Annotated in this window: 56 protein-coding genes (2 of these 56 cut by a window edge); 53 read left to right on the top strand and 3 right to left on the bottom strand. The window is 47.8% G+C overall.

The annotated features are described in order from the left end of the window. The 5 genes in view from rimI (ACYQ2E_RS02255) to ACYQ2E_RS02235 are tightly spaced (at most 29 nt apart) and all read left to right on the top strand, a layout consistent with a single transcriptional unit that may run on beyond the window. On the top strand, positions 1-300 hold the 3' portion of the coding sequence (rimI, locus tag ACYQ2E_RS02255) for a ribosomal protein S18-alanine N-acetyltransferase (RefSeq protein WP_460016430.1). Its footprint begins 240 nt before the window's first position; 300 of the gene's 540 nt are visible here — the last part of the coding sequence; its start codon lies off the left edge, out of view; the stop codon is at positions 298-300. Continuing rightward, on the top strand, positions 290-736 hold the full coding sequence (rimI, locus tag ACYQ2E_RS02250) for a ribosomal protein S18-alanine N-acetyltransferase (RefSeq protein WP_460016429.1): 447 nt from the start codon (positions 290-292) through the stop codon (positions 734-736). The genes rimI (ACYQ2E_RS02255) and rimI (ACYQ2E_RS02250) overlap by 11 nt, the downstream gene beginning before the upstream one ends. A gap of 8 nt (positions 737-744) precedes the next feature. Beyond that, complete coding sequence (gene tsaD, locus ACYQ2E_RS02245) at positions 745-1,773, top strand: tRNA (adenosine(37)-N6)-threonylcarbamoyltransferase complex transferase subunit TsaD (RefSeq protein ID WP_460016428.1); 1,029 nt, start codon at positions 745-747, stop codon at positions 1,771-1,773. Between the two features lie 29 nt (positions 1,774-1,802). Next, positions 1,803-1,997: a DUF4649 family protein gene (locus ACYQ2E_RS02240; protein WP_460016427.1), complete on the top strand. Its 195-nt coding sequence runs from the start codon at positions 1,803-1,805 to the stop codon at positions 1,995-1,997. Next, complete coding sequence (locus ACYQ2E_RS02235; RefSeq protein WP_460016426.1) at positions 1,997-2,527, top strand: SLOG family protein; 531 nt, start codon at positions 1,997-1,999, stop codon at positions 2,525-2,527. The genes ACYQ2E_RS02240 and ACYQ2E_RS02235 overlap by 1 nt, the downstream gene beginning before the upstream one ends. Positions 2,528-2,563: 36 nt before the next feature. Here the strand turns inward: ACYQ2E_RS02235 and ACYQ2E_RS02230 are convergent, their stop codons facing one another. Continuing rightward, positions 2,564-3,265, bottom strand: coding sequence for a phosphatase PAP2 family protein (locus tag ACYQ2E_RS02230; protein ID WP_460016425.1), 702 nt, complete (start codon positions 3,263-3,265; stop codon positions 2,564-2,566). Beyond that, positions 3,228-4,298 (bottom strand): glutamyl aminopeptidase, encoded by a 1,071-nt coding sequence (pepA, locus tag ACYQ2E_RS02225; protein WP_460016424.1) that lies wholly within the window; start codon positions 4,296-4,298, stop codon positions 3,228-3,230. Before pepA ends, ACYQ2E_RS02230 begins: the two co-directional genes overlap by 38 nt. Before the next feature lie 97 nt (positions 4,299-4,395). On the opposite strand from pepA, the gene ACYQ2E_RS02220 reads away from it, so the two are divergent. From ACYQ2E_RS02220 to ACYQ2E_RS02000, 45 genes are all read left to right on the top strand, one after another. Then, complete coding sequence (locus ACYQ2E_RS02220; RefSeq protein WP_460016423.1) at positions 4,396-4,680, top strand: hypothetical protein; 285 nt, start codon at positions 4,396-4,398, stop codon at positions 4,678-4,680. Between the two features lie 32 nt (positions 4,681-4,712). After that, a complete protein-coding gene (locus ACYQ2E_RS02215; protein ID WP_460016422.1) occupies positions 4,713-5,030 on the top strand; it encodes a thioredoxin family protein in 318 nt (105 codons plus the stop codon). An 8-nt stretch (positions 5,031-5,038) separates the two neighbouring features. Further along, positions 5,039-5,653, top strand: a complete 615-nt coding sequence (gene ytpR / locus ACYQ2E_RS02210) for a YtpR family tRNA-binding protein (protein ID WP_460016421.1) — start codon at positions 5,039-5,041, stop codon at positions 5,651-5,653. After that, entirely contained in the window at positions 5,646-6,572 is a 927-nt protein-coding gene (locus tag ACYQ2E_RS02205; protein ID WP_460016420.1) for a glycosyltransferase family 2 protein, read from the top strand. Before ytpR ends, ACYQ2E_RS02205 begins: the two co-directional genes overlap by 8 nt. 108 nt (positions 6,573-6,680) lie before the next feature. Further along, positions 6,681-7,070 (top strand): single-stranded DNA-binding protein, encoded by a 390-nt coding sequence (locus tag ACYQ2E_RS02200; RefSeq protein WP_460016419.1) that lies wholly within the window; start codon positions 6,681-6,683, stop codon positions 7,068-7,070. Between the two features lie 166 nt (positions 7,071-7,236). Beyond that, positions 7,237-7,518: a co-chaperone GroES gene (groES, locus tag ACYQ2E_RS02195; RefSeq protein WP_460016418.1), complete on the top strand. Its 282-nt coding sequence runs from the start codon at positions 7,237-7,239 to the stop codon at positions 7,516-7,518. A 136-nt stretch (positions 7,519-7,654) separates the two neighbouring features. After that, on the top strand, positions 7,655-9,277 hold the full coding sequence (gene groL / locus ACYQ2E_RS02190) for a chaperonin GroEL (protein WP_460016417.1): 1,623 nt from the start codon (positions 7,655-7,657) through the stop codon (positions 9,275-9,277). Positions 9,278-9,611: 334 nt separating this feature from the next. Then, positions 9,612-10,793: an ABC transporter substrate-binding protein gene (locus tag ACYQ2E_RS02185; RefSeq protein WP_460016416.1), complete on the top strand. Its 1,182-nt coding sequence runs from the start codon at positions 9,612-9,614 to the stop codon at positions 10,791-10,793. An 80-nt stretch (positions 10,794-10,873) separates the two neighbouring features. After that, the gene (locus tag ACYQ2E_RS02180; RefSeq protein ID WP_460016415.1) at positions 10,874-11,755 is read left to right on the top strand and encodes a branched-chain amino acid ABC transporter permease; all 882 of its coding nucleotides are present in this window, start codon (positions 10,874-10,876) and stop codon (positions 11,753-11,755) included. Continuing rightward, on the top strand, positions 11,755-12,726 hold the full coding sequence (locus ACYQ2E_RS02175; RefSeq protein ID WP_460016414.1) for a branched-chain amino acid ABC transporter permease: 972 nt from the start codon (positions 11,755-11,757) through the stop codon (positions 12,724-12,726). Before ACYQ2E_RS02180 ends, ACYQ2E_RS02175 begins: the two co-directional genes overlap by 1 nt. Then, complete coding sequence (locus tag ACYQ2E_RS02170) at positions 12,726-13,490, top strand: ABC transporter ATP-binding protein (RefSeq protein WP_460016413.1); 765 nt, start codon at positions 12,726-12,728, stop codon at positions 13,488-13,490. The genes ACYQ2E_RS02175 and ACYQ2E_RS02170 overlap by 1 nt, the downstream gene beginning before the upstream one ends. Before the next feature lie 123 nt (positions 13,491-13,613). Then, positions 13,614-14,318: an ABC transporter ATP-binding protein gene (locus tag ACYQ2E_RS02165; protein WP_460016412.1), complete on the top strand. Its 705-nt coding sequence runs from the start codon at positions 13,614-13,616 to the stop codon at positions 14,316-14,318. A gap of 61 nt (positions 14,319-14,379) precedes the next feature. Next, a complete protein-coding gene (gene metG, locus ACYQ2E_RS02160) occupies positions 14,380-16,362 on the top strand; it encodes a methionine--tRNA ligase (RefSeq protein WP_460016411.1) in 1,983 nt (660 codons plus the stop codon). 475 nt (positions 16,363-16,837) lie between these two features. Continuing rightward, positions 16,838-19,489, top strand: coding sequence for a DUF4118 domain-containing protein (locus ACYQ2E_RS02155; RefSeq protein ID WP_460016410.1), 2,652 nt, complete (start codon positions 16,838-16,840; stop codon positions 19,487-19,489). After that, positions 19,479-20,189 (top strand): response regulator, encoded by a 711-nt coding sequence (locus ACYQ2E_RS02150; RefSeq protein ID WP_460016409.1) that lies wholly within the window; start codon positions 19,479-19,481, stop codon positions 20,187-20,189. The genes ACYQ2E_RS02155 and ACYQ2E_RS02150 overlap by 11 nt, the downstream gene beginning before the upstream one ends. Positions 20,190-20,274: 85 nt before the next feature. After that, the gene (locus tag ACYQ2E_RS02145) at positions 20,275-20,538 is read left to right on the top strand and encodes a hypothetical protein (protein WP_460016408.1); all 264 of its coding nucleotides are present in this window, start codon (positions 20,275-20,277) and stop codon (positions 20,536-20,538) included. Continuing rightward, a complete protein-coding gene (locus ACYQ2E_RS02140) occupies positions 20,538-20,786 on the top strand; it encodes a DUF4160 domain-containing protein (protein WP_460016407.1) in 249 nt (82 codons plus the stop codon). Before ACYQ2E_RS02145 ends, ACYQ2E_RS02140 begins: the two co-directional genes overlap by 1 nt. Positions 20,787-21,074: 288 nt before the next feature. After that, entirely contained in the window at positions 21,075-21,155 is an 81-nt protein-coding gene (gene kdpF / locus ACYQ2E_RS02135) for a K(+)-transporting ATPase subunit F (protein WP_460016466.1), read from the top strand. An 18-nt stretch (positions 21,156-21,173) separates the two neighbouring features. Next, positions 21,174-22,901, top strand: coding sequence for a potassium-transporting ATPase subunit KdpA (gene kdpA, locus ACYQ2E_RS02130; RefSeq protein ID WP_460016465.1), 1,728 nt, complete (start codon positions 21,174-21,176; stop codon positions 22,899-22,901). 13 nt (positions 22,902-22,914) lie between these two features. Beyond that, positions 22,915-24,969: a potassium-transporting ATPase subunit KdpB gene (gene kdpB, locus ACYQ2E_RS02125; protein ID WP_460016406.1), complete on the top strand. Its 2,055-nt coding sequence runs from the start codon at positions 22,915-22,917 to the stop codon at positions 24,967-24,969. Between the two features lie 18 nt (positions 24,970-24,987). Continuing rightward, entirely contained in the window at positions 24,988-25,626 is a 639-nt protein-coding gene (locus tag ACYQ2E_RS02120; RefSeq protein ID WP_460016405.1) for a K(+)-transporting ATPase subunit C, read from the top strand. Between the two features lie 206 nt (positions 25,627-25,832). Then, positions 25,833-26,537 (top strand): hypothetical protein, encoded by a 705-nt coding sequence (locus tag ACYQ2E_RS02115; protein ID WP_460016404.1) that lies wholly within the window; start codon positions 25,833-25,835, stop codon positions 26,535-26,537. Then, positions 26,534-26,929 carry a type II toxin-antitoxin system PemK/MazF family toxin gene (locus tag ACYQ2E_RS02110; protein ID WP_460016403.1) on the top strand — a complete coding sequence of 132 codons (396 nt, stop codon included), beginning with the start codon at positions 26,534-26,536 and terminating at the stop codon, positions 26,927-26,929. The genes ACYQ2E_RS02115 and ACYQ2E_RS02110 overlap by 4 nt, the downstream gene beginning before the upstream one ends. 222 nt (positions 26,930-27,151) lie before the next feature. Continuing rightward, a complete protein-coding gene (locus ACYQ2E_RS02105; RefSeq protein WP_460016402.1) occupies positions 27,152-28,195 on the top strand; it encodes a zinc-dependent alcohol dehydrogenase family protein in 1,044 nt (347 codons plus the stop codon). Between the two features lie 58 nt (positions 28,196-28,253). Next, positions 28,254-28,670 (top strand): GNAT family N-acetyltransferase, encoded by a 417-nt coding sequence (locus tag ACYQ2E_RS02100; protein ID WP_460016401.1) that lies wholly within the window; start codon positions 28,254-28,256, stop codon positions 28,668-28,670. 165 nt (positions 28,671-28,835) lie between these two features. Beyond that, the gene (locus ACYQ2E_RS02095; RefSeq protein ID WP_460016400.1) at positions 28,836-30,074 is read left to right on the top strand and encodes an SPFH domain-containing protein; all 1,239 of its coding nucleotides are present in this window, start codon (positions 28,836-28,838) and stop codon (positions 30,072-30,074) included. Between the two features lie 12 nt (positions 30,075-30,086). After that, the gene (locus ACYQ2E_RS02090; protein WP_460016399.1) at positions 30,087-31,268 is read left to right on the top strand and encodes a TFIIB-type zinc ribbon-containing protein; all 1,182 of its coding nucleotides are present in this window, start codon (positions 30,087-30,089) and stop codon (positions 31,266-31,268) included. Further along, positions 31,265-32,059: a TPM domain-containing protein gene (locus ACYQ2E_RS02085; protein WP_460016398.1), complete on the top strand. Its 795-nt coding sequence runs from the start codon at positions 31,265-31,267 to the stop codon at positions 32,057-32,059. The genes ACYQ2E_RS02090 and ACYQ2E_RS02085 overlap by 4 nt, the downstream gene beginning before the upstream one ends. 86 nt (positions 32,060-32,145) lie before the next feature. Next, positions 32,146-33,117: a serine hydrolase gene (locus tag ACYQ2E_RS02080; protein ID WP_460016397.1), complete on the top strand. Its 972-nt coding sequence runs from the start codon at positions 32,146-32,148 to the stop codon at positions 33,115-33,117. Positions 33,118-33,177: 60 nt separating this feature from the next. Beyond that, positions 33,178-34,314, top strand: coding sequence for a YibE/F family protein (locus ACYQ2E_RS02075; protein WP_460016396.1), 1,137 nt, complete (start codon positions 33,178-33,180; stop codon positions 34,312-34,314). Next, a complete protein-coding gene (locus ACYQ2E_RS02070) occupies positions 34,311-35,072 on the top strand; it encodes a YibE/F family protein (protein ID WP_460016395.1) in 762 nt (253 codons plus the stop codon). Before ACYQ2E_RS02075 ends, ACYQ2E_RS02070 begins: the two co-directional genes overlap by 4 nt. Continuing rightward, complete coding sequence (locus ACYQ2E_RS02065) at positions 35,069-35,962, top strand: alpha/beta hydrolase (RefSeq protein ID WP_460016394.1); 894 nt, start codon at positions 35,069-35,071, stop codon at positions 35,960-35,962. Before ACYQ2E_RS02070 ends, ACYQ2E_RS02065 begins: the two co-directional genes overlap by 4 nt. Positions 35,963-36,089: 127 nt before the next feature. Further along, positions 36,090-37,787: a ribonuclease J gene (locus ACYQ2E_RS02060; RefSeq protein ID WP_460016393.1), complete on the top strand. Its 1,698-nt coding sequence runs from the start codon at positions 36,090-36,092 to the stop codon at positions 37,785-37,787. A gap of 84 nt (positions 37,788-37,871) precedes the next feature. Continuing rightward, positions 37,872-38,585 (top strand): helix-hairpin-helix domain-containing protein, encoded by a 714-nt coding sequence (locus ACYQ2E_RS02055; protein ID WP_460016392.1) that lies wholly within the window; start codon positions 37,872-37,874, stop codon positions 38,583-38,585. Beyond that, the gene (locus ACYQ2E_RS02050; protein ID WP_460016391.1) at positions 38,585-40,816 is read left to right on the top strand and encodes a DNA internalization-related competence protein ComEC/Rec2; all 2,232 of its coding nucleotides are present in this window, start codon (positions 38,585-38,587) and stop codon (positions 40,814-40,816) included. Before ACYQ2E_RS02055 ends, ACYQ2E_RS02050 begins: the two co-directional genes overlap by 1 nt. Before the next feature lie 127 nt (positions 40,817-40,943). Continuing rightward, positions 40,944-41,147, top strand: coding sequence for an ATP synthase F0 subunit C (atpE, locus tag ACYQ2E_RS02045; RefSeq protein ID WP_460016390.1), 204 nt, complete (start codon positions 40,944-40,946; stop codon positions 41,145-41,147). A 38-nt stretch (positions 41,148-41,185) separates the two neighbouring features. Further along, complete coding sequence (atpB, locus tag ACYQ2E_RS02040; protein WP_460016389.1) at positions 41,186-41,899, top strand: F0F1 ATP synthase subunit A; 714 nt, start codon at positions 41,186-41,188, stop codon at positions 41,897-41,899. A gap of 17 nt (positions 41,900-41,916) precedes the next feature. Continuing rightward, positions 41,917-42,423, top strand: a complete 507-nt coding sequence (gene atpF, locus ACYQ2E_RS02035) for a F0F1 ATP synthase subunit B (protein ID WP_460016388.1) — start codon at positions 41,917-41,919, stop codon at positions 42,421-42,423. Beyond that, complete coding sequence (locus ACYQ2E_RS02030) at positions 42,423-42,950, top strand: F0F1 ATP synthase subunit delta (protein WP_460016387.1); 528 nt, start codon at positions 42,423-42,425, stop codon at positions 42,948-42,950. Before atpF ends, ACYQ2E_RS02030 begins: the two co-directional genes overlap by 1 nt. Before the next feature lie 117 nt (positions 42,951-43,067). Further along, on the top strand, positions 43,068-44,576 hold the full coding sequence (atpA, locus tag ACYQ2E_RS02025) for a F0F1 ATP synthase subunit alpha (RefSeq protein ID WP_460016386.1): 1,509 nt from the start codon (positions 43,068-43,070) through the stop codon (positions 44,574-44,576). A 2-nt stretch (positions 44,577-44,578) separates the two neighbouring features. Next, positions 44,579-45,460 (top strand): F0F1 ATP synthase subunit gamma, encoded by an 882-nt coding sequence (locus ACYQ2E_RS02020; protein ID WP_460016385.1) that lies wholly within the window; start codon positions 44,579-44,581, stop codon positions 45,458-45,460. Positions 45,461-45,524: 64 nt separating this feature from the next. Next, entirely contained in the window at positions 45,525-46,934 is a 1,410-nt protein-coding gene (gene atpD, locus ACYQ2E_RS02015; protein WP_460016384.1) for a F0F1 ATP synthase subunit beta, read from the top strand. A gap of 2 nt (positions 46,935-46,936) precedes the next feature. Further along, a complete protein-coding gene (locus ACYQ2E_RS02010; RefSeq protein ID WP_460016383.1) occupies positions 46,937-47,365 on the top strand; it encodes a F0F1 ATP synthase subunit epsilon in 429 nt (142 codons plus the stop codon). 260 nt (positions 47,366-47,625) lie between these two features. Beyond that, a complete protein-coding gene (locus ACYQ2E_RS02005; protein ID WP_460016382.1) occupies positions 47,626-49,722 on the top strand; it encodes an NAD(P)/FAD-dependent oxidoreductase in 2,097 nt (698 codons plus the stop codon). Positions 49,723-50,524: 802 nt separating this feature from the next. Next, positions 50,525-52,516 (top strand): ABC transporter ATP-binding protein/permease, encoded by a 1,992-nt coding sequence (locus ACYQ2E_RS02000; protein WP_460016464.1) that lies wholly within the window; start codon positions 50,525-50,527, stop codon positions 52,514-52,516. A 106-nt stretch (positions 52,517-52,622) separates the two neighbouring features. Here ACYQ2E_RS02000 and ACYQ2E_RS01995 read toward each other — a convergent pair whose 3' ends face one another. Next, a complete protein-coding gene (locus ACYQ2E_RS01995; protein WP_460016381.1) occupies positions 52,623-52,811 on the bottom strand; it encodes a DUF2929 family protein in 189 nt (62 codons plus the stop codon). Between the two features lie 69 nt (positions 52,812-52,880). Between ACYQ2E_RS01995 and ACYQ2E_RS01990 the strand changes: the two genes are divergently transcribed. The 3 genes from ACYQ2E_RS01990 to ACYQ2E_RS01980 form a co-directional block, all read left to right on the top strand. Next, positions 52,881-56,000, top strand: coding sequence for a DNA polymerase III subunit alpha (locus ACYQ2E_RS01990; protein WP_460016380.1), 3,120 nt, complete (start codon positions 52,881-52,883; stop codon positions 55,998-56,000). A 103-nt stretch (positions 56,001-56,103) separates the two neighbouring features. After that, on the top strand, positions 56,104-56,943 hold the full coding sequence (locus ACYQ2E_RS01985; RefSeq protein ID WP_460016379.1) for a DegV family protein: 840 nt from the start codon (positions 56,104-56,106) through the stop codon (positions 56,941-56,943). Then, on the top strand, positions 56,933-57,671 hold the 5' portion of the coding sequence (locus ACYQ2E_RS01980; protein WP_460016378.1) for an SGNH/GDSL hydrolase family protein. It continues 74 nt past the right edge of the window; 739 of the gene's 813 nt are visible here — the first part of the coding sequence; the start codon lies at positions 56,933-56,935; its stop codon lies off the right edge, out of view. The genes ACYQ2E_RS01985 and ACYQ2E_RS01980 overlap by 11 nt, the downstream gene beginning before the upstream one ends.

Below are 57,671 nucleotides of genomic sequence, written 5' to 3'. Positions count from 1 at the left end.
ATTCTCGGCTACATCGGTTTGCGCTGGAATCTTAGTTTGACGGACTTTCATATTTCGAACTTTGTGGTGCGGAAGTCCTCGCAGAACGCTGGAATCGGCAGTCAGCTCCTGAGCGATGCGCAAGACCTGGCGCGCGGTTTGAAGATTTCTCATCTGACTTTGGAGGTGAGCCGGCCGGACCTCAAGGCGCAGGGCTTCTACCGGAAGCGCGGTTTTGAGAGCGCGCGGATTTTGACGGCTTATTATGACGACGGGCGCGATGCCGTAGAGATGGAGAAGGAGCTGAAACTTGAGCTTTAGATTTACAAATAGCCGGGAAATCACAGCGGTGCGGACCGTGACAGAGTCTGTTTTTCGTATTCTGGCAGAAATTTACGGTCATTCTCCTTGGTCGCGGGAACAAATCATGCTGGATTTGGCGCATTCTGGAGTTTGTTATTACTTCGTTTATGATGATGACCTCTTGGTCGGGTTCCTCGCGACACAATGCGTGCTCGATGAGCTTGAAATCACGAATCTGGCGGTTCTGCCTGAGTATCAGCGACAGGGGCTGGCCAGCCGTCTGCTGGCAAATCTGGCTGATTTTCACGGGACTCTGTTTTTAGAAGTCCGTGTGAGTAATCTCTCGGCCCAAGAACTCTACCGAAAGCTCGGTTTCACGCAGTTTAACCATCGCAAGGCTTATTACAGCAGGCCGGTGGAAGATGCTCTGTTACTCCGGAGAATCCAACTATGAAAGAAAAAATGAAAACAACATATATTTTAGCTTTTGAATCATCTTGTGACGAAACCTCAGTTGCAGTGCTGAAAGACGGCTGCGAGCTCTTGTCGAATGTGATTGCGACGCAGATTGCCAGTCACAAGCGTTTCGGCGGCGTGGTGCCTGAAATTGCCAGCCGTCATCATACGGAGCAGATTACCTACTGTATCGAAGCGGCGTTGTCTGACGCAGGTGTTGCGCCGTCGGATTTGACGGCCGTTGCAGTGACGGAGGGACCAGGCTTAGTGGGTGCGCTGCTGGTTGGCATGACTGCGGCTAAGGCTTTTGCCTGGGCGCACGGTCTGCCGCTGATTGGCGTCAATCATATGGCTGGGCACTTGATGGCGGCAAATCTGCCGGATTCCGGCGGGCCGATTGAATATCCGGCGCTGGCGCTGCTGGTGTCCGGCGGCCACACCGAGCTTGTTTATGTGGCGCGTGAGGGAGATTATAAAAAAATCGGCGAAACGCGGGATGATGCGGTCGGTGAGGCTTATGACAAGGTCGGGCGCGTGCTGGGACTGACTTATCCTTCGGGTAAAATCATTGATGAGATGGCGCATCGCGGACAGGATGTCTATCATTTTCCGCGTGCCATGATGAAAGAGCCGGGCTATGAGTTCAGTTTTTCCGGTCTGAAGTCGGCTTTTATCAATCTGGTGCACAATGCGGAGCAAAAGGGCGAAACATTGGATGACGATGATTTGGCGGCGAGTTTCCAGGCGGCTGTGCTTGATATTCTGCTCTATAAGACCAAGGCTGCGCTGGCTGAATTTCCTGAAATCCGGACGCTTGTTGTGGCGGGAGGTGTGGCGGCTAATCAGGGTTTGCGCGAGCGTCTGGCTGATGAGATAACGGCTGTGAAGGTCATTATTCCTCCGCTGCGCTTGTGTGGCGATAATGCTGGTATGATTGCTGCGGCAGCTTATACTGACTTGAAGCAGGCGCATTTTATTGACTTGGCGGAAAATGCTTTTCCGAGCTTGTCATTTGATACAATTGACCCAATATAAAAAAATATAGAAGGAATGAATAATTATATATGAAATTTACTTTTGAACTTGAAAATGGCATGACTTACACGGAAGAATTTGACAGTCCGTCTGACTTTATTTCCTGCCAGTTGTCCGATTTTGATGTCCTTCCGGATGAAGGGAAAATACTGATGCTGGAAGTGGACGGTGAGGGCATTGAGTTCACCGGCACGATTCTTGATTTGTACAATATGTATATCTGATGGCAAAAAGCTTACTGATTGCGGGTTATTCCGCTTTTGACCTGGGGATTTTTAATGAGAAAGACCCCAAACTTTCAATCATCAAAAAAGCCATTGATACACGCCTGGAGAATTATCTCAGCGATGGGCTGGAATGGCTGATTTTCGGCGGAAATCTGGGTTTTGAGTTCTGGGTGCTGCAGGAGGCGCAAAAATATCGTGAGGATTATCATTTGAAACTGTCCACGATTTTCCCTTTTAAGACACATGGTCAAAACTGGAATGAGGCAAATCGGGCGAAGCTGCAGGCTTTTAAGCAGGTGGATTTCGTCAAATACAGCTTTGATGTCTATGAAAGTCCTGGACAATTCCGGGCTTATGACCAGTTTCTGATTGAGAATACGGACGCCGCGCTGGTTTTGTATGATTCTGAGAATGAGACGAAATTGCATTTTCTGGTGGACATGATGCAGCAGTGGCCGGATTATCCTGTCGAATTCATTACTTTTGACGATTTGCAGAATATTGCAGAAAACGACTTTGCTGAGTGAGTAAAGTCGTTTTCGTATATTTATTTACATTTTCTGCTATTTTGGATGTCGCGTACGTTTTGTGTGGGAAAATTTGTAGAAAAGCGGGTAGCTCAGGTGCAGCAGCGCGAAAGCCAGCAACAGTGAGCCAATCGTGTCGGACGGGTAATGCACTCCCAGGTAGACACGGCTGGCCATGACGCACAAAATTAACAGCGCAGCCATTATCCCTAAAAGCACTTGGATAAAATGATTTTTCAGGGAAGAGGCGAGAATGAAGAAGAGCCCGCCAATCAAGGCAGCGGCCATGATTGAATGCCCGCTGGGAAAGGACGGACCGCTCTCGGAAACGAGCCATCTACCGGCAGGACGCGCCCGGCCGATGAGTTTTTTGATTTCCGGATTGATAAGCGTGCAGAATCCGGTGATTAGAAGCAGATACAGGGCTGAAATCCAGCGATTGGACTTTTTAAAGATTAATATCAGTATCAGACAGGCCGCCGCCAAAAAGTAGCCGTATTTCGGACCGAACAGCAGATGGATGATTTTGCCGGCTTCGCTCACACTCGGTGTCCGCAGGCTGAAAACCCGCTGCTGAACGGCTGTATCGCTGATGAAACTGTTCAGGACCAGCGGCCCGTTCTGGAATTTCTGACGCACCATGACGGCTAGAATCAGGAAAAGCAGCAGGAGCACCGCTCCCCAAATGTAATGGAATTTTTTATGCATTTCGATTAATTTTATTAACTTTCTCGGCATCCAGGCTGTTTACCATGGCCTGCAGCATTTTTTGTGCCTGCTGGAAATCATCCAGACTATAAAGCGTCTGGTGGCTATGGATATAACGGGCGCAGACGCCGATAGTGGCAGAAGGGATGCCCTCGCCCGCCAAATGGGCTGCACCTGCGTCTGTGCCGCCCTTGGCAATGTAATACTGGGTTTTAACGTCGGCCGTCTCGGCTGTTTCAATCAGGAAGTCTTTCATTTCCGGCAGCATAATATGACCCGGGTCAAAGACGCGCATTGTCACGCCGCCGCCCATGCGGCCGTTTTCATCGCCGAAAGTGTCTCCCGCCGGCGAGCAGTCAACAGCAAAGAAGAGGTCAGGCTTGAATTTGGTTGTTGCTACTTTGGCGCCGCGCAGACCGACTTCTTCCTGCACATTGGCCCCGATAATCAGTGTTACGCCAAGTTCTTTGTCTTTCAGGAACTCCAGCAGCTCCAGCACTTCAAGGCAGCCGTAGCGGTTGTCCCAGGCCTTGCCCATGACATTTCTGCCGTTGGCGGTGAGAATGGTTTCAGTTTCAGGAACGATGACGTCGCCGGGACGGATGCCGTAAGTCTCGGCTTCGTTTTTATCTGCAAAACCTGCGTCAAAGACAATATCAGAAATGGCTGGAAGTGAAGGCGCACTGCCGCTTCCGCGCATCAGATGAGGCGGCACGCCGCCTGTGATGACAGGGATTTTCTTGCCAGACGAAGTAAACAGGCTGAAACGCTGGGCGCTGACAACCAGAGGATTCCAGCCGCCGAGCGCGACAACGCGGAGTGTCCCGTCAGCTTGAATTTTTGAGACAAGAAAGCCGACTTCGTCCATGTGGCTGGCAATCATGACACGCGGGGCACCCGCGACTTTTGATTTTTTAGTGATGAAAATTCCGCCGAGGCCGTCAAATTCAGGCTGATAGCCCAGTCCCAGCATCTTTTTCTCCAAGTAATCACGCATGGCGGTTTCATGACCGCTGGTTGCCTGAATCTCAGTGATTTCTTTGATTTTACTGAACAAATCCATAAATATTGACCTCTTTCTGATAAAAACGTTTACACAATAATAAGCTTAATAAACTTAAACACTATTATTATAACCTATTTTGTGGTAAAATCATCGTATGGGAAAATTTTGGAAATTTGGCGTCGGTCTGGCTGTCGGTGCGGTTGCGGGCGCAGGGCTTTATCTTGCCTATCAGCAGAATGAGGATAATCTGCGCGCTGAACTGATTGAAGCGGCGCGAGATTACTTTGACGAGGAAGAAATTGATGTCGTCTGGCTTTTTGATGAACCTCTGCGCGAGAATGTTTTCGCCGGCGGTTTAAACTTTGCCAGCGGCAAGTCAATCAGTTTTGAAATTGAAGAAAAATCACAAAAAATTATCAAAGAAGTTGAAAACGCTTGAGTTTAACAGCGCTTGAAAGGAATGAATAAAAAATGATTATACCGGAAAATACCGAGAAACTTAATCAGTTAACGAAAAAGGAGGGAAAATTTGTTTTCTTCTTCACAGCCGGCTGGTGCCCGGACTGCGCTTTTATTAAACCTAAGATGCCTGAAATTGAAGCTGAAAATCCGGAATTTCAGTTTGTTGAAACTGACCGTGACGAGTTCATGGATTTGGCTCAGGAATGGGATATTTTCGGCATTCCCAGCTTTGTAGTTTTAGAAAACGGCAAAGAAATCGGGCGCTTGGTCAACAAAGACCGTAAAACCAAAGAAGAAGTCAACAGCTTTCTCGCAAATTACAAATAAAGGAAAATATGATAGCATTTTTTAACGAAAATATTGGAAATGTCCTGATGCTCGTTGTAGCGGACAACCACGGGGCAGCATTAGATTACGAGCGCAAGGCTGACATTGCGCGCGTTTTTCGTGAAGACACCGGCGAGACGGTTGCCTGGAACTTTTTCGGCGAGGAATTTCCGAAAAATGGTGAAATCACGCTGACTGAGAAGCAGATTTGGAACCTTGAAGATGACATTGCTGCGGCTGGTTTTGCTGAAACCATCGAGGGCGAGGTACATTCTAATTTTGTGGTGGCTGAAATTGTCAAAATGGACGAACATCCGGATTCTGACCATTTGCACATTTGCCAGGTTGATGTCGGAAATCCTGAGCAGCTGGTACAAATCGTCTGCGGCGCGGCTAATGCGCGTGAGGGTCTGAAAACAGTGGCGGCACTGCCGATTTCTCTCATGCCGGACGGGGCTTTGATTTTTGACGGTGAACTTCGCGGTGTGGTGAGTCACGGAATGCTCTGCTCGGCCCGTGAGCTAGGATTGCCGAATGCACCGCAGGCGCGCGGGATTATTGAGTTATCGCCGGACTTAGCGGCTGGTGAGGCCTTTGACGCGGAAGCGATGTGGCATGGATAAAATTTCAGTCATTGTCCCTTGTTACAACGAGGAAGAGAGTCTGCCGCACTTTTTTGCGGCGGCTGAAAAGGTGCGTCAGCAGATGCCGGTTGAGTTTGAGTACATTTTTGTCAATGACGGTTCAAAAGACAGGACGCTGCCGATTTTGCGCGAGCTGCAGTCTGCCCATTCTGACATCGTGCATTATATTGATTTTTCGAGAAATTTCGGCAAAGAGTCTGCGATTTATGCTGGTTTACAGGCCTCGACCGGTAATTACGTGACATTACTCGACGCGGATTTGCAGGACCCGCCGGAAATGCTCATCGAGATGTATGCCAAAATCCAAGCGCCTGACATTGACTGTGTAGCGGCACGCCGCTTTGACCGTAAGGGTGAGCCATGGCTGCGCAGTTTATTCAGCAGGCTTTTCTATAAGATTATGAATCGAATTTCGGAGACGCCTGTTATTGACGGTGTGCGTGATTTTAGGCTGATGACGCGCCAGATGACTGACGCGATTCTCGAGCTCTCCGAATACAACCGTTTCTCAAAGGGCCTCTTCACCTGGGTCGGTTTCAATACTGAATATGTCGCCTATGAGAATCATGAGCGCGTGGCCGGCAGCAGTCACTGGAGTTTTTTCAGTCTGCTGAAGTATTCGATTGACGGTTTTGTCAATTTCTCTGAGGCACCGCTGAATCTGGCGGTCTGGGGCGGTCTGGTTGTCGTGTTCATTGATATTGTTGCTTTGCTGTTTGTTATAGTGCGGGCGCTTGTCTGGAATGACCCGGTCGGCGGCTGGGCTTCAACTGTGGTTATCATTTTGTTCGCCTTCGGTGTGACTTTGCTGATGCTGGGAATTATCGGCAAATACATTGCCAAGATTTTCTCAGAAGTCAAAGGGCGTCCGATTTATATTGTGAAAGAAAAAAAGTAGCATAGGCTATTTTTTTTTTCGAAATTTTTGTAACACTTGCCGAAATTTTGCGTATATAACAGTAGGGAGGAAAAAACCCTGATTATAGAAAATTTTGGAGGTTCAAAAATGAACAAAACACTTCTCATCGGCCGACTGGTCGCCAATCCTGAACTCGTGACAACAGCCAGCGACAAAAATGTTGTCCACACGACGATTGCTGTTAACCGCCGTTACAGGAATCCGGAGGGGGAACGGCTGGCAGATTTTATCTCGCTGGTCATCTGGGGGAAAACCGCTGAAAACTTTGTTTCTTATGCCAAGAAAGGCAGCCTGCTTTCTGTTGAGGGCGAAATCCGCACACACAACTACGAGGACAAGCAGAAGCAGCGCCATTACGTGACCGAGGTCCTCTGTACCTCTTACAACCTTTTAGAAAGCAAAGCCGCAGTGGCTCTGCGGGAAGGCAGCATCAGCACGGAAGAATTAGCGTTGGAGGCCGAAGAACTGCCTTTTTAAGCGGGAAATGACAAATAAATCAGCAAATGAAAAAATTGTTGTTAAATCAGCTGGAAATTTAGACTAAACTGTTGACTATTTTTGACCTTTGCGGTACAATAAGAATGTAAGTTAGCACTCTGCCAATTAGAGTGCTAAAATAAAGAAAATTATTTGGAGGTTGAATATGTTAAAACCCTTAGCAGATCGTGTAGTTTTACGCGTGAAAGAAGAGGAAGAAAAAACTGTCGGCGGCATCGTTCTGGCCAGCAGTGCTCAAGAGAAGCCGCGCACAGCAGAAGTTGTTGCCGTAGGACCAGGCAAACGTAATGAAGAAGGAAAATTAATTCCGCTTGAAGTTAAAGTCGGTGATGTTGTTGTTTTCGCAGAATACGGCGGCAGCAAGGTCAAACTTGACGGCGAAGAATACCTCATCACACGCGAATCTGATTTGCTTGCAGTTTTATAAGATGTGAAACACGCCCGCTATGAAGCGTAGAAAATTAGGAAATCGTGGTTCTGCCCGCAGGGCAGGTTCTGATTTATCTATTTTCCTAGCTTCAGGCGTGTTGAACTCAGTTAATAAGAAAGGTCGATAATCAAATATGTCAAAAGAAATAAAGTTTTCATCTGATGCCCGCTCAGCCATCGTGCAGGGTATCGATATTCTAGCGGATACAGTGAAAATCACGCTTGGACCAAAAGGCCGCAATGTGGTGCTGGAGAAGTCATACGGTTCACCGCTCATCACCAATGATGGCGTTACCATTGCCAAAGAAATCGAGCTTGAAGACCATTTTGAGAATATGGGCGCAAAACTCGTGTCAGAAGTAGCCTCAAAGACGAATGATATCGCTGGTGACGGTACAACCACTGCGACACTGCTGACACAGGCAATTGTACGCGAGGGCTTGAAGAATGTCACTGCCGGAGCTAATCCTATCGGTATCCGCCGGGGAATTGAAAAAGCCACTGAAACTGCCGTTGAGGCGCTTAAGAAACTGGCGATTCCAGTTTCAGGCAAAGATGCAATTGCCCAGGTAGCGACTGTTTCAAGCCGCAGTGAAAAAGTCGGCGAGTACATCTCAAATGCCATGGAAAAAGTCGGCGCAGACGGCGTCATTACTATTGAAGAGTCTAAAGGCATGCAGACTGAGCTGGATGTCGTTGAAGGCATGCAGTTTGACCGTGGCTATTTGTCACAATACATGGTGACTGACACTGAAAAAATGGTGGCAGACCTGGATAATCCTTATATTCTCATCACTGACAAGAAGATTTCCAATATTCAGGAAATCCTGCCGCTGCTTGAGTCTGTGGTTAAGGCCGGTCGCGCACTTCTGATTGTGGCTGATGATGTTGACGGTGAGGCTTTGCCTACGCTGGTCCTGAACAAGATTCGCGGCACTTTCAATGTAGTTGCTGTAAAAGCTCCTGGTTTCGGTGACCGCCGTAAAGCGCAGCTTGAGGATTTGGCCATCTTGACAGGCGGTACAGTCATTACGGAAGAGCTTGGTCTTGAACTGAAAGATGCAACGATTGAGTCACTCGGCTCTGCAAGTAAGGTAACTGTTGATAAAGACAAGACAACTGTGGTTGAGGGCGCTGGCGATAAAGCGGCTCTGGCACAGCGTGTTGCGACAATCAAAGCTCAGATTGAGCAGACAACTTCAGACTTTGACAAAGAGAAGCTGCAGGAGCGTTTGGCTAAACTGGCCGGCGGCGTGGCTGTTATCAAGGTCGGTGCAGCAACTGAAACTGAAATTAAGGAAATGAAGCTGCACATTGAAGATGCATTGAATGCAACTCGTGCGGCTGTTGAAGAAGGTATCGTGGCCGGCGGCGGTGTCGCTCTGGCTACTGTCATCAAAGAAGTGGCCAAACTTGACGTTGAAGGCGATGAAGCAACTGGTGTCAACATTGTGCTCCGTGCTCTGGAAGAGCCTGTTCGCCAAATTGCTGCTAATGCTGGCTATGAGGGCTCAGTCATCATCAATGAGCTGAAAAACCGCGCAGAGGGCGAAGGATTCAACGCAGCCAACGGCACTTGGGTGAATATGGTAGATGCTGGTATCATTGACCCAGTCAAGGTAACACGTTCCGCCCTGCAGAATGCTTCCAGCGTTGCGGCTATGGTTCTGACAACTGAAGCAGTTGTGGCTGACAAGCCTGAGCCGAAAGCTCCTGCAGCGCCAGCCATGGACCCATCTATGATGGGCGGCTATTAAGAGCTTCTCTAAAAACAAGAACTTGTCTTCGTGATTTTGGCTGAATTTCTCCTGCGGGAACAATTTTAGTTCCTATCCGAAAGTTATCCCGCTAAAGCCGCAAAGAATTGAATTAAAAAGTAAAACGAATTTCGAATTCTGGAATTCGTTTTTCTATTTGTAAGCCCTTACTATCAAGCTATTTCAAGATTTCCTGTTTCTTTTAAAATATAATAAAAGAAATTAATTCAAAATAGTTGCAAATTTTCTGACAATTTGATAAAATGATTTTTACTTACTTAAAAAGTGAGTATTTTAGTGAAAACTATTTTATTGATAAAAAAGGAGTTATTTTATGAAATTCACAAAGAGATTTATGGCCGCAGCGGTCATGATGACTGTCGGCTTTGCCGCTCTCACCGCCTGTAGTGCAGCGCCTAGCAGTTCCTCAAGCTCGGGCACTACAATCGGCGACACATTTAAAATCGGCGGCGACCTTGAGCTGTCCGGCGGCGTCTCAGCTTACGGGACTGCTATCAAAGACGGTGCCGACCTGGCGATTAAAGAAATCAATGCCGACGGCGGAATTGACGGCAAAAAAATTGTCATGACGACCAAAGACAACAAGTCTGATAATGCAGAGGCCGCAACGATTGCCAGCAACCTTATTTCAAATAACAAGGTCAATGTCATCTTTGGGCCGGCTACTTCAGGCGGGGCTATGTCAATGCTGCCGACGGCCACGAAGAGTGCTGTGGGCATTGTTTCGCCGACTGCGACGGCTGATGCTTATACGGTCACAAAAGGAAAAGTCAATCCTTATGCTTTCCGCAACACTTTCCAGGACAGTTTCCAGGGGAAGGTTCTGGCAAGCTATGTCACCAATAATCTGAAGGCGAAGAAAGTCATCATGTATTACGACAACTCTTCAGACTATGCCAAAGGTATTGAAGCCGCGTTTGACAAGAACTATGACGGGACAATTGTCGACAAGGTCACCTTTACGGCCGGCGACACTGATTTCCAGGCGACATTGTCAAAAATCAAGGGTGAAGATTTCGATGCGATTATTCTGCCGGGTTACTACAATGAAACTGGGCTGATTACCAAACAGGCGAGAGCTCTTGGCATCGAAGCACCAATTCTTTCCGGCGACGGCGCTGCAGACCCATCTTTCGTGGAATTGGCTGGAAAAGAAGCGGCAACAAATGTTTACTATGTTTCTTGCTACTCGGCAGAGGTGAGTCTTTCAGACAAAACTGCTGATTTTGTCAAAGCCTACAAAGCGAAATACGGCGAAGATCCAGGCATGTTTGCAGCTCTAGCTTATGACGGCATCTATTACATCAAGCAGGCCCAGGAAGACAGCCACGCGAAGAATTCAAAAGAGCTCGCAACGGCTCTCGGCAAGGTGAAAAACTTCGACGGCATTACGGGCGAGATGACGATTGATGCCGACCATAATCCGGTCAAATCTGCGATTGTGATTAAGCTGGAAAATGGCGTTACAACCTCATCAGAAGTGATTAAACCCTAAGAAATGAAACAAGATCATTTGATTTCCCGGGAAACTAGAAATTCCGGGAAATCAGCTGGTCACTGATTATTAAGGAAAAAATGCAAATAATACTAAACGGACTGATTCTCGGATCAGTATATGCTTTAATCGCGCTGGGCTACACCATGGTTTACGGCATTATTAAGCTGATAAACTTCGCTCATGGCGACATCTATATGGTTGGCGCTTTTGTCGGCTATTATCTGATAAATAATCTGCACATGAACTTTTTTCTGGCCTTAATTCTAGCCATGATTTTCTGTGCAGTTTTAGGCGTTGTCATTGAATATCTGGCTTACCGTCCGCTTCGGAATTCGACGCGAATTGCGGCGCTCATCACAGCGATTGGTGTGTCTTTTCTCTTGGAAAATGGCATGATTTTCTTGGTCGGCTCTGGGTCAAGGGCTTTTCCGCAGGTAATAAACGTCGTGCAGTTCCATGTTTTAGGCATGGTCATCACCAACATCCAGATTATGATTTTGGTCACGTCAGTCCTGCTGATGCTCATCTTGCAGTTTATTGTCCAGAAAACAAAAATGGGCAAAGCCATGCGGGCCGTCTCTGTCGAAATGGACGCAGCGCAGCTGATGGGCATCAACGTGAATCGGACCATCAGCTTTACCTTTGCGATTGGCTCTGCGCTTGCAGGGGCGGCAGGCGTGATGATTGGGCTTTATTACGGCTCAATTGACCCGCTGATGGGCATGGTGCCTGGCATCAAGGCCTTTATCGCGGCGGTTGTCGGCGGTATCGGCATCATTCCTGGCGCGGCGCTCGGCGGCATTGTCATCGGTCTGATTGAGACCGTGGCGCAGTCACTGCCTGGCAAGCTCTCATTTATCGCCGGCTACAAGGACGCGGTTGTCTACGTCATCCTGATTGTGATTCTGCTGATTCGTCCTTCGGGAATCCTAGGTAAAAATGTAAAGGAGAAAGTCTGATGAAAAAGAATTTAAAAGTAAATATCAGCTGGCTGATTCTTTTCATTGCAGCCTATGCGATTCTGAGTCTTCTCATTCAGTTCGGTATTTTCAATGATTTCATAGTGCAGATTATCACGCAAATCGGCATTAACATCATCCTCGCGGTCGGTCTGAACGTTATCATCGGCTTTGCGGGCCAATTCTCGCTGGGGCATGCCGGTTTCATGCTGATTGGCGCCTATTCTGGGGCCATCATCGGCGGACAGACCGGGACTTACCTGGGCTTCTTCCTGGCCATGCTGGTCGGTATGGTGATAGCGGGACTGGCGGCGCTGATTGTCGGTGTACCTACCTTGCGGCTGAAAGGCGATTACCTGGCCATTGCGACGCTGGGCGTGGCAGAAATCTTCCGAATCCTCGTCATCAACGGCGGCTCGCTGACAAACGGCGCAGCGGGCATGACCGGCATCCCGTTATTTACCAGCTGGCAGATGGTCTACGTCTTTGTGATTATCACGACCATTCTCAGCCTGAACTTCGGCCTGTCGGCCAATGGGCGCGGAATACGTGCGGTGCGTGACGATGAAATCGCGGCAGAATCGGTCGGCGTCAACGCAACCAAGGTCAAAGTGACAGCCTTTGTCTTCGGTGCCGTCACAGCCTCCATTGCAGGGACTCTCTACTCAGGATTTATCGGCACAGTTACTCCGAAAGACTTTACCTTCATGAATTCCGTCAATATCCTAATTATCGTCGTGTTCGGCGGACTTGGCTCAGTCACTGGGTCAATCGTCGGGGCAATCGTTCTCGGCATTTTGAACATGTTCCTGCAGGACTTCGGCTCATTGCGTATGATTATTTATTCACTGATACTGATTCTTATCATGATTTTCAGACCAGGCGGACTTCTGGGGCTCAGTGAATTCCAGCTTTCAAAAATTATCAATCGTAAGCCTAAATCTAGTGCAGCAAAGGAGGGCAACAAATAATGGCATTGTTAGAAGTGAAAAATTTGACCCGGAAATTCGGCGGCTTAACAGCGGTTGACGATGTTTCAATGGAAATCGGCGATTCCGAGCTGATTGGCCTGATTGGCCCGAACGGTGCCGGAAAAACGACACTGTTCAACCTGCTGACCGGTGTCTATACGCCAAGCTCAGGCACAGTCACCTTGAACGGACAATTGCTGAACGGCAAGAAACCTTATAAATTTGCGCTGGCCGGTTTGTCCCGGACTTTCCAGAACATTCGGCTTTTCAAAGACCTGAGCGTGCTTGACAACATCAAAGTCGCCATGGACGCCGGCAAAAAATACGGTTTCTTCGCGAATCTGCTTCGTCTGCCGATATTTTACAAAAGAGAAGAAGAGAAGCACCAGCGGGCCGTTGATTTGCTGAAACTCTTTGAAATGGAAGGCTTTCAGGACACTTTGGCGCGAAATCTGCCTTACGGCGAGCAGCGCCGCCTGGAAATCGTCCGTGCCCTGGCAACCAGGCCGAAAATTGTTTTCCTGGATGAACCTGCGGCTGGACTGAACCCGCAGGAGACGGCCGATTTGACGGCGCTGATTCGACGCATTCAGCAGCAGTTCGGTATCTCGATTGTCTTGATTGAACACGACATGAGCCTTGTCATGGAAGTGACCGAAAGGATTTACGTCCTTGACTACGGCAAACTCCTGGCTGAGGGCACGCCGGAGGAAATCAGGAATAACGCGAAAGTTGTCGAGGCTTATCTAGGTGGAGGAGCTTGATGCGAGACATGCCCGCTAAGAAGCGTAGAAATTTAGGAAAATTAGGTTCTGCCTTTAGGCAGGTTCTAATTTTATCTAATTTCCTAGCTTCTGGCATGTCGAACTCGAAAAGGAAACAAAAAAATGTTAAAAATTGAAAATATTTCTGTGAACTACGGGATGATAGAAGCCGTCCGCGACATCAGCTTTGAGGTCAAAGAGGGGGAAATCGTGGCGCTGATTGGGGCGAACGGCGCCGGTAAAACGACGACGCTTCACACGATTTCTGGTCTGCTGCGCCCGAAGCAAGGCAAAATCACCTTTCTTGACCAGGACATCACAGGCATGCAGCCGCAGAAAATCGTAGCCATGGGCCTTTCTCAAGTACCAGAAGGACGCCACGTTTTTCCAGGCCTGACTGTGCTTGAGAACCTGGAAATGGGCGCCTATCTGAAGAAAGACCGCGCAGAGAACGCCAGAAATCTGAAAGAAGTTTTTGAGCGCTTCCCGCGGCTTGAAGAAAGAAAAAATCAGGACGCAGCGACCCTGTCAGGCGGCGAGCAGCAGATGCTGGCCATGGGACGGGCGCTTATGTCAACGCCGAAACTCCTCTTGCTGGACGAGCCATCAATGGGACTTGCGCCGCAGCTGATTCAGGAAATCTTCAGCATCATCGTGGACATTCAGAAAAAGGGCACGACGGTGCTCTTGAATGAGCAGAATGCCAAACAGGCCTTGTCAATTGCTGACCGCGGCTACGTTCTTGAGACGGGGAAGATTATTCTGTCCGGAACGGGTGAGGAACTACTCCAGTCTGAAGAGGTTCAGAAAGCTTATCTTGGCGGTTAAAATTCGCCAGGTCTTGTGCTATAATTAGTGCAAGACTTTTTTATTACGTAAGGGCAAAGGAATGACTGAGAACAAGACTTTTTATATCACCACACCGATTTATTATCCGTCGGGCAAGCTCCATCTGGGCTCGACTTATACGACGATTGCCTGCGATGTGCTGGCGCGCTATAAGCGGCTGATGGGTTACGAGACTTTTTATTTGACGGGGCTTGATGAGCATGGGCAGAAGATAGAGCAGAAGGCAGAGGAGGCGGGACTTACGCCGAAGGAATATCTAGACCCGATGGCTGAAGATGTCAAAGCGCTCTGGAAGCTGCTGGACATTTCTTATGACAAGTTTATCCGTACGACGGACAGCTATCATGAAGAGGCCGTGCAGAAGATTTTCGAGCAGCTGCTGGCGCAGGACGACATCTATCTGGGCAAGTATGCCGGCTGGTATAGTGTCTCCGACGAAGAATTCTTCACGGAATCACAGTTGGAGGAGGTCTATCGCGATGCGGACGGCAATGTGACCGGCGGTATGGCGCCTTCTCATCACGAGGTGGAATGGGTCGAGGAAGAGTCTTATTTCTTCCGCATGGGCAAATACGCGGACTGGCTGCTGCAGTATTACGAGGAGCACCCCGACTTTATTCAGCCGGAAGCCCGCAAGAATGAGATGATTAACACTTTCATCAAGCCGGGTCTTGAAGATTTGGCCGTGTCGCGTACGACTTTTACCTGGGGAATTCCGATTAAGTCGAATCCGAAGCATGTCATCTATGTCTGGCTGGACGCCTTGTTCAACTATATCACGGCGCTGGGTTACGGCACAGATGATGATTCTTTGTACAAAAAATTCTGGCCGGGCGTGAATATGGTCGGAAAGGACATTCTGCGTTTCCACACGATTTACTGGCCGATTTTCCTGCATGCGTTGGGGCTGCCTGCGCCGAAGCAGGTGTTCGGCCACGGCTGGTATCAGGTCAACGGCCGCAAAATGTCGAAGTCTTTCGGCAATGTGGTCTACGCAGAGCCGCTGGTGGCGCAGTATGGGCTGGACCCGTACCGTTACTTCATTTTGCGGGCAATGCCTTTTGGCAATGACGGCAATTTCACCGCTGAGTCCTATATTGACCGGATTAATTTTGATTTGGCCAATGACCTCGGGAACCTGCTGAACCGTACGGTGGCGATGATTAACAAGTACAACGGCGGCAGGATTGAGCGCGGAGAGGCCAGTGAATTTGACCAGGAGCTGGGTGAAGTCGCACAGACCAGTCTGAATAATTATCACGCGGCCATGGACAAATTCGAGTTTTCTGTCGCATTGTCGGAAATCTGGACGCTGATTTCCCGCAGTAACAAGTATATCGACGAGACCCAGCCCTGGGTTCTGGCCAAATCAGAAGCTGATAAGTCAAAACTGAACAATGTCTTGTATCATCTGGCGGCGAATTTGCGCGTGACAGCTGCGCTTCTGCAGCCCTTCATGCACGATACCAGCGAGAAAATCTTTGCCCAGCTCGGTCTGACGGAGGATAAGCAGATTCCGATTGAAAATCTGAGTTTTGATTATGACTTCGTAAATCCTGTAACCCCGCATGGTGAGCCGATTTTCCCGCGCCTGGACCGTGAAGAGGAAATTGCCCGAGTGAACACATTTATTGGAGATGAAAAGGAGGAGGAAGCAGTGACAGAAGAAATTTTGGACCATAAAGACCAGATTGTCTTTGAGGATTTTGACAAAATTGAGGTTCGTGTCGCAGAAGTGCTGCAGGTTGAAAAAGTTGAAGGTTCGAAGAAACTGCTGAAATTTACGCTGGATGCTGGAGATGCTGAGCCGCGGACAATTTTGTCAGGCATTCAGGCATTCTACCCGAACGAGCAGGAATTGCTCGGGAAGAAACTGCAAATCGTGGCAAATCTGAAACCGCGTAAAATGATGGGCAAATACGTCAGTGAGGGCATGATTCTCTCGGCTGAAAGTCCGGACGGCAAGCAGCTCTGGGTCTGCGAAGTCGATAAAGCTGTGCCGAACGGCAGTTTAGTCGGCTAAATCAGTATTTAAAAGTGCAGGTAAGTGCTATTTTGTTTTTAAACAAATGGCGCTTATCTGCACTTTTTTTACTTACTTGCCGGCGGGCAAAGTCTGCATGAGAGCAAAGACCGTCACGGAAATAAAACGCTGCGAAAAGCGGAAGTTTATCAGCTGATACTTAAAACAGTCAGTGTATTTTCAGTGCTATTACTGCAGCAGAAATGATTTCCGCGGCTTGAATTTGATGATGTTCTGGAAACAATGCAGACACGGGTAAAACTTCGCATTTATAAATCGATTATGGACAGGCTGTTTGATTTTTTCAGTGCTGAGCAGTTTTACGGGATTCGGATTTTGAGGACAATTCGCAGTATCTTGTCTATTTTCCCTCTGTCGAATCGGGGATAAGTACGAGGACTAAACTTTTTTGTCTTTTTAAATGAAAAAGTAGAAAATTTTCACCAATAAAATGTTATGATAGAGTCAGGTGAAAATGAAACAAGGAAAATTAAGAATTTACTTCGGCTATGCAGCGGGCGTCGGGAAGACTTTTGCCATGCTTGAAGATGCGCGGGAGGCTAAAGCCAATGGTCTTGACGTGGTTGCCGGTTATATCGAGCCGCATGCTAGGCCTGAAACGATGGCATTGCTGGATGGGATTGAAGTTCTGCCCACGAAAAAAATTATCTACAAAGGCGTGAAGCTGCGTGAATTTGATTTGGATGCCGCACTGGAGCGAAAACCGCAGCTGATTCTAGTGGATGAGCTGGCGCATACCAACGCCTACGGCTCTAGGAATAAGAAGCGTTTTCAGGACGTGGTCGAGCTTTTGCGTGCCGGCATTGATGTTTATACGACGGTCAATGTTCAGCATATTGAGAGTCTGAATGATGTGGTCGAGAAAATCACGGGGATTCACGTGAATGAGCGGATTCCTGATGAGATTTTCGACCAGGCAGACCAGATTGAGCTGGTCGATTTGGAGCCGGCGGATTTGCTGGAGCGTTTGAATAAGGGCAAGATTTATAAGAAAACTCAGGCGGCGCGGGCGGTTCAGAACTTTTTTACTGAGGAGAAGCTGGTGGCGCTGCGTGAGATTGCACTGCGCAAGACGGCGGACCAGGTCAATCACCGGGCGGTGGCGAGTCAGATAGACAAGAATAGCTCCTACAGCCGCGAGCACATTCTGGTTTGTGTCTCGCCTTCGCCTGCGTCAACCTATGTGATTCGGGCGGCGGCACGTTTGTCGGCGGCTTTTAAGGCGGATTTTACGGCGCTCTATGTCGGAAATGTGGAAAATGACCAGACGCCTGAGGACCGGCTGCGGCTGCGGCAGAATCTGCGTCTGGCTGAGCAGCTGGGCGCGAAGATTACGGTGGTTTATGGAGATGATTTGCCCAAGCAGATTGCAGAGTATGCCAAGGTCAGCCGGGTTTCTAAGCTGGTTATCGGGAAGTCGCTTGAGCGCAGGCCTTGGCCTTTTCTGAAAGCGAATATTGTGGACAGTTTGAATCAGATTGCTCCGAATCTGGACATTTACGTGATTCCCAACGGCACGCCGCTGGAGAGCCAGAAGCCTTTATGGAAGCTTTATCACTTTGCTAAGCCCTATTTTTCGGCGAGTGATTTGGCGAAGACTTTGCTGATGCTGGTGGTTGTCACTTTGCTGGGCCTGGGCTTTCAGTATTTAAATTTTAATGTTTCCAACATCATTACGATATACATTTTAGGTGTTCAGCTCAATGCTGTGATTACCAAGGGACGTATTTTCAGTGTGATTTCCTCGGTCCTGTCAGTGCTTTGCTTTAATTATTTCTTTACGGCGCCTTATTTCACTTTTGAGGCTTTTAATCCCAGCTATCCGGTGACTTTTGTGATTATGCTGGCGGCTGGTTTGATTACGGCGACTTTGATTAAGCGTATTCAGAATCAGGCTAGGCTTTCGGCGGAAAAATCTTACCGCACGGAGGTGCTTCTGCAGACAAACCGTGAGCTGCAGCTGCCGGATTCAGAGGCGGAAGTGCTGGATGCAGTGGCGGAGCAGCTTGGCAAATTGCTGGAGCGTGATATTGTGATTTATCCAGTGGAAAACGGTGCGCTTCAGGATTTCCGTTATTTTGCGCGGCCGGATTCAAATCAGACTGCCGCAGGCTACGAAGCGCTCAAAGAAGAGGGCGTGGCCGACTGGGTACTGCATAATAATAAGCGGGCAGGTGCAACGACAAATACGCTGTCTGCGTCCAAATTCCTTTATTTGTCCGTGCGGCGAAAAGAGCGGATTTTTGCAGTCATCGGCATTCTGATGAACGGCCGGGCCGAGCTGGATGCCTTTGATAAATCAATTGTGCTGGCCATTCTGGGCGAAGCGGCTTTGGCGCTGGAAAAGGAAGTTCTGCGTGAAGAGCAGCAGGAGACAGAGCTGAAAATGCAGCAGGAGCAGCTCCGGGCCAATCTTCTGCGGGCAATTTCGCATGACCTGCGCACGCCATTGACCAGTATTTCCGGAAACGCGAAGCTCATGATGACAACGGACAATGGGCTGACAAATGTCCAGAAAGAAGAGCTGTCGGCCTACATTTATGATGACTCGATGTGGCTGATTAACTTGATTGAAAATCTCCTGTCGATTACCCGGCTTGACGGCAATATCGAGCTGAAACTCACGACTAATGTCATTGACGAAGTAGTGGAAGAAGCTTTGGAACATGTTGACCGTCACCTGAACCAGCATGACTTTAAGCTGAACCTCTCGAAAGAGGTGCTGACCGCAAAGATGGACGCGCCGCTGATGGTTCAAGTGCTGATAAATATCATCAACAACGCGGTAAAATATACACCACAGGGCTCCGAAATTACCCTGACCACCTCGCGCAGCGCAGAAAAAATAAGAGTTGAGGTCTCCGATAATGGGCCCGGCGTGACTGATGAAGAAAAAGACAAAATCTTTGATATGTTCTATACATTTTACTCAATGGAAGACGCCGTGTCTGACGCAAAACGCGGACTAGGACTGGGTTTGTCACTCTGCAAGTCAATTATTTCTGCACACGGCGGCGAAATTTATGTGCGGGACAATGTGCCTAAAGGCCTAGTAATCGGCTTTACACTGCCCCTAACGGAGGTGAATTTATCAGATGGACAATGAGAAAATTAAAGTTTTAATCTGCGAAGACGACCCGTCGGTGAACAAACTCTTGTCTCTGACCCTGGAAGTCGAAGGCTATAATTATACAGCAGTTCAGACGGGAAAAGACGGGCTGCGTGAGCTGGTAGCTCATACACCGGACCTGCTGATTCTGGACTTAGGCCTGCCTGACATGGACGGCGGCGAAATTATCAAGAAACTACGCGGCTTTTCGCAGCTGCCGATTATCGTGGTCAGCGCGCGCGGCGAGGCGACAGATAAGATAGAAGCACTGGACGCAGGCGCCGACGATTATCTGACCAAGCCTTTCAGCACAGACGAACTGCTCGCCAGACTCCGCGTCAGCCTGCGCCGGGCTGCCTTTGCCAGAGAAAATCCGGCAGCCGTCTCTGAGAAGAAACAGTTCATTAACGGCAAGCTGAAGATAGATTTCCCCTCTAATCAGGTCTTTGTCGGAACACAGGAAATTCACCTGACACCGATTGAGTACAAACTGCTCTGCCTTTTGGCTGATAACCTAGACCGTGTGCTGACCTACAACTTTATTGTCAAGAAAATCTGGGGCTACCACTCCGATGATTTTTCCGACCTGCGCGTGTTTGCCAATACGCTGCGCAAGAAGATTGAGCTCGACCCGGCAGAGCCGCGGATGATTCAGACGCATATTGGGGTGGGCTATCGGATGGTTAAGGTGGAATGATAGGACACAGATATTTTCATGCTCTAGCGATAATAAAATTCACTGGTGAATGTGGTAAAATGTAAGTATAAATAAGCGAGGTGTCATGATGTCAGATTTTGTATTTGAAGGCGGTTTGGAATTAAGAGTTGATGTTATTCCAAGTCCAGTCAATTTGCGGCGAGAGAATCCCTATGTAGAAATTTCAGATGCCGATGGCGTCATTGGAACTTTTACTTTAGCTGGAGAGCTAGTTGACGGTGAGATGACAAAGGCAGAACAGAGATGTTTAGCTGAGTCTATTGTTCAAAAGAGACCAGTGCTTGAGGCAATCATTAGCCAGTACAAGCAAGAACAGGGAGTGAGTTGATGCCGGGTTATTATTTTGAATATGGAATAAAAATCATTGTAAAATATAATGAGTACAATCATATCGGTGCTCCTCATGTTCATGTAGAATTGGCCGGCGAAGATATTGCCTCTGTGAGTCTGGAAGGAGAGCTGCTGGCCGGAAATATTTCACGTAGGTCAATTCTGAACTATGTGAGAAGGATTATTGAGCAGAATTATGATTTGTTCAAATTGGAGTATGAAAAGGGACAAAAATCTGATTATTGAAGTCTGAGTTCTGACGCTTACTTTTTATTTCGAGTCAGGCCATACAAAAGCTGCCTATCTGTGCAGTTTTTTTGCGCAAAAAATCTTTACAAAATCTTTATACAGCACCCGAAATCTTTACACCAACTTAACTTTATAAATGCTAGAATGCTCTCAAACGGAGGAAAAAACTTTGATGGATATTTTAATGCTTTTAGTTTTAGTCGCAGGTTTTGCGCTGATTCTGGGCTTGATTGCCTGGTGCGACAAGCAAATCAAAGATTGAAAGAATAGAAAGAGGACTTCGAAATGTTTATTGTTTTAGGAATAATTATTGTGCTCCTGGCGGCCTATCTCTTTTATGCGCTGATTCATCCGGACAGGTTTTAAGGAGGCAAAGCTATAATGATTGCACAAGTGGTTTTTGTTTTGCTTTTGGCGGTGCTGTTAATGCTGCCGACGGGCAAGTATTTGTATCATATTGCTGCGGGTGAGCATACTTTTGCTGACCGGTTTTTTAATCCGATTGATAATTTTATTCTCAAGCTAATCGGTCAAAAAGATAAAAAGGGCATGAGCTGGAAGAAGTACGCGGTTTCACTGGTGCTGACGAATGCGGTGATGGTTTTTGCGGCTTATCTTGTTCTGCGGCTGCAGGCGCTGCCGATTTTCAATCCGAATGGGATTTCCGGCATGGAGCAGGGTTTGAGCTTCAATACGGTGATTTCATTTGTCACGAATACGAACTTGCAGGATTATGCGGGCGAGTCGGCTTTGTCTTATCTGAGCCAGATGATTGTGATTACTTTTCTGATGTTTGCTTCGGCGGCGTCTGGCTTTGCGGCGGCAATGGCCTTTATTCGCGGTCTGTCGGGCAAATATCAGAATATGGGAAATTTCTTTGTGGATTTTGTGCGCGTGATTACGCGTGTGCTGCTGCCTTTCTCGATTATCGGCGCGCTGATTCTGATTTCACAGGGGGTGCCACAGACGCTGATGGCGAATTTGACGGTGCATACGATTGACGGAAAACTCCAGGATATTGCGCTGGGGCCGGTGGCGGCGCTTGAAATCATCAAGCATCTGGGTACCAACGGCGGCGGCTTCTTTGCGGCGAATTCTGCGATGCCGTTTGAAAATCCGAATGTCATTACAAATATTGTTGAGATGCTGTCTATGACGCTGATGCCGGGCTCTGTCGTGGTTGCTTTCGGGCATATGGCGGCTGACAGGAAGCGTGAGCAGGCGGGGGCTGAAAGCACTAAGAAAGCGAAGAAAGTATGGTTGGGCCGTCAGGCACGTCCGATTTTCATCGTCATGTCTGTCCTCTTTGTCGCGGGGCTTGCAGTGATTCTGTGGTCGGAGTCGCAGGGGAATTCGATTCTCAAAGAGCTGGGGCTCAGTCAAGCCATGGGCAGCATGGAAGGGAAGGAAACTCGCTTCGGTATCACCATGTCCGGCCTATTTACCGAAATCACCACGGCCTTTACGACGGGTTCGGTCAATAATATGCATGACTCGCTGACGCCTCTGGGCGGGGCTGTGGCTATGATGAACATGATGCTGAACGTCGTTTTCGGGGGAAAGGGCGTGGGTCTGATGAATATGGTCATGTATGTGCTTCTCACTGTCTTTATTTGCGGGCTCATGATTGGACGTACACCGGTTTACTTGGGCAAGAAAATTGAGGGGAAGGAAATGAAGCTGACCGCTCTGGGAATCATTGTCCATCCTCTGATTATCCTGGCTTTCACAGCGATTGCGGTTTCCGTCGCAGCTGGAGTCGCCGGAGTCAGCAATCCGGGCTTTCACGGCCTCTCTCAAATCGTCTATCAGTATACTTCGTCCTCGGCCAATAACGGCTCAGGCTTTGAGGGCATGCTTGACAACACAGCTTTCTGGAATATAACGACAGGCGCTGCCATGTTCTTCGGGCGCTATCTGACAATCGTGATTCAGCTGGCCATCGCAGGCTCTCTGATGATGAAAAAGCCGGTCAATGAGTCGACAGGCTCGCTCAAAACGGACACCGGCACATTTACCATCGTCCTGTTTGTGATTGTGATTGTCATCTCGGCCTTGACCTTCCTGCCTGCTCTGGTGCTGGGGCCGATTGCAGAATTTCTGACGATGTAAAGGAGGCTGAAAAATGAGTACAAAAAAGAAAAAAATGATGAATTCAGAGATTCTTCAGACTTCAATCAAAGGGTCATTTACCAAGCTCAACCCGGCTTACATGATGAAAAATCCCGTCATGTTCGTCGTCGAAATCGGCTTTGTCATCACGCTGGTCTTGTCCATCTTTCCGAATCTGTTCGGACGAGTCAGCGCTTCCACGCAAATTTACAACATCATCGTGGCGCTGATTCTGTTCATCACGGTGCTCTTTGCCAACTTTGCCGAGTCGGTCGCAGAAGGCCGCGGCAAGGCACAGGCTGAGAGCTTGAAAAAGACGCAGCAGGACATGAAAGCGCGAATCATCGAAAGCGATGGCGAGACAGAAAAAATCATCGATGCCTCAGAGCTGAAAAAAGACGACATCGTCCTAGTCAAAGCCGGTGAGCTGATTCCAAACGACGGTGAAGTCGTTGAGGGAATAGCTTCGGTTGACGAATCTGCCATCACAGGTGAATCCGCGCCTGTCGTCAAAGAGTCCGGAGGAGATTTCGCCTCAGTTACCGGAGGCACCACCGTCGCCAGCGACTGGCTGAAAATCCGCATCACCTCGAATGCGGGCGAGTCGTTCCTGGACAAGATGATTTCACTAGTAGAAGGTGCTTCGCGCAAGAAAACACCGAACGAAATTGCCCTGAACACCTTGCTGGTCAGCCTAACCATCATTTTCCTGATTGTGATTGTCACACTGTATCCCATTGCTGCATTTGTCAATGTCAAGCTCGCGGTACCAACCTTAATCGCGCTGACCGTCTGTCTGATTCCCACAACAATCGGCGGCCTATTGTCCGCCATCGGCATTGCCGGAATGGACCGTGTGACGCGCTTTAACGTCATTGCCATGTCAGGCAAGGCAGTTGAGGCCAGCGGCGATGTTGATACGATGATTCTGGACAAAACCGGCACCATCACCTTCGGCAATCGAATGGCAGCAAAATTTTACCCGGTTGAGGGCGTCAGTCTTGCATTTCTAACTGAAAACGCAGTGCTGACCTCACTGCAAGACGAGACGCCTGAGGGTAAATCCATCGTCAAGCTGGCCGAAGAAGAGCAGAATAAAACGTTTGATTTGCCGGAAAATACCAGCTTCAGCGAATTTACTGCGCAGACACGCATGAGCGGTGTCGACCTGCCGGACGGAACCAGCATCCGCAAAGGCGCATCCGATGCGGTCATTGCACACGTTGAAGGCCTTGGCGGCCAAATACCGGCAGATTTGAAAGCCATCACCGACGAAATTTCATCGGCTGGCGGCACACCATTGACAGTCTGCCTTAACAACCGCATCCTCGGCGTGATTTATCTGAAAGATACCGTGAAACCGGGACTGGTCGAACGCTTTGCCCGGCTGCGTGAAATGGGCATCAAAACCATCATGGCCACAGGCGATAACCCATTGACCGCCGCCACTATTGCCCAGGAAGCAGGTGTTGACAGCTTCATTGCCGAATGTAAGCCCGAAGACAAGATTGTAGCCATCAAAGCAGAGCAGGCAGAAGGCAAAGTCGTAGCCATGACAGGCGACGGCACCAACGATGCACCCGCTCTGGCTCAGGCAGATGTCGGCATCGCCATGAACTCAGGCACCAGCGCCGCCAAAGAAGCCGCCAACATGGTCGACCTCGACAGCGACCCCACCAAGATACTAGACGTCGTAGAAATCGGCAAACAGCTCCTGATTACACGCGGCGCCCTCACGACATTTTCCATTGCCAATGACCTGGCCAAATACTTTGCGATTATCCCAGCCATGTTCATGCTGGCCATTCCAGAAATGCGCGTGCTCAATATCATGGGACTCTCAACCCCTTCCAGCGCGATATTATCAGCCCTGATATTCAACGCGATTATCATCCCGATTCTAATTCCGCTGGCCATGAAAGGCGTCAAGTATAAGCCCCAGCGCTCGGAGAAGATGCTGACGCACAACATGCTCGTCTATGGCTTAGGCGGCGTCATCGCCCCATTTGTCGGAATAAAAATCATCGACCTCATCATTGCACCCATTCTGCACATGATAGGCCTATAGAAAGGAGAGTGGCAGAATATGAAAAAAATACTCTCAGAAATAAAAACACCTTTTCTGGTCACCATTGTCTTCATCTGCATCTGCGGACTTTTCTATCCTTTACTGATGACCGGCCTAGGCCAGGCGATTTTCCCTCATCAAGCCAACGGCAGCCAAATCACAGCTGACGGCAAGGTCGTCGCCTCCTCGCTGATTGGCCAGGACTTTAGTAATGATGCGCGCTTCCTCAAAGGTCGTCCGTCAGCTGTAAACTACAACAGCTATACCGAGACCGAAAAGACAGACGGGACCTACACAGGAGTAGCGTCAGGCTCAAGCAACTATGCGCCCAGCAATCCGAAACTCACGAAGCGCGTAGAAGCAGACATGACCGCTTTCCTGAAAGCCAATCCGGATGTCGAAAAATCAGAAATTCCAACCGACCTTTTGACCCAGTCAGGCTCAGGACTCGACCCGGACATCAGCCCAGCCAGCGCGAAAATCCAACTGCCGGCAATTTCAAAAGCCACGAAAATCAGTGAAGCCGACCTGCAGAAAATCGTTGACAAAAACACTCAGGGAAAAACACTCGGCTTTCTGGGCGAAGACACAGTCAATGTCCTTGGAGTGAATTTGGACATTGCCAAGGAGCTTGGCCTGATTGACAATGTTAAATAAAGTTAGCAAAAAGTCACTGTTTGGTGACTTTTTTTATTGTTTCAATGTGTTACTTCACTGATTGCGGTAAAATATAGGGTAGACAAGTGTAAAATAAGTATATAACAATAAAGGGACTAAAAAGAACAAAAAATAGACGTTAAACTTGACAAAATAGAAAACAATAAGGTATAATTTAGTCAAAATCAAAGAAAGCCGATATAGATATGGCAAAATTACTTCCACCCAAAATTTCTTATCAAGAGGCATTTGCCTTCGTAGAAACGCTCGTTGACAAGCTTGGAACAAGTTCTACGGAAATTACGACAGCAGCAAAAACACTTAATTTTGCTAATAGGAACTCTGGAACATTTCCTATCAAGATTGGTGCAGCAAAACAATTTGGACTTTTGGATTATCCTAAAGATGCGTTTGTTCAAGTTTCTCAACTTTACAAAAATATAAAAATTGGTGATGATGTAGAAAACTTTATTAAAGAAGCGCTAACTTCTCCTAATTTTTATAAGGAATTGATTGATAGATACACTACAAATATAACCCAAAGTCCACAAGTTATATCCACTTTTATTGAAAATAGCTATGGTGTAAAAAAGAAAGATGCAGATAAAATATCCAAAGCTTTTATAGAAAGTATGAAAGTGTATCCGACAAATTCAAACAAAGCAGAAAACGATTTTCTCGTGGACGGAACAAAAAATAATGAGTTAAATACGAATAATGTGAATCAAGAAAAATTTCAAGCGTCGAAAACGGCGGATGTAGATAAAGAGAGACAAAATCTCTCTCTTGAATTCTCAGGCATACAATTATCTATATCTGCTAAAAATGGCACTCCAAAAGAAGACATAAAGATAGTTGAGGCGATGATTCATTCATTTTTTAGCAAAATAGATATCGGAGGGAGTGAATGAATAACTATGTCAAGGATTTTGATAATTGGAACAAAGAAAAGAAGCTTTTGAATGATAGAAAGAAGTTCTTTTACTTCAAAGAACGTCAAATTTGGTGGTGCTCTTTTGGTGTGAATGTAGGCTATGAAATTGATGGAAAACACGAACAATTTGAACGTCCAGCTTTAGTTATCAAGCGGCTAGGAAAGTATAACGCTATAGTTGTACCTCTGACATCAACTAATAAAGAAAGTAAGAATTTTATTTCCTATGAATTTCAAGGGGAAATAAAATCGGCAAATATCTCTCAAGTGAGAATGATAGATGCACGGCGCTTTCAAAGAAAGTTGGGGATGATGCCGGAAGAAAAGTTCCAGGAAATAAAAAATAAGCTCATAGAGCTTATCAAATAAAATCGGCCGCCATAAAGGCGGCCTCGGATCCCGAAGGACTTAATAGATGTATTATAGCAAAAAAGACAAAAATATGCAAGTGTCTAATTTTCGAAGTGAATTTCAGATGTTCGGAGTGTCAATTTGGACATTGCCAGCGGATGTATTCTCCCATGGATTAAAATATGTGATAAAATTAATAGAATAAGAACTTCATCCAGTTCAAACCAAGGAGGTAAGAAAATGAAAGCAGCTTATTTTGTTGAAAAAGGGAAAATCGAGGCCCGTGAACTCCCGCGTCCAGAGCTGAAAAATGACACAGACGCCATCGTCCGAGTAGTACGCGCCTGTGTCTGCGGCTCTGATTTATGGTGGTACCGCGGCCTCTCGAATATGAAGCCAGGACAGGTCGGCCATGAAGCAATAGGTGTAGTGGACGAAATCGGCTCTGCTGTCAAAAATATACAAATCGGCGATTTTGTCATCATTCCATTTACACATGGATGCGGGCATTGTCCAGTTTGTCTAGCAGGTTTTGAGGCGAATTGTATCAATGTGGAGGCCGGATACACAAGCGGCTATCAGGCAGAATTCCTGCGTGCTATCAATGCAGACGGCAGTCTGGTGAAAATTCCCGGCCAGCCGTCAGATTACACGCCGGAAGAACTGGCGTCACTGACAACCCTGGCCGATGTCATGCCGACGGGCTATCATGCGGCGGTCAGCGCAGGCGTCAAGCCCGGAGACACAGCTGTTGTCTTCGGCGACGGTGCGGTCGGCCTGTGCGGCGTGATTGCAGCTAAACTCCTGGGTGCCTCAAGAATCATCGCCATGAGCCGTCATGAAGACCGTGCAGCCCTGGCGCGGGTTTTCGGCGCAACCGACATTATTGCCGAGCGCGGCGATGAAGCTGTCCAGAAAGTCCTAGAGCTGACAGACGGAATCGGCGCAGATGCTGTGCTGGAGTGTGTCGGAACAGCACAGTCTGTCAAAACCGCCTTCATGGTCGCGCGTGCAGGCGCAAACGTGGGCCGAGTCGGCCTGCCCCATGACGTTGACTACAACAAGTACATGGACCAGCTCTTCCGCAAAAATATCGGCATCACCGGAGGCATCGCCTCAGTCGCCAAATACGACCGCGAACGCCTCCTCAAAGCTGTCTTAGACGGCTCAATCGAGCCAGGCAAAGTATTTACCAAGACCTTCGATTTAGACCATATCAAAGACGCCTATGACGCTATGGACAATCGCCAGGTCATCAAGTCCCTGCTCAAAATCAGCGACTGAGCACAGCCGCTCAAGCCTGTCCCAAAGCCCCCCTGGCAGAATTAAAAAGGAAAAGACAATGAAAATCATCAAGGAAGAATTCAACACACTGAACCCGGAAATTGATTCGCTCCTATTGCCGAAAATGTTTGAATATGCAGGCACAAACTCAGCCAATGAGCAAAAACTAGGCTTTGCCTTAGTCGACGAAAACGGCGCAACCGTCGGTGGAATCGTCGGCTCCATGACCTTTGAAAACTTCCATATCAACGGACTCGCCATTGACGAGCGTTTTCGCGGCCTGGACTACGGGACACTGCTGATGGACAAGATGGAAAAAGCAGTGGTTGAAGCTTGTGCCAAGCTAATCACACTGAGTACTCTGAGTTTTCAAGCTCTCGGATTTTACGAAAAATTGGGTTACAAAGTATTCGGGATATTAGAAGACTGTCCGTTTGAAGGAGCAACAAAATATTACTTGTTTAAGCGTCTGTAAATAAACGTTCTGTCTAAATTATGCCCATCACTGGACAAAATGTAAAAAGTGTCTATAACTATGACTCTGACGCCGCAAAGAAATCCGCTTTCCCGCGGATTTTTTGTTATAATAAATCCAATTAATTTAATCACCATTAATATCATTATCATGAGGAGAAACAAAATGGGAATCATAAAAGCAGCTATCGGCAGCGTCGGCGGGGCACTAGCAGACCAGTGGGTTGAAGTCATTGAGCCGGAGGACATGGGCGCACAAACGGTCATGACAAAAGGCGTGGCCGTACGTCAAGACGACAAGCGCAGCTCCAACAAAAAAGGCACGGCCGACATTATCACAGACGGCTCTGTCATCCACATCAATGAAAACACCATGATGCTGCTGGTTGACGGCGGAAAAATTGTCGATTTCAGCGCAGAGCCAGGCTATTATCAGGTGAAAAATGCGTCGGCCCCTTCACTTTTGCGCGGAAACCTGTCGGCTGCCATCGATGAAAGTTTTGACCGCTTCAAATACGGCGGTGTTTCGCCGCAGAAGCAGCAGGTCTTCTACATCAATCTGCAGGAAATCAAAGGCATTAAGTTCGGTACAGCAACGCCTCTGCAGTATTTCGACAACTTTTACAATGCCGAGCTCTTCCTGCGTACTTTCGGCAGCTACAGCGTGAAGATTACGGACCCGGTGTCATTTTACATCAACGCTATTCCCAAAAATATGGACCAGGTCGAGATTTCAGACATTAATGAGCAATATGTCTCCGAATTCATGTCAGCCTTAAACACTGCGATTAACCAGTTTTCTGCTCAGGGCGAGCGCATTTCGTACATTACCTCGAAAAGTGTTGAGCTTGGTAAATTGATGGCAGATGTCCTTGACGATGACTGGAAAAAGCTTCGCGGGATTGAGATTGTCTCAGTGGCAGTAGCCAGCATCTCCTACACGGATGACAGCCAGAAGCTGATTAACATGCGCAATCAAGGTGCAATGCTGGGCGACCCGAACATTCGTGAGGGTTATGTCCAGGGCGCAGTCGCAGCCGGACTTCAAGCAGCCGGCTCCAATCCGAACGGCGCGGCAGGTGCTTTTATGGCAATGAACATGGGCGCACAGAACCTCTCCGGATTCTCACAATTCAATCAAGCTCAAGCAGCACAACAGCAGCAAGCACCACAACAACAGCCGCAACAGCCGCAGCCGGCAGCACAAGCTCAGCCTGCCGCCTCCAGCTGGACATGCAGCTGCGGCACTGAAAATACCGGCAAATTCTGCTCCAACTGCGGCAAGCCAAAGCCCGCTGATACAGGCACTGCCGTCTGCAGCAGCTGCGGTGCAGCAATTGACACCAAAAACGGAATGCCTAAATTCTGCCCTGAATGCGGTCAGGCCTTTATTGCGAAGCAATAATGAAAGGTGCGTATGACAGAATCAACGATTAGAACGGATAAATGCCCGAATTGCGGCGGTCCGCTGAAATTTGACCCTTCAGACCAGAAATTTCATTGCGAATACTGCCAGTCAATTTTTACAGAAGTTGAAGTCAGCCAAATTCAGGAGAAACAGGCAGATACTGGAGTGTCCAGCTCAGCTGACCTATCTGCTTCCGAGGCACAGCCGGAGGCACTTTCCTCCGCTGCTGACTCTCAAGTTCAGGAGAATTCTGAGGAGAAAGCGGAGCCAGCGGGCGATAATGTCTCTGAGAATGTTGGCATTTTCATCTGCCCCTCCTGCGGCGCCCAAATCGTGACCAGTGCCACGACGGCTTCGACTTTCTGTTTTTATTGCCAGAATCCGGTGGTTTTGACGGAACGTCTGTCGGGTAAGTTTCTGCCGGAGAAGCTGATTCCTTTTCAGATTGACCGTAAAGCCGCGGAGGAAAAATTCGTCCAATGGGTGGGGAAGAAGCGCTTTGTTCCTGCGGCTTTTTTCAGCAAGAAGCAGATTCAGAATTTGTCGGGGGTTTATTTTCCTTACTGGACAGTTGAGGCTGATTTGGACGGCGAAGTGACGGCACATGCGGTAAAATACCGGGTTTGGCAGGACGGCGAGGCTGAATATACGGAGACCTCAGAATTTGAGGTCAGTCGGCACGGCAAGAGCAGTTTAAAAAATTATATCCAAAATGCTCTGCAGAAAAATCTGTCTGATAAGCTGGTTGCGGCGGTCCAGCCCTTTGATTTGAGCAAGGCGATTGACTTCAAAAGCCAGTATTTGTCCGGCTTTTTGACGGAAAAACGCGACATTGAGTTTTCTCAGATAAAAACAGATGTGACTGACAAAATGGAAAATTATGCCGAAAGGCTTCTCACGTCGACAATTACGGGCTATGCGGGTGTTACGAATGTTCAGTCGGCGCAGACGCTTGAGAATCTTGATGAGGATTATGCGCTTTTGCCGATTTGGCTTGTGACTTACCGTGAGCGCGGAAACGACACGCTTTTCTATTACGCCATGAATGGTCAGACAGGTAAAGTGGCCGGTGTCTTGCCGGTCGATAAGGCTAAACTGCGGCGTTTTGCCCTGCTCCTCTTTGCAGCCATTGCTGTGATTGGTGCGGCGGCAGTTTACGCGATTCTGGCAGGGGGAGGTTTCATTTCATGAAAAAGAAATTAACGTCACATGCGTTCTCTGCTGTCATCGTCGGCCTTTTCATGCTGCTTGTACTTTTCGCTGCGCCTGAAAAAGTCTCGGCTTCAGCCTACAATGCCGGAATTGAAGACACTGCCCAGATTTTAAGCGGAAATATGGACAATTTGGAGCAAATGGTTCAAGAATCTGCGGACAAAACTCAATCATCTGTCTATATCGTAACAACAAATAACGAGACAAAAGTCGAAAATTTCGCAAAAAGTTATCTGCGTGACAAGCTTAGCCCCAGCAAATCAAATGACGGCGTCGTGCTTGCCATCAACATGAATTTGCGCCAAGTGTACATTTGGTCTACCGGAAAAATGGCCGATTACCTGCCGGAAAGCCGGGTAAACGCTCTGCTTGACCAGGTTCAAAATGATTTGTCTTCCGGAAATTATTCTCAGGCAGCCAGCGATTTTCTGACGAAGATTCAAACTTATTATTCGGCCGGCATTCCTGATTCTGCGGCAGCAAACAAGAAGTTTACACCTTTGACAGCCTTGCTGACGGCCATTTTTATCTCTGTCGTTTTAGGCGCACTTGTGAGCGTCATTTTCACGGCGCTGACCAAAAGAAGCTACGCGATGAAAGATTCAACTGCTCAGATTTTTTACGATTACCAGACAAACGGCCAGGTCCAGCTCACAGGGCACAGTGACCTTCTGGTCAATACATATATCACCCGCCGCGAGCTTCCCCAGAACAACGGCAATAACTACAGCTCATCTGACGGAGGCTCAGGCGGAGGCCGCAGTTTCTGACAAGTTTTTGCGCAAAACAAGCAAAACTGTCTAAAATTTTAATGAGGACATCCTAAAATTATCTGAACTTTGATATAATGCAGCTAATGCCTTATAATCATTCAAAGCTCTCAAAACTGCATCAGCTGCTCAACATCCTGTCAGTGCTCATTTTCTGCGGCATCCTGCTCATCAAATTCATGCCGGAAATAAAAGCCGAAAGCCTAGCGGCAGGACTAGGTTCAAGCAAGACTACGTCAGCACAGAAGCCGACCGCCCAAGATTCCAAGCCCTCTCAAAGCAGCAGACAGCCAAAAAACGCAGAACCACTGTCAGAAAGAGCCTTTTCAAGCGAACTCGCGCACACAGGCCAAAGCCTGACCGGAAATTTCAGCCTGGCCATCTATGACGTTTCGATGCGGCAAACTTATACCTATCAGAAAAACACACAGAGCGTCTGCTACACTGCCTCAACCATCAAATTATCCGTCCTGACGGAACTTTTACTGTCAAGAAATTCTGACGGCCGCAATTTCGATGCCAACCTGACAAACAACATTCAGGCCATGATGCGGAACTCCAGTAACGATGCGACAAGTGCCATCATCTTTGAAAGCCTGTCCAATGAAGCCGACCCGATTCAAAAACTCTTCTCAAAGCTCGGTATGAATGCGTCCGTCTCAGGCCTCGAAACAGACGGCTGGGGACTCAGCACCACAAGCCCGCAGGACCAGCTGATTCTCCTGAAAAATATCTTTCTCCCGTCAAAAATCCTGACAAGCGCTCAGCAGGCCTACATCAAAAACGAAATGCAGAATGTAGAAGCCGAGCAGCAGTGGGGCATCAGCCAGTTCGCAGCCGCCGCAGACGTCAAAACACTGGCCGTGAAAAACGGCTGGGGCATTCTTGATGACAATAACCTGATTGTGGACAATTCCATCGGCTCTGTGACACTGCAGGACGGCAGGCAGTATCTGATTGCATCCTACGGCAGCGGTTTTCACAGCGATGAGGATGGAATCGCTGCCCAGGAGGCGCTCATCACGGCCGCCGGATTAATTCTTACAGAGCAGACCTGAGAAACTGGAAATATTTGTTTTGCAGGCATTTTTTGCCAGATAAGTTTATAATAAATTATCATGAGAATTTCTCCCCTCATCAAGAAAGTTCTTTTCACGCTGCTTGCCAGTCTGCTGGTTTTTGTGCTGCTGGATAACGACGCTTTTCTTTACCAGAAGCAGCCGATTGGCCAAATCAGCTCTGTTCGGCAGCTCTCAAAGGACAGCGTGACCGACAGCAAGGGCAATCGGGACACGGTTCTCACACAGGAATTGACGATTCGTCTTCTTAACCAGAGTGGAAAAAATTTCAAACTCCTGAACAAGACTGCCGTCTCTCAAGTTACGGGACAAGTCTACCGGACGGGACAAAAAGTCATTCTGAATCAAGTAAACGGCGACTACAGCATTCTCAGCCTGAAAAGAGACGCGCTTTTAGGCGCTTTGATTACACTGTTTATCGGACTTCTGGCGACCTTTGTCCGCTGGCGAAGCTCGATTTTTCTGATTTTATCACTGTTATTAAATCTGCTGTATTTCGGAATTGCACTCGTCTTTGACTTGCAGTTCAGCGGCCCCGTTCTGCTGATTTTCGGCATTTTATCGTTCGTTTTCGTCATCTCATCGCTCCTCTTCGTGCTCGGGCGGACGCGGCAGATGCTCTTTACCTTTCTCACCACCATGCTGACCATGCTGATAACCTTTTCGCTGGCCATATCAGTCCTGGCCTTGACTGGCAATGACGGCATTCATTTCGAATATCTGGATTTTATCACGCAGGACCCGGTTGACCTGTTCTACATGAGCTGCATCATCTCGGTACTCGGGGCAATTATGGACGGAACAGGCGATATTGTCGTCGGCCTTTTCGGCCTTTACCGGCAAAATCAGGAGAACCAGCTGGAGATGACCTTTAAGGACTATTTCCGCTCGGGAATGTCTATAGGACGGGAAATTATCGGGACACTGACAAACGTTCTGTTCATGGTTTTCATGGCAGAACTCTTGCAGAATACAATTCTCCTGCTAAGAAACGGCCTTGACTGGAATTATGTAGCCGGCGTCGACCTGAACATGGGCCTGCTTCAGACCATTATCTCAGGCATCGGAATCGTCCTGTCAGTGCCGGTCACCGCTTTTGTGACCAGTCTAGGAGTTCATGCTGGGAGTAAAGCCGAGCGCTCACGCGAACGCTATTCCAATGGAGGTGCCAAATGAACGCTCTAGTAATTCTGTTGCTGATTTTTGTCCTTCTCATGTTACTGGTGGCCGGCAAAGACGGCTTGAAGAATTTAATCGGCCTAGGCCTGAATTTCCTGATGATTTTCATTCTGATTACAGTCATGGCCTGGGGATTCCCGATTCTGATAGTCCTGCCGATATTATCCTTTGCAATCATGGCCTTTTCAATTTTTATGTCCACGCCGGACGAAAAAACGGCCAGCACAGCCTTTAAATCGAGCAGTATAGTGCTCGCAGGACTAATGTTTTTGGCAGTATTAATCCAATATATCGGACAATTTCAAGGATTTGTCAAAGAAGATGCCGAAGCGCTGGAAGCCCTGTCTGCCGATATCGGCATCAACTTCTCAAACATTGTCATCGCTGTCTTCATTATTTCGCTGCTGGGCGCAGTAGCAGAAGCAGCCATGGCCATCGTCACCAATCTCAATGAAGTTATTGAACAGGACGAATTGATGACTTCTGTCCAATTTAAAAACCAGCGAAGAATCATTTCACAGCAGATTATCGGAACAGCCGTCAACACACTCTTCTTCGGCATGCTAGGCTCCTCTCTGGGCCTGATTCTCTGGTACATCCGCCTGCACTTTACAGTCGCGGAAATCCTGAATTCCAAACTCCTGCTGATGGAGCTAGCAACAATGCTGCTGGGCCTTCTGGGGATTCTACTGGTAATTGAACTGGCAGGATATTTTGTAGAGAAAGATTTCTTGAAAAGTGAGGAAGTACTATGATTTTTCTGTGGATTTTGCTCGGACTCGTTCTGTTTGTGCTATTGTCGTCTTTTGCAGGCTTTTTTTACATTATTCATCGCAATAATTTCACAATTGAGCAAGTTTCAGAGACGCATCCCCTTTACCCCGACGGTCTGGCCTTTCAGCAGGCTGCAAAATCTGAGTGGCAAGTCACAACCTCAGACGGCCTGCAGCTACATGCCTGGTATCTCCCGGCCGAGCAGCCGACCAATAAAACAGTCATTATGGCCCACGGCTACGACGGCATTCGTGACCGATTTTTCGGATTCAGCTGGCTTTTCCATCATTTAGGCTACAATCTAGTAATGCCTGAGATGCGGGCGAGCACCGAAGCGCAGGGGCGCTGGGTAGGCTTCGGCTGGCTGGACAAAGAAGACATGAAATGCTGGATAGCGCAAACCATTAAGAAAAACCCAGAAGCCGAGATTGCACTCTGGGGCATCTCCATGGGCGCATCGACAATCATGATGCTCTCAGGCGACACCTTACCGTCAAACGTGAAATGCTTCATCGAAGACTGCGGCTACGACTCCGTCTGGAATGAAATCAAACACCAGCTGCACCGCTATCATGTGCCAGCCTGGCCAATATTGCCCCTAATGAGCTTCTGGTGCAAAATCTTTGCAGGCTATGACTGGCATGAAGCCTCATCAGTGACCCAACTGGCGAAAAATACCCGTCCGCTGCTCTTAATTCACGGCCAAGAAGACAATTTCGTGCCATTTTCCATGCTGGCAAAAAACGCCGCCGCAAGCCAGGGAATCACAGAAGTCCTGGAAGTCCCTAAAGCAGGACATACACAGGCTTACGAGACAGACATACCGCTTTACCGGCAGACAATCCGAAAATTTCTCGAGAATTACCTTTGAAAATTTCCCTTAAAAATGGTAGACTTAATAAAATAAAGTTATTTACGGATAAACTTGTCAGATTTGACCGAGCCGAGATTTGCTCTGCACGAATCTGATTCAAAACTTAAGAAAAGGTTTTTTTACTATGTCAAAAATAAAGATTATCCCGATGGGCGGTGTCCGCGAGTTCGGGAAAAACATGTATCTGGTCGAGGTCGACCGGACCATTTTTGTGCTTGATTGCGGGCTCAAATACCCTGAAAGCGAAATGCTCGGCGTGGACTGCGTCATTCCAGACTTGACCTACCTGTCTGAAAATGCCGAGCGCATTGCCGGCGTTTTCCTGACACACGGCCACGCAGACTCAATCGGCGCCTTGCCCTACCTGCTCTCAGAAATCGACGTTCCGGTCTTCGGCAGTGAGCTGACCGTTGAGCTGGCCAAAATCAACACGAAAAACTACGAAGGCAGCAAGAATTTTACCGACTTCCACGTCGTCAGCGAGACAACAGAAATTGACTTCGGCGAAGCCACAATTTCATTTTTCTCAACGACGCACACAATCCCGGAAAGCCTGGGCATCGTGGTTTCAACGAAAAAAGACGGCAGCATTGTCTACACCGGCGACTTCCGCTTCGACCCTGCTGTAGGCGAAGGCTATAAGACAAATATGGGACGTTTGGCGGAAATCGGCAAATCGGGTGTTTTAGCCTTGCTCAGCGCCTCAGCCAACGCTCTGTCCACAATTCAATCTGCCAGTGAGACAGAAATTCGAGACAAAATTTTCGACGTAATCGACGACAGTGAAGGCCGCGTCATCATTGCCTGCAACTCCGGCAATATCGGCCGCGTTCAGCAAGTTGTCGACATTGCCCTGCAGCTCGGACGCCGCGTAGCATTTACAGGCGAAGACATGGAGCAAATCGTTGAAACGGCGACACGCCTTAAAAAACTGCGCATCGTCAATCAGAGCATGATTATTTCCCCCAAAAATATCAACAAATATCCGGACAATGAGCTGGTGATTGTCGAAACCGGCCGTATGGGCGAGCCGCTTCATGCACTGGAACTCATGGCCACCAACCGGCACAGATACGTTAAAATCAAAGAGGGCGACCTGGTTTACTCAGTGACAAGTCCTTCGCTGGCTTTTGAAACCAAAGTTGCCCGGACAGAAGATTTGGTTTATCGGGCCGGCGGCATCATGAAAGCGCTGAGCTCCGATTTACGCGTGTCCGGCAATGCTAACGCACGTGATTTACAATTCATGCTGGATTTGCTGCGGCCGAAAAATCTGATTCCGGTTCAGGGCGAATACCGCGAACTCAAAGCACATGCTGATTTAGCCATGGAAATGGGCTTCCCTGTGAATCGCATTTTCTTAGCGACACGCGGTGAAGTCATCAGCTTTAACAAAGGTAAAATGGTGCCCGACGGCACTGTACCAGCCGAGAGCGTCATGATTGACGGCGCCGGCATCGGTGATATCGGCTCTGTCGTCCTGCGCGACCGGAAAGTCCTGTCAGAAGAAGGTATCTTCATTTCCGTCATCACCATTGACCGGCAGAAAAAGAAAATTGTCAGCAAAGCCATGGTGCACACGCGCGGCTTCGTCTTTGTCAAGGCCTCGCGTGACTTGATGCGTGAAGCGGCCAATCTCGCCAATACGGCCGCAGAGAAATACCTGAATGAAACCAAAGACTTCGACTGGGCGGATATGAAAGGCGCGATTCGCGATGCACTGGGCAAATTCCTCTATGACCAGACCAAGCGCAAACCCGCGATACTGCCGATTGTCATGGAAGAAAGAAATCCTCAGAAAATCGAGTATTACAACCGTTAATTTTAAATCAGAAAAATCCTGAGAAATCGGGATTTTTTTGTAACATTTTCCCAAATTTTTCGTATTAGTAAGTAGGAGGGAAAAATGAACATTCAAAAATTAATCGAGAAAGCCAAAGAACATTGGCAGATTGCAGCCGGTGTATTCGCGGCATTAGTGGTCATTGGCGGATTTTTTGTCTTTAACAGCCTGACGAGATCGCCCCGTGACAATCAGCTGCCAGAAATAACAGCCAGTTCAACCGAGACGAATTCAAGCGATTTGTCTACAAAAAAATCGAAGCCGGCGGAAAAGTCCTCCGCATTGGACAGCTCAACATCATCAAGTGCGTCAGGCAAAATCGTTGTCGACGTCAAAGGCGCAGTCCGAAAACCTTCTATCTACACGGTGGAAGCAGATTTGCGCGTCAATGACATCATTCAGCTGGCCGGCGGCTTCACAGACAATGCCGAGCAGAAGTCAATCAACCTGGCCGCCAAAATCAGCGACGCCCAGGTCATCTATGTTCCGACCACTGATGAAAAAGCAGCTCCCGCTGCGGCCGCTGCAAGCACTACAGCAGCGAGCCCCAGTGACAGCACAAGCGCAAACGAGGGCAATTCGGCAAAAGTCAACATCAACACAGCAGATTTGACACAACTCCAGACACTGAGCGGCGTAGGACAGAAAAAGGCTCAGGACATCATTGATTACCGCACGCAAAACGGTCCATTCAAGTCAGCCGATGAACTCGGAAATGTTTCAGGCTTCGGTCCAAAAAGCCTGGAAAAGTTGAAGGAAAGCATTACAGTTGATTGATGCTGATTGAGAAAATTAACCAGAAGCTCAATTTCCCGCTGATTTTTCTAGTTTATCTGACAAGTCTGCTCTATTTCTGCATTTGGCGCTTCAGCTGGCTGATACTGCTTATTTTCGTGTTCTCTTGCGGGCTGGCAATTTATAGAAAATACTGGCGGATGTTTCCGCTGATTCTACTGATTGGCGCTTTTCTGGGATTTTTTAAATTCAATGAAATCCGGCAAATCAAAAACATGCCATCAGAGATTCATCAAATCGCGCCGCAGATTGACACAATGGAAGTCAACGGTGACCTGCTCAGCTTTCGCGGCAAATCCGACGGCGGTCGCACGTTTCAGGCTTACTATACCATCAAATCCGAGAAAGAGCAGAATTACTTTAAGAAACTGGATTCAAACGTCAGGCTTCACATTGAAGCAGAACTGGAAATCCCCGAAGGACAGCGGAATTTCAACGGCTTCGACTACAGCAAATACCTGAAGACACAGAATATTTACCAGATTGTCACTGTCAAAGCCATCAAAAGTATCGAATCACGCTCAAATCTGGACTTGAGAATCATCCGCCGCCGGGCGATTCTCTGGGCAAATGCGCATTTTCCGGCGCCCATGTCGAGTTACATGACAGGCCTGCTGTTCGGCTACATCGGCAAGGATTTTGAGCAAATGAGCGACATCTACAGTTCGCTGGGAATTATCCATCTATTTGCACTCTCCGGCATGCAGGTGAATTTTTTCATCGATTGGCTGCGCAAGATTCTGCTGCGTTTGGGCTGCCGAAAAGACATTGTGGACAGATTTCAAATCCCGTTCAGCGTCTTCTATGCTTTCCTGACTGGACTTTCCGTGTCCGTCCTGCGCTCGCTCCTGCAGAAAAATATCAAGGCAAGCGGTCTGGACAATTTCGGCTTAACTTTTTTTGCCCTGCTGATTCTGCAGCCGAAATTTCTGATGACAACCGGCGGCCAGCTGACGATGATGTACGCCTTTTTACTCATCATGCTCTCAGGCCTCTTTTCACAGCTCACAGGCATCCGAAAAACTCTGCTGGAGTCAAGCATTCTGTCGTTGGGCGTGCTGCCCTTGCTGGTGCTGGATTTTCACGTCTTTCAGCCCTTTTCAATTCTGCTGACCTTCGGGTTTTCAGTCATTTTCGACCTGCTGATGCTGCCTGCCTTAGTGCTGATTTTCCTGCTCTCTCTTTTGACAGGCCTCTCAATTAACGTCAATTTCTTTTTCAAATGGCTGGAAATATTGATTCAGTTCGTGGATGGATTCTTTCATTACCCTTTGGTGCTGGGAACGCCGACATTGCCGATTTTCCTGGCACTGCTGGCTACGATAGGTTTAATGATTGATTTGCGGCGGCGAAAAATTCCTGCTGCTCTGTTGCTTCTGGCAATCCTTGCCCTGTTTTTCTTCGGGAAAAATCCGCTGTCGCCCAGTATCACGATGATTGACATCGGCCAGGGAGACAGCATTCTGCTGCGGGATGCGCTCAACCGCAGAACAATTCTGATTGACACTGGCGGCAAAGTCTCTTTCAAGAGCCCGTCGCCCTGGCAGAAGCGTGTAACAGATTCAAACGCGGACAGAACACTGATTCCCTATCTTCAGTCGGTCGGTATCGGCACGATTGATACGCTGATACTGACTCATACAGACGATGACCATGTAGGCGACCTACTTGTATTGACTGATAAAATCAAAATCAAGGAAATATTGGTAGACCGCGGCGCCATGACCGTACCGAAAATGGCTGAAGCACTCAAAGCGGCAAAAGTTCCGGTCAAAACGGCCAAAATCGGCGAAAAAATCCCCATTTTTGATAGTTATCTTCAAGTTCTCGCCAACGGCTACACTGGAGACGGCGGGAACAATGATTCTATTGCGACTTACGGCCGATTTTACGGCACTAAATTTCTCTTCACCGGAGACCTTGAACAGGCAGGAGAAGAAGAACTCCTGCAAAATTATCCAAATCTGAAAACAGATGTGCTGAAAGCCGGTCACCACGGCAGCAGAACCTCTTCAAGCCCAGATTTTATCAAAAAAATTCGCCCGAAAATTGCCTTAATTTCTGCCGGCTTGAATAATCGTTATCATCACCCGAATCAAGAGACACTGGATACATTTAAGGCAAATCATGCACAGATTTTTCGAACCGACCAGCAAGGAGCAGTGAAACTCGTAAAGTCAGGCCAAACCTGGAAAATAACAAGCACAAAATGAAAATAAAAAGAAAAATTTTCAGAAAACGTCCAAAATCTGACAAAAGTTTTGACTTTAAGCGCGATAAGGTGTAAGATTTAAAAGTAAAAAATAAAAACAGCGAAAGCTGAAAAGAAAGAAGAAAAAAATGACTGGATCAATTAATATCCTTGCAGTCGCAATCGCCGCAGCCGCAGCCGCAGTTGGGGATGCCCTTATCGTGCTTAACTTTTTGAATGCCGCTGCTCGTCAGCCGGAAATGGAATCGAGACTATTTGGACGTATGATTATCGGTGTAGCCTTCGTCGAAGCCACCTTCTTCATCACTGTAGCCATGTCCTTTGCCCTTTAACCCCTTCACTATGAAGTACATAGAAAGGAGGAATCGGCATGGAAAAAACCTGGACATTTAATGTAGGCCCAATCGCATTTGACGGCACAATTTTAATAATGACGCTCTTGACCGTGCTCATCATCTTTCTTCTGGTTTTTTGGGCAAGTCGCAAGATGACAATTGTTCCGAAAGGTAAACAAAATGTACTTGAATTTGTAGTCGATTTTGTTTCGGGTATAGGAAAAGATAATCTTGGTGACGCTGAAGCAAGAAGGTTTTCATTTTTCTCATTCAGCATTTTTTCATTTGTGCTGATTGCAAATGAAATCGGTCTGGTGACAAAACTTGAGTCGCCGACAGGCCTAAGCCTCTGGAAGTCGCCAACTGCGAATCCAATCATCACAATTACACTTGCGGGTATCGTCATTGTTTTCTCAAATTTAGCAGGTGCTGAAAAGTTCGGCCTATGGGGCTATATCAAGAATTCTTTCCTGAAGCCGCCTGCATTTATGCTGCCTTTAAACTTGCTTGAAGAATTCACGAACACGCTGTCACTGGGTCTCCGGCTTTACGGCAACATTTTTGCTGGTGAGATTCTGCTGGGACTGATTGCGTCATTGGCAACCTCCATTGTGTGGCTGTATCCATTGTCAATCGTTCTGGAAGTGATTTGGATTGGCTTCTCGCTCTTCATCGGAGCAATTCAGGCCTATGTCTTTACTATACTGACAAATGTCTATCTCAGCCACAAAGTACTGGCTGAACATTGAGAAAGGAGTAGAAAATTATGTTTTTAGCTGAAACTGCTCCCGTGAACACGATTATCGGAAATGTCATCGTTGTCACCGGCGGATTTCTAATTCTGCTGTTTTTACTTAAAAAGTTTGCATGGAAACAAATTACAAGCATATTTGAAGCCCGTGCAAAAAAAATCACTGACGACATTGATGCGGCCGAAGAGGCCCACAAATCGGCAGATGAGCTTGTAACGCAGCGTGAAACAGAACTTTCACATACGCGTGAAGAAGCAGCAGACATTGTAAAAACCGCAACCGTCACAGCAGCCCAAACTCGTCAAAACATGCTTGAAGAAACATTAACCGAAGTTACCAAGCAGAAAAAGCATGCCGCAGATGACATAGCCAACGAAAGAGATGCAGCACTCAAAGGCGTCAGGAATGATGTCGCGTCAATTTCAGTACAAATTGCCGAGAAACTAATCGGAAAGTCTTTGGATGCCGACAGCCAGTCAGAATTGATTGACAGCTATTTAGCAAAACTGGGTGACAAATAATGGCAGAAACAATCATTGCGAGAAAATACGCGAAAGCACTGCTTGAAGCCGCCAAAGGCCGGAACTCAGTTGAGGAAATCTTAGCAGAAGTTAAAGAAATCCAAGAGGCACTCGAAAATTGTCAGGCTCAAAGTTATCTCAGCGAGCAAATTGTTCCAGACGAGCAGAAAACTGCACTCTTGAACAAAATTGCCGGCGACATGTCGCTCTTTATGGGAAATTACTTGAAGCTCATCGCGGAAAACGGCAGATATGCCCTATTGTCAGAAAGTCTGAAAGAGTTTGTGGCACAGGCAAACAAGGCCCTTGGCCATGATGAGGTTGAAGTCATTACCTCAGTCGCACTAACGAAAGCCCAGAAAGAGAAGATGACAAATGTCATCAAAGCAGAATTCAAACTGAAAAACGTGACAATCATCAACCAAGTGAATGAAAACATCCTTGGCGGATTCATCATCAAAAACGAGGCGAAGGTCCTAGACGCCTCCATCAAGTCACAACTGGCGAAAATCGCCGTAGAATTATAACGATGCGAGACACGCCCGTCAAGAAGCGTAGAAATTTCCCCCACATAGTGGGGAAGCGACTGCTTACTAGCTTCTAGCGTGTCGAACTCAAATCAAAATAAAGAAGGAGCTTAAACATTGGCAATAACTGCAAATGAAATCAGCTCGCTGATTAAACAACAAATTGAAAATTTCACACCAGATTTTGAAGTAGCTGAAACAGGCGTTGTCACTTACATCGGTGACGGTATTGCGCGTGCTTACGGCCTTGAAAATGCGATGAGCGGCGAGCTTGTTGAGTTTTCGAACGGCTCATTTGGTATGGCGCAGAACCTTGATGCTACAGACGTAGGTATCATCATCCTGGGCGATTTCCAAACCATCCGCGAAGGTGATACGGTTAAGCGTACCGGCAAAATCATGGAAGTGCCTGTCGGCGAAGCCTTAATCGGCCGCGTCGTAGACCCGCTGGGAAGACCCGTGGACGGCCTCGGTGAAATTAAGACAGATAAAACACGTCCTGTCGAATTCAAAGCCCCAGGTGTCATGCAGCGCAAATCAGTCTTTGAGCCGCTGCAAACCGGTATCAAAGCCATTGATGCCCTGGTGCCAATTGGACGTGGTCAGCGTGAGTTGATTATCGGTGATCGTCAAACCGGTAAAACATCCATCGCCATTGATACAATCCTGAATCAAAAAGACGAAGATATGATTTGTATCTATGTTGCGATTGGTCAAAAAGAATCAACCGTCCGTACACAGGTTGAAACACTGCGTGCTTTCGGTGCGCTTGATTATACGATTGTTGTGACAGCGTCAGCATCACAGCCTTCCCCGCTCTTGTACATTGCGCCATATGCAGGTGCTGCCATGGGTGAGGAATTCATGTATAACGGCAAGCATGTGCTCATCGTATACGATGATTTATCTAAACAGGCCGTGGCCTACCGTGAACTTTCGCTCTTGCTGCGTCGTCCGCCAGGTCGTGAAGCCTATCCGGGTGATGTCTTCTATCTGCATTCACGTCTTTTGGAGCGTGCGGCCAAGCTTTCTGATGAGCTGGGCGGCGGTTCAATGACTGCCCTGCCGTTCATCGAGACACAGGCCGGAGACATCTCAGCCTACATTGCCACGAACGTGATTTCCATCACAGACGGACAAATCTTCCTGGAAGACGACCTGTTCTACTCAGGCGTACGTCCTGCCATTGATGCCGGACTTTCCGTGTCGCGTGTCGGCGGTGCTGCCCAAATCAAAGCCATGAAGAAGGTTGCAGGGACACTGCGTCTTGACCTTGCGTCATACCGTGAACTCGAAGCCTTTACTCAATTCGGCTCGGACTTGGATGCGGCCACTCAGGCAAAACTGAACCGCGGGCGCCGGACGGTAGAAGTGCTGAAACAGCCGCTGCACAAGCCGCTGCCTGTTGCGAAGCAGGTTGTGATTCTTTATGCGCTGACACACGGTTTCCTGGATGATGTGCCGGTTGACGACATTCTTGATTTTGAAAGCAAGATGTTTGATTTCATTGACATTCATCACAAAGACTTGTTTGACACCATCACAACGACAAAGGACTTGCCAAATACAGACGATTTGGATGCTGCAATTACAGAATTCAAGAAATCTACGAATTACGGAGAATAGCCATGGCTGGATCTCTGAATGAAATAAAAACAAAGATTGCGTCCACGCAGAAAACGAGCCAGATTACTGGAGCCATGCAGATGGTTTCTGCGGCAAAACTGCAGAAATCGGAAAAAATTGCCAAGAACTATCAGATTTATGCTGAAAAAGTTCACGAAGTCACAATTGACCTGGTTTCGCATGGTGAATCCAAAACTGAAAATCCCTTGCTGACAGTGCGCCCAGTCAAAAGAACCGGCTATTTAGTCATTACCTCTGACCGCGGCCTCGTCGGCGGCTATAACACCAACATTTTGAAGTCTGTTATGGCCAAGTTCAAGGAACATCAGGAAAAAGGCGAAGAATATTCAGTCCTTGCGCTTGGTGCAATGGGCGCAGAATTCTTCAAAGCACGCGGCATTGAATTAGCTTACGAGCTGCGCGGCATTGCTGAAAATTTGTCTTTTGCACAAGTGGACGAAATTGTGAGCCAGTCTGTCAAGCTCTTCTCCGACGAAGTCTTTGACGAACTCTATGTCTGCTACAACCATCACATCAACAGCTTGACCAGTTCAGTGCGCATGGAGAAAATGCTGCCGATTACAATTGACGCAGATGAAATCGAAGAGGCCGGCAATAAAAAACGCAACTTTGAATTTGAACTTGAGCCCAGCCGCAAAGAGATTCTCGACGGACTCCTGCCGCAGTATGCTGAGTCAATGATTTACGGGGCCATTGTTGATGCTAAAACCGCTGAACATGCCGCCGGCATGTCGGCCATGCGTACAGCAACAGACAACGCACATAACGTGATTGACTCATTAACAATTGCATACAACCGTGCACGGCAAGCTGCAATCACCCAAGAAATCACAGAAATTGTAGCCGGTGCTTCGGCCATCTAAATTAAGTAAAACAACAAGCCGAGCCCTCGGGCGAACGCTATTACTATTACAAGGAGGAAATTAATTGAGTTCTGGTAAAATTACACAGGTTATCGGACCAGTCGTTGACGTTGAGTTCTCAACTGACACGGCACTTCCTGAAATCAATAACGCATTGATTGTCTACAAAGACGTTGATGGCACAAAAACCAAAGTCACGCTTGAAGTCGCACTTGAACTTGGCGACGGCATCATCCGTACAATCGCCATGGAGTCAACCGACGGCCTGACGCGCGGACTCGAAGTGCTTGATACCGGCAAAGCAATCAGCGTACCGGTCGGCAAAGAGACGCTTGGACGTGTATTTAACGTGCTTGGTGATACGATTGACGGCGGCACGCCATTTGCAGAAGACGCAAAGCGCGACCCGATTCACAGAGAGGCGCCGAAATTCGACGAACTGTCAACAGCCAACGAGATTCTGGTCACAGGCATCAAAGTCGTTGACTTGCTTGCCCCTTACCTAAAAGGCGGTAAAGTCGGACTCTTCGGCGGTGCCGGTGTCGGAAAAACCGTCCTGATTCAGGAGCTGATTCACAACATTGCCCAGGAGCACGGCGGCATCTCAGTCTTTACCGGTGTCGGCGAGCGTACCCGTGAAGGAAATGACCTGTACTTTGAAATGAAAGGCTCTGGCGTCCTGGAGAAAACGGCTATGGTCTTCGGACAGATGAACGAGCCGCCAGGTGCCCGCATGCGTGTGGCCCTGACAGGTTTAACCATTGCTGAGTATTTCCGCGACGTCGAAGGACAGGATGTGCTGCTCTTTATTGACAACATTTTCCGCTTCACTCAAGCAGGCTCAGAAGTATCCGCCCTCTTGGGACGTATGCCGTCCGCAGTTGGCTACCAGCCGACACTGGCCACTGAAATGGGCCAGCTGCAGGAGCGTATCACATCAACCAAGAAAGGCTCAGTTACCTCGATTCAGGCCATCTACGTGCCTGCCGACGACTATACTGACCCAGCGCCCGCAACAGCCTTCGCCCATTTGGATTCCACAACCAACCTGGAGCGCCGCCTGACACAAATGGGTATCTACCCTGCCGTTGACCCTCTGGCTTCCTCTTCACGTGCCCTGACGCCTGAAATCGTCGGCAAAGAGCACTATGCGGTAGCTATGGAAGTCCAGCGTGTGCTGCAGCGATACAAAGAACTGCAGGATATCATCGCCATTCTCGGTATGGACGAATTGTCTGATGATGAGAAACAATTAGTCGGACGTGCCCGCCGCATCCAGTTCTTCCTGTCGCAGAACTTCCACGTGGCAGAAGCATTTACAGGACAGCCAGGCTCATACGTGCCAGTAGAAAAGACCGTTCAGGACTTCAAAGACATCTTGTCAGGCAAATATGATGAGATTCCGGAAGAAGCCTTCATGAGCTGCGGACCAATTGAAGATGTGCTCGAAAAAGCCAAGAAAATGGGTTACTAATCATGGCAGAAACAAGCGAAATGACAGTTCAGGTCATCACACCTGACGGCATCACCTATGACCACCATGGAACTTATATAAGTCTCCGTACAGTTTATGGTGAAATGGGTATCTTGCCCAACATGATTGAAACCATTGCCCGCTTGAGCGTGGACGAGGTAAAAGTCCGCCGCATTGAAGACAAGAATAAAGTTGATTACATTGCCGTAAACGGCGGTATCGTCGAAGTCAACCAAAACGTCGTCACAATCATTGCCGATTCGGCCGAACGTGACCGCGATATTGACGTTTCACGGGCTGAACGTGCGAAAATGGCTGCTGAACGTGAAATTCAGGAAGCTCACGATAAACATTCGACGGATGCGCAGCGCCGTGCAGAAGTTGCCCTGCGCCGTGCGATTAACCGCTTGAATGTTTCTAAACATATTTGATTTTACGAAAAAAGCTGCTTGACGCAGTTTTTTTCATAACTTGTCTGCGGCAGGTGAATTCTGACAGTGTGTACAAAGAGTTCAGAGGAAAAAATGTAGAAGAGAGTATAGTTGCTCAAAAAATAAGACTTTGTCAATAAATTGTCCAGAATTATCATTATTTTCTCATGTTTTTGTTTTCACACACAATTGTTGTCAAATCGGGACAGATAAGCTATAATAAAGAGTGAACTATATTATTTTTTATATTAGGAGTAAACATGACAAAAAAAATTGTTGTCGTGGGCGCAGGCTTTGCAGGCCTTAAAGCGACTAAAACTTTGTCAAAGGCGTTGAAAACTGACGCTGAGATTACGTTGATTGATCGTCATAGTTATCACACTATGATGACCCAGTTGCATGAGGTTGCCGCTGGCCGTGTGCCTTTCACCAATGCCCAGTATGATTTGGGGCGTCTGGTCGGTAAACGGAAAAATGTACATATTGTCACGGATGAAGTGACGAGTGTGGACAAAGAGGCTAAAGTTGTAAAAACAACGCACGGCAGTTATGAATACGATTATGTAGTCGTAGCCATGGGTGCCGAGCCGGCTGATTTCGGTATTCCAGGGGTTAAAGAGCATTCATTTACGCTTTGGTCAATGGAAGACGCGATGCGCATCAAGCATCATCTGGAGGCCATCGTTCAGCGCGCTTCAACTGAGCTTGACGACGAGAAACGTAAGGCTATGCTGAATTTCTCAGTGGCTGGTTCTGGATTCACTGGTATCGAAATGATGGGTGAACTCATTGAATGGCGCGATGTTACGGCTAAAGACTGGAAGATTGACCCGAAAGATTTCACGCTGAACATTATCGAAATGATGCCGACGATTCTGAATACGCTTGACCGTAAGCAGGCTGACAAGGCAATGAAGTACATGCAGAAACACGGCGTGAATTTCCTGCTGAATCACGGCATTACTGAGGTAGGCAAAGACTTTGTGAAAGTGGCTGTCGGCGCGAAAGACGAAGAGAAGACCACAGAGACGATTCCAACCTACACGCTGATTTGGACAACAGGTGTTCAAGGCAATACGCAGGCGAGTGTTTTCGAGCTTCAGGAAACTGAACGCGGCCATCGTCTGCATGCCAATGAATACATGGAAGCCATCGGCTTTGAGGGCCAAGGTATCTATGTGGCAGGTGATATTTCCGGCTTCATCGGTAGTGACGGCCGTCCTCAGCCGCAGATTGTTGAAGCGGCCGAGCAGACTGGCGGTACAGCAGCGGCGAATATCATCGCTGACATGAAAGGCACTGAGAAGAAGAAGTTTGTCTTCAAGATGTCTGGTACCATGGTTTCAATCGGCGGTAAATATGGTGTGGCCTTCCTCTTTGATAAATGGCGTCTGTCAAGCTTCTTTGCCATGTTCATGAAGAATTTCATCTACATTATTTACACGCTTGAAATCGGCTCGCTCTGGTATTTCTTTACTTATCTGAAAAACGAATTCTTCCACACGCCAGACGGACGCAATCTGGGACGCGGGCATTTCTCTCGTCTGGGCAATGTGCTCTGGAGCTTCCCGCTGCGTTTGTTCTATGGTCTGATTTGGCTGCTGGATGCTGTACCGAAGGTCTTCGGTGATTCTGCGCATTCTTGGATGGGCGATACGGTTAAGATTTCGACTTTCGTGAAAGGCTATTCTCCAACTGGCTGGCTGGTGAAGCCTGTGGCTAAAGCTGCTACGACGGCTTCAAGCGCAGCAGCTGAGGCGGGAGCTTCAACAACAGCTTCATCGTCATCTTCAGTTGCTTCAAGCGCTGCAGATGCGGCAGCAGGTGCTTCAACAGCGACTTCGACTTCATCTTCGAGTGCGGCTGCAATCACTGCACCTAAATCTACCGGCGGCTTCATGGGCTGGTGGAACAGCATTTTCAACGCTGTGCCTGCTGACCAGAGTCCAGACGGTATCAAACATGTCTGGGGGCTGACTTATGAGTACGGCACAATGCCTAAGGCTACAACAGACGGTGTGCCGAAATGGATGGTAGGAATTACGAAGTTCATGATTCCGAACTACGAGACGGCGCTGTTCCTGCAGAAAGTCATGTCAATTGTTGAATTGCTTCTGGCTTTGGCCATTATGGCTGGTGCCTTCACATTCATCGCCTCAGCAGCAACTGCTGGATTGACTGTTATGTTTGCGTCAACTGGTATGCTGACTTGGGTGTCCATCTGGTACATCTTCGTTGCCATTGCACTGATGAACGGCTCAGGTCGCGCACTGGGACTTGACCGCTGGATTCAGCCTTGGATTCAGAAACATTTCTTCCATTGGTGGTATCGTAAACCTCAATCAATCTACAAATAAGAAGAATAATATTTCTTCACTATAATAGATAGCCCCTTTTTGCGGGCTATTTTTATATCCGAATTTACTTATAAATTCTGAGCTTATTTATAAATTTTATGTTAAAATGACAGTAAAAATTAGAAGGTACAATCGAATGGCCAACGAGATGGATTTAAGAAATCAGATAAGAAGTGAACGGGCGAATTTAGGAAAAAATTGGCACTTGGAGCGTTCTCGGGTAATCCCGGATAATCCGTTTGAAACAGCTGAAAATAAGCATTTGCTGAAGCAGCTTGCCAATTGTTCAGCTCAGTCAGCAGATATTCTCAATCTCAAAAAAGAGGCGTCTGCTTTCAGTGATTTGGCGCAGAACCGTAAAAATGTGGTGCAGGCACAAGCTAATTATAAACTGGCTTGGTATGATTTTCAGGCGAGTTCTGATGAGCTCTTCTTGTCTGACGGTACTAATACAACGATTAATGCAGACTCTCAGGAAAAGCTGACGAATTTTAAATCGGCCAGACAGAATTTTGAAAATCAATGGGAGGCCTATTCAGTTCGTGTCAAGCAAGCGCAGACATTTACCGGAAAATTGAGCGCTGTTGACTTTGGCCTGCAAGCTGAGGAAGTGACCAAAAAAGAGTCAGAGCAAAAACTGCAGGAAATTACTGAGACGGATTCTTATCCTGCCTATCAGGCATTTGATGGCTATACTAAAGAAAATGTCAAAACGGATTTCGCCGCAAGTCATCCTGAAGCGGGTACTTTTACAGCAGAAACTGAATCCGTTTCATCAACTCCCCCTCCTCCACTTCTAGAGCTGCGGGATATTCACAAATCTTTTTTCCTGGGAAAAGAAGAATTTCCTGTTTTAAAAGGCATCAGCCTGAAGGTCCGCCGCGGTGATTCTGTCAGTTTGCTGGGCGAATCCGGCGGCGGCAAATCCACCTTAATGAATATTATCGGCGGTCTGGACCGTGAATATGACGGGGAAGTCATCGTTGAAGGACAGACACAGAAGTCGAAAAAAGAAAAAGATATGGATGCTTATCGCCGTGACACGATTGGATTCATCTTTCAGTCTTTTAATCTGATTAACTATTTGAGTGTCCTGGACAATGTGCTGGTTTCGCTGAAGATGACGAATTTGTCTGATAAAGAGCGAAATCAGCGTGCTGTGCAGCTGATTCGCCAGGTGGGACTCTATGAGCATCGCAAGAAAAGACCGGCCCAGTTGTCGGGCGGTCAAAAGCAGCGTGTGGCCATTGCAAGAGCGCTTGCGAGCGACCCGGAGATTATCCTGGCGGATGAACCGACGGGTGCGCTGGATTCTGATAATACAGAGGAAGTACTGGATTTGCTGGACAGCATTGCAAAATCGGGAAAGGCTGTCATTGTGGTGACGCATTCGCAGGAGGTGGCCAATCACGGCACACGGATTGTGCATCTGGAAGACGGCAAGATTCTAGACGATTCGCGTATCAAAGAGGCTTATCCTGTGGTGCAGCTTGAAAGGCAGTTTAAACCGAAGGTTCTGAGCTACGGCGATACTTTCCGCATGGCTTTTAAACATTTTCTGAATTCCTGGAAGATTAATCTGCTGATTGCCATCGGCTCGGCCATTGGTCTGGCTTCTGTCATGTTTTTCTTCGGGCTGGGCAATGGCGCGACGAAGTATATGAATTCCCAAGTGACCAATCTTGCCAATCCGAATGTTTTCATTGCTGTACGGCGTAGTGCTGAAAATCAGGATAAAAATCCCAATAGTGCCTTTCAGCAGGCTGCTCAGGCCAATGCGACCTCTCCAGCCGATTATTACATTAATTCGTCTTATAAGGACAAGCTTCAGAAAGTCAATCATGTCAAGTCGGTGGACCCGATGTATATGATGAATACAGCGATTCATATGGATTACAACGGCAAGAGCAAGGAGATGAAAAGTCTGGTAAGCTGGTCCAGTTTGTTGACGGATTCCAGTCTCAATGCTGGTAAAGCGCCTGGTAAAAATGAACTTGTGCTTCAAGAATCTGATGTTCAGACGCTTGACCCGGCGGCTTATGCCGATAAGAACTGGAAAGCGGTGCTGGGAAAGACGATTGATGTTACTTTTATGCTAATGACCAGCAGCGGGCCAAGTCAAGTGCAGCAGAAAATGACCGTTTCTGGCGTCTTGAATGCGACTGGTTCTATGGCTTTCAACAGTCCTATGACTTCATATGATACAATAAAAGGACTTTATGAAGCAAACGGAATGTCAACTGAAACGGGGTATGTCATTGTCACGGTCGATAAGACAGTAAATGTCAAGCAGGCGACGCAAAAGATTGACGCTATGAAAACAGACGGTAAGTATATCTTTGCGACCAGAGGTGTCGGCAGCATTCTGGACACGATTAGCTCCATCACGCAGATTGTCACCATTGTGCTGGCTGCGGTTGCAGGAATTTCGCTTCTGGTGTCGATTTTCATGATTATCGTCACGACTTATATGTCAGTTGCGGCGCGGACTAAGGAGATTGGCGTGATTCGTGCAATGGGCGGACGGCGCAAGGATATTTCGCGCTTGTTTACGGCGGAGAACCTGATTCTGGGCGTCTTCTCGTCTATCATTGCAATCGGTCTCTCATTTGTCGGGCAGTTTGCAATCAACAGGGGCATGCACAGTCTGGTCGGTGGCGATATTGTGCAGATTCTGCCTTACATGATTGTGATGGCTATTATCATTGCGCTGGTCATTGCTTTCTTTGCCAGTTTGGCTCCATCGGCTAAGGGGGCACGTCTTAACACGATTGAATCGTTGGCGGCGGAGTAAACTTTCTGCTAGGGCTAAAGCTTTCTTCAGTGCAAAATATCATCATCTGTACAAAAAATCCGGATTCGTCAGAATTCGGATTTTGTTTGCTCAAAAAGATGATAGGTTAGCGGGCAGCAGTTTTGTTTTCCGGCTTAAGCGCAACCATTTTGATGAGGTAGACGCCGACGGCAAAGCCGGCTGAAGCCAGCATCGCATAAAAAGGGTCGTCGCCGACACCAACGAGTTTGGCGCCGATAAAGGCAACAACTTGACCGATGGCCAAGGCCCAAAATAAGGTTACAAGAAATTTCATCGAAAAATTACCTTGCCTTTCTCTTTTGTCTAAAATCAAGTATAATACTATTAAGGAAAAATTTCAAGAGTGAACTTTGCGATACTTAATACAAAGACGGAATTCAGCTTTCTTGACTCGGTGGTAAAGCTGAATGCCTATCTGGACAGAGCGGTTGAACTGGGTTATGAGACGGTCGGAATTTGCGACAATGACAATCTTCATGCGGCTTACCGTTTTATCAAAGGGGCGCAGAAGCGCGGGCTGCAGCCTGTCGTTGGTTTTCTGACGGACTTTATTTTGGGCGACGCGCGGGTTCCGATGAATTTCTTTGCGCTGAATACGGCGGGTTATCATAATTTGCTGCGAATCTCGACTCGCAAGGGCTTTGGCCGGACGGACTTTGCGGATTTGGCCGATGTGCTGGAGGGAATTGCGATTGTGCTGCCGAGTGACTTTGCGGATTTTCTGCCGGAAGTCGTGAGATTGTCCAGTAAGACTTATGTAGCATTGGAAATTGGTCAGGAAACACAGTCTAACCAGCTGATTGCCTTTCCAGCTGTCCGTTATCTTGAGGCTGATGACTTGGCGGTGCTGGAAGTGCTGCACACGATTCGCGACAGTGAAGAGGCTGAATCTATGACACGCTCGGAAGTGCTGCGCCGGCCGTCGGTTTATGAAAAATACTATGCTGAGAATGCCCCGCAGGCACTGGCAAATCTGGAAGAATTGGTGCGTAGTGTCAAATATGATGTGACGGAAAAACTGCAGCTGCCGCGTTTTGACAGTAGTCGCGAAGCTGGAGAAATGCTGACAGACCTGGCTCAAAAAGGCTTAGCTGCTCGTGTAACTGTGGATGAGACTTACCAGCAGCGGCTGGATTTGGAACTTTCGGTCATTCATGAGATGGGATTCGACGATTATTTTCTGATTGTGGCCGATTTAATGCGCTTTGCGCGCGAAAGTAATATTTACTGCGGAATGGGGCGCGGCTCTTCAGCGGGCTCTCTGTCGGCTTACGCGCTGGGAATTACGCACCTGGACCCTGTGGCCAATGATTTCTTGTTTGAGCGCTTTTTGAATCCTGAGCGCGTGGCCATGCCTGATATTGATATTGACATGCCGGATGACAAGCGCGGCGAGCTGCTGGCTTATATGCAGCGGCGCTACGGGACAAACCATGTGGCCCAGGTTCTGACTTTCTCGACCTTTGGAAAACGGCAGGCCCTGCGGGATGTGGGAAAAGCCTTTGGCCTGAATGAAATGGAAATCGGCCAGTTAACACGGTCTATCAAATCCTGGGGCGGCAGTTTGACGACTGAATTTGAGGAAAATCAGCGTTTTCGTGCAGAAATTCTGCGCTCTGAGCGTCTGCAGCAGATTTATAACTTTGCGCGGAAGATTGAGGGCCTGCCTCGGCAGACTTCGCTGCATGCTTCGGCAGTTGTATTGTCAGATGAGCCGCTTTATCATTATACGGCGCTGCGAGCGGGCGAGCCGTTGGCGGTGACGCAGTTTGATGCGCCGGATATTGAAGCTATCGGCCTGCTGAAGATTGATTTTCTTGGGCTGAATTATTTGTCGCTGATTGCAAAACTTCGCGAGGCGGTTAAAAAGCGGCAGGGCATTGACATTGACCCTCTGACGATTGACCTGGAAGACCCGGAGACACTGGCGCTTTTTCGAGCGGGCAATACGGAAGGGATTTTCCAGTATTGGCGGACGCCGGCTCGGATTCTGCTGCGGAAACTGCAGCCGACGAAGTTTGAAGATATTGCAGTGGCGCGGGCAATTCGCAATCCCGGCTCGTCTGATTTCAGCTCAGAATATATTGCACGAAGACATGGGAAGGCAGAGGTGCCGGTTATTGACCCTGTTTTGACGGAGATTCTTGCGCCGACTTACGGCATCATGATTTATCAGGAGCAGGTCATGCAGGTGACGCAGCGCTATGCCGGTTTTTCGCTGGGAAAGGCAGATTTGCTGCGGCGGGCGATTTCTAAGCGTAAGGGCTCAGCTGAATTTGAAAAGCTGCGCTCTGACTTCATTGCGGGGGCAGCTCAGTTAGGCCATACAGCAGAGCAGGCGTCGAAGATTTACGATTTGATTGTCAAATTTGCCGGTTTCGGTTTCAATCGCTCGCATGCTTATGTTTATGCGGCTTTGGCTGTGCAGCTGGCCTATTTCAAAGCGCATTTCCCGGATGAATTTTATGAGGTTTATCTGGCAAATTATGAGCGTCGGCGGATTTTGACGGATTTGTCTGAAAATGATTATCAGTTTGACGCGCCGGATATTAATAGCATGCCTTATCATGACCGGGTGGCGGATGGCCGGGTTCGTCTGGGACTGGCTCATATCAACGCTTTTCCGCGTGATTATGCTTATTGGATTGTGCAGAATCGTCCTTTTTCGGATTTTACAGATTTTGTGCGGCGGACGCCTGCTCAATGGCAGCGCGCAGATTTGATTCGTCCATTGATTGAAATCGGCGCCTTTGATAAGCTTGAGTCGAATCGCGGGAAGCTTCTGGCCAATTTGCAGAATTTGATTAATTATGTGACAATTTTTCAGCTCGACCTTTTTGCTAAAGACCAGTTGAATTTCAGTTTTCAGGAGGCTGAAGACTTGTCAGTCACTGAAAAATATGACGCTGAGCGTGAGTTGCTGGATGTTGCGATTTCGCCGCATCCGCTGACGCAATGGCAGAAGAAGCTGGCCGGCAGTTTTACCCCTCTGACAGACCTTGTACACGGTGCTTTCGCCACAATTCTGGTGGATGTCCGCCGCGTTCGAATTTCAACGGATAAAAAAGGGGCTCAAATGGCCTTTGTCGAAGTCACAGACACTGTAAGTTCGCTCACCGTCGTCTTTTTTTCAGATAATTTTGCGGTTAACCGCCATAAAATAGAGCGCGGCAAAATGCTTCTGATTAAGGGACGCGCCGAGCTCCGAAATGACGAGATGCAGCTGAAAGCCACGCAAGTCGTGACGCTGGAAGAAACAGACAAAAAACTTTGGATTAGCAATTCGGACAGCGGCCGGAATCAGCAGATTGCCAGCCTGTTGCGGGCAAATCCTGGCTCATATCCGGTCATCCTCCACAATGAAGCCACAAAGCTCACCACGCAGACAAATTTTTACGTTGACAGCAGCAGTCAATTGATGCAGAAGTTGAAAAAACTCTCCGTTAAAGCAGTTTTCCGCTAGATTTAAGTAAATTTCCAGGCAGATTTTCTGCGAATTCAGCAAATTTTCAGCCTAAAAGTATTAAAATTTGTTATAATGATTATTAAAGGAAATAAGGTAAACAATGTCTATAAAGATAGTGACTGATTCAACCATCTCCATTGAGCCTGAACTCATTCAGGAACTTGATATCACTGTAGTTCCCCTGAATTACATGATTAATGGAGTTATTTACACAGATGGCGATTTATCGCTGAATGAATATTTGGAAAAGGTTGAGTCGTTAGCGGTTCTTCCTAAAACCAGCCAGCCGCCGGTCGGCGTTTTTGACGACCTTTATCATGAATTGACTGAGGACGGCAGTTCAGTGATTTCGATTCATCTGGCAAATTCTTTGTCTGGTACCGTAGAATCTGCACGTCAAGGAGCAGCGATGTCGGCTGGAGACGTGACTGTTATTGACAGTGAGTTCACGGACCAGGCGCTTGCTTTCCAGGTGATTGAAGCGGCACGTTTGGCCAAACAGGAGGCTTCTAAAGAGGAAATACTCGCGGCAGTACAAAAAATGCAGAGAAACACAGATTTATACTGCGGCGTGACAACTTTGGAGAACCTGATAAAAGGCGGAAGAATCGGACGTGTTACAGGTTTAATCGGCGGCCTGCTTGATTTGAAAGTAGTCCTGCAAATGAAAGACAGTGCCTTGACAACTTTCATGAAAGGACGCGGAAGTAAAACTTTTAAGAAATTTATCGATGAAGTGTCGTCAAATCTTTCTGCCTCCGGCCGTAAGATCAAGGAAATCGGCATTTCCCATGCTGAAAATCTGGAACTGGCAAAAACTTTCAAAGACATTTTGCAACGATTTGTTGAAAAACCAATCACAGTGCTTGAAACAAACACAATCATTGCAACTCATACTGGCCGCGGAGCTTTTGCTGTTATGATTGCCTATGATGAATAAAAATAAGAAATTGTTAGGTGTTGCCGGTTTTTTGCTGGCAATTCTGGCATTCTTTCTAATACTGAAAATTACAATTCCGCCTGCCAAGTCGGAATTTTTGTCAGGCAGCCATACGGTTAAAATCGGTAAAAGCTTGAATTACACGGCTATAGGTGATTCTTTGACCTCAGGAGTGGGCGATTCTACTAAAGAGGGAGGCTTCGTGCCGCTTCTGGCGCATCAGATTGAAGCTGCTGATAACTGTAAAGTGAATTATCAGAACTTCGGAAAAGCCGGCGATACCAGCGTGCAGATATACAACCGGCTGATTAAGCAGAAAAAAATTCAGACAGCCGTCAAGTCTGCTGACATCATTACAATCACAGTGGGCGGAAATGACCTGATGAAAGCTTTTCGCGGCAAATTAACCAATTTGTCAAGCTTAAAAGTTTCTGATTTCAATAAACCTGCTCAGGCTTATCAGAAACAGCTAGTCAAGCTTTTCGATGAGATTCGCAGCCTCGGAAAAGCAGATGTTAAAATTTATGTTCTAGGCATTTACAATCCTTTCTATCTCAGCTTCAGTGATATTCCCGAATTTCAGGAACTTTTTGATAAGTGGAACAAAGCCGCAGAGGAAACGGTTAATCAGGAAAAAGCGACCTTTGTGTCAATAAGCAATCTCATCGAAAAAGGCTCGGGCGCGGAAACCGGCACAGCAAATGACCTTCTCTCACAGTACGACGAAT

Source organism: Lactovum odontotermitis, assembly GCF_054658595.1.
This window is presented reverse-complemented; position numbering and strand designations above follow the sequence as displayed.

What these genes read in the sequence shown, in the direction of transcription:
- tsaD (WP_460016428.1), top strand. Translation starts at nt 745, where the DNA reads ATGAAAACAACATATATTTTAGCTTTTGAATCATCTTGTGACGAAACC.
- ACYQ2E_RS02240 (WP_460016427.1), top strand. Translation starts at nt 1,803, where the DNA reads ATGAAATTTACTTTTGAACTTGAAAATGGCATGACTTACACGGAAGAA.
- ACYQ2E_RS02235 (WP_460016426.1), top strand. Translation starts at nt 1,997, where the DNA reads ATGGCAAAAAGCTTACTGATTGCGGGTTATTCCGCTTTTGACCTGGGG.
- ACYQ2E_RS02230 (WP_460016425.1), bottom strand. Translation starts at nt 3,265, where the DNA reads ATGCCGAGAAAGTTAATAAAATTAATCGAAATGCATAAAAAATTCCAT.
- pepA (WP_460016424.1), bottom strand. Translation starts at nt 4,298, where the DNA reads ATGGATTTGTTCAGTAAAATCAAAGAAATCACTGAGATTCAGGCAACC.
- ACYQ2E_RS02220 (WP_460016423.1), top strand. Translation starts at nt 4,396, where the DNA reads ATGGGAAAATTTTGGAAATTTGGCGTCGGTCTGGCTGTCGGTGCGGTT.
- ACYQ2E_RS02215 (WP_460016422.1), top strand. Translation starts at nt 4,713, where the DNA reads ATGATTATACCGGAAAATACCGAGAAACTTAATCAGTTAACGAAAAAG.
- ytpR (WP_460016421.1), top strand. Translation starts at nt 5,039, where the DNA reads ATGATAGCATTTTTTAACGAAAATATTGGAAATGTCCTGATGCTCGTT.
- ACYQ2E_RS02205 (WP_460016420.1), top strand. Translation starts at nt 5,646, where the DNA reads ATGGATAAAATTTCAGTCATTGTCCCTTGTTACAACGAGGAAGAGAGT.
- ACYQ2E_RS02200 (WP_460016419.1), top strand. Translation starts at nt 6,681, where the DNA reads ATGAACAAAACACTTCTCATCGGCCGACTGGTCGCCAATCCTGAACTC.
- groES (WP_460016418.1), top strand. Translation starts at nt 7,237, where the DNA reads ATGTTAAAACCCTTAGCAGATCGTGTAGTTTTACGCGTGAAAGAAGAG.
- groL (WP_460016417.1), top strand. Translation starts at nt 7,655, where the DNA reads ATGTCAAAAGAAATAAAGTTTTCATCTGATGCCCGCTCAGCCATCGTG.
- ACYQ2E_RS02185 (WP_460016416.1), top strand. Translation starts at nt 9,612, where the DNA reads ATGAAATTCACAAAGAGATTTATGGCCGCAGCGGTCATGATGACTGTC.
- ACYQ2E_RS02180 (WP_460016415.1), top strand. Translation starts at nt 10,874, where the DNA reads ATGCAAATAATACTAAACGGACTGATTCTCGGATCAGTATATGCTTTA.
- ACYQ2E_RS02175 (WP_460016414.1), top strand. Translation starts at nt 11,755, where the DNA reads ATGAAAAAGAATTTAAAAGTAAATATCAGCTGGCTGATTCTTTTCATT.
- ACYQ2E_RS02170 (WP_460016413.1), top strand. Translation starts at nt 12,726, where the DNA reads ATGGCATTGTTAGAAGTGAAAAATTTGACCCGGAAATTCGGCGGCTTA.
- ACYQ2E_RS02165 (WP_460016412.1), top strand. Translation starts at nt 13,614, where the DNA reads ATGTTAAAAATTGAAAATATTTCTGTGAACTACGGGATGATAGAAGCC.
- metG (WP_460016411.1), top strand. Translation starts at nt 14,380, where the DNA reads ATGACTGAGAACAAGACTTTTTATATCACCACACCGATTTATTATCCG.
- ACYQ2E_RS02155 (WP_460016410.1), top strand. Translation starts at nt 16,838, where the DNA reads ATGAAACAAGGAAAATTAAGAATTTACTTCGGCTATGCAGCGGGCGTC.
- ACYQ2E_RS02150 (WP_460016409.1), top strand. Translation starts at nt 19,479, where the DNA reads ATGGACAATGAGAAAATTAAAGTTTTAATCTGCGAAGACGACCCGTCG.
- ACYQ2E_RS02145 (WP_460016408.1), top strand. Translation starts at nt 20,275, where the DNA reads ATGATGTCAGATTTTGTATTTGAAGGCGGTTTGGAATTAAGAGTTGAT.
- ACYQ2E_RS02140 (WP_460016407.1), top strand. Translation starts at nt 20,538, where the DNA reads ATGCCGGGTTATTATTTTGAATATGGAATAAAAATCATTGTAAAATAT.
- kdpF (WP_460016466.1), top strand. Translation starts at nt 21,075, where the DNA reads ATGTTTATTGTTTTAGGAATAATTATTGTGCTCCTGGCGGCCTATCTC.
- kdpB (WP_460016406.1), top strand. Translation starts at nt 22,915, where the DNA reads ATGAGTACAAAAAAGAAAAAAATGATGAATTCAGAGATTCTTCAGACT.
- ACYQ2E_RS02120 (WP_460016405.1), top strand. Translation starts at nt 24,988, where the DNA reads ATGAAAAAAATACTCTCAGAAATAAAAACACCTTTTCTGGTCACCATT.
- ACYQ2E_RS02115 (WP_460016404.1), top strand. Translation starts at nt 25,833, where the DNA reads ATGGCAAAATTACTTCCACCCAAAATTTCTTATCAAGAGGCATTTGCC.
- ACYQ2E_RS02110 (WP_460016403.1), top strand. Translation starts at nt 26,534, where the DNA reads ATGAATAACTATGTCAAGGATTTTGATAATTGGAACAAAGAAAAGAAG.
- ACYQ2E_RS02105 (WP_460016402.1), top strand. Translation starts at nt 27,152, where the DNA reads ATGAAAGCAGCTTATTTTGTTGAAAAAGGGAAAATCGAGGCCCGTGAA.
- ACYQ2E_RS02100 (WP_460016401.1), top strand. Translation starts at nt 28,254, where the DNA reads ATGAAAATCATCAAGGAAGAATTCAACACACTGAACCCGGAAATTGAT.
- ACYQ2E_RS02095 (WP_460016400.1), top strand. Translation starts at nt 28,836, where the DNA reads ATGGGAATCATAAAAGCAGCTATCGGCAGCGTCGGCGGGGCACTAGCA.
- ACYQ2E_RS02090 (WP_460016399.1), top strand. Translation starts at nt 30,087, where the DNA reads ATGACAGAATCAACGATTAGAACGGATAAATGCCCGAATTGCGGCGGT.
- ACYQ2E_RS02085 (WP_460016398.1), top strand. Translation starts at nt 31,265, where the DNA reads ATGAAAAAGAAATTAACGTCACATGCGTTCTCTGCTGTCATCGTCGGC.
- ACYQ2E_RS02080 (WP_460016397.1), top strand. Translation starts at nt 32,146, where the DNA reads ATGCCTTATAATCATTCAAAGCTCTCAAAACTGCATCAGCTGCTCAAC.
- ACYQ2E_RS02075 (WP_460016396.1), top strand. Translation starts at nt 33,178, where the DNA reads ATGAGAATTTCTCCCCTCATCAAGAAAGTTCTTTTCACGCTGCTTGCC.
- ACYQ2E_RS02070 (WP_460016395.1), top strand. Translation starts at nt 34,311, where the DNA reads ATGAACGCTCTAGTAATTCTGTTGCTGATTTTTGTCCTTCTCATGTTA.
- ACYQ2E_RS02065 (WP_460016394.1), top strand. Translation starts at nt 35,069, where the DNA reads ATGATTTTTCTGTGGATTTTGCTCGGACTCGTTCTGTTTGTGCTATTG.
- ACYQ2E_RS02060 (WP_460016393.1), top strand. Translation starts at nt 36,090, where the DNA reads ATGTCAAAAATAAAGATTATCCCGATGGGCGGTGTCCGCGAGTTCGGG.
- ACYQ2E_RS02055 (WP_460016392.1), top strand. Translation starts at nt 37,872, where the DNA reads ATGAACATTCAAAAATTAATCGAGAAAGCCAAAGAACATTGGCAGATT.
- ACYQ2E_RS02050 (WP_460016391.1), top strand. Translation starts at nt 38,585, where the DNA reads ATGCTGATTGAGAAAATTAACCAGAAGCTCAATTTCCCGCTGATTTTT.
- atpE (WP_460016390.1), top strand. Translation starts at nt 40,944, where the DNA reads ATGACTGGATCAATTAATATCCTTGCAGTCGCAATCGCCGCAGCCGCA.
- atpB (WP_460016389.1), top strand. Translation starts at nt 41,186, where the DNA reads ATGGAAAAAACCTGGACATTTAATGTAGGCCCAATCGCATTTGACGGC.
- atpF (WP_460016388.1), top strand. Translation starts at nt 41,917, where the DNA reads ATGTTTTTAGCTGAAACTGCTCCCGTGAACACGATTATCGGAAATGTC.
- ACYQ2E_RS02030 (WP_460016387.1), top strand. Translation starts at nt 42,423, where the DNA reads ATGGCAGAAACAATCATTGCGAGAAAATACGCGAAAGCACTGCTTGAA.
- ACYQ2E_RS02020 (WP_460016385.1), top strand. Translation starts at nt 44,579, where the DNA reads ATGGCTGGATCTCTGAATGAAATAAAAACAAAGATTGCGTCCACGCAG.
- ACYQ2E_RS02010 (WP_460016383.1), top strand. Translation starts at nt 46,937, where the DNA reads ATGGCAGAAACAAGCGAAATGACAGTTCAGGTCATCACACCTGACGGC.
- ACYQ2E_RS02005 (WP_460016382.1), top strand. Translation starts at nt 47,626, where the DNA reads ATGACAAAAAAAATTGTTGTCGTGGGCGCAGGCTTTGCAGGCCTTAAA.
- ACYQ2E_RS01995 (WP_460016381.1), bottom strand. Translation starts at nt 52,811, where the DNA reads ATGAAATTTCTTGTAACCTTATTTTGGGCCTTGGCCATCGGTCAAGTT.
- ACYQ2E_RS01985 (WP_460016379.1), top strand. Translation starts at nt 56,104, where the DNA reads ATGTCTATAAAGATAGTGACTGATTCAACCATCTCCATTGAGCCTGAA.